The following is a 57,671-nucleotide window of genomic DNA, read 5'->3' as shown; positions in this document are numbered from 1 at the left end:
GCATCAAAGCTGGGGCAGGCTTTATGAACATTTGGAAAATCTCTGTGTCCCTGAATTCTAGCTTTAGGAAATTTTGATTTTAATTCTCTTAAGAGCTTGACAATAGACTTTTTTTGCTCTTCCGTTCTTGTATCTTTTGGATGGTTATTTTTATCAATACCTCCAATGTATGATATATTGATAATCTGGGAATTCCACCCTGCAACTCCATTGGATACCTGATCAATTGGCAGAGTGTTTACTATTTCTCCATCAGCTTTTATCATATAATGATACCCTGGATTTTTCCATTTCAGGTTTTCCTTCCAATACCTTTTAATGCTTTCTATTTTAACATCTGGCTGTGTTGCTGTACAATGTAAAACGATGTAATTGATTGGTCTCATTGATTTCATTTTATTTATTAATGAACAAAATTAAACCCGTAAGTCCCAAAACAGTGAAGGAAAAACACCTATTTTAACTGCCGTGATTATCTCTTTTTTATGTATTTAAAATTCCAAATATTACAAAAACAGCCTGAGAACGTTATAAAAACAAAACCTCCGGAAATTCCGGAGGTTTTTCTATATATTTTTATCGTCTTCCAGCAGCTCCCGCGCCTGATATTCCTGAACCAGATCAATAGCATTGGAAATAACATCACTTAAAGCAGTGATAAATGTTCCTTCTTCTGCCATTCCTATGGCATGTTTCAATGCTTCTATTTCCTTGGGAATGATCTCATAGCTTACATCTTTTCCTGCAGCCTGCATTCCTTCAATAATCAATCCGTTAATTTCATCTTCGGTTCTTCCGCGAAGGTGCTTTTCGTTTCGGATGATGATATGATCAAACATTCTGCCTGCTATCTTTCCACATTCTCTGATATCATTATCTCTTCTGTCTCCAACACCGGAAATAATCCCGATTTTCTTGGTAGATTCAACATTTTTCAGATAATCTTCAATCGCTTCATATCCTGCAGGATTGTGGGCAAAGTCGATCAGTACTTTAAAGTTTTTGAATTTAAAAACATTCAGTCTTCCCGGAGTAAGCTGGGCACTCGGAATAAAGGTTCTCAAAGAATTGGAAATGTCTTCAATCCCGAATCCATACAGATAACTTGCGAGGCTGGCCGCCAATACGTTTTCAATCATAAATCTGGCCTTACCTTCCATCGTGATCGGGAAATCCTTTGCTTTTCCTATTCTGATTTTCCAGTCTCCTTTCTTAATGGTTACAAAACCCTCTTCATAAACGCAGGTGATCTTTCCTTCTTTGGCAAATTTTACGATATGAGGATTGTTTTCATCCATACTGAAAATCGCCACATTAGAATCAAGGTCATTCACGATCTTCATGGAATATTCATTATCAGCATTCAATACGCTCCATCCGTTCTTTTTAACGCTGTCCAGTACAACACGTTTTACCCTGGTAAGATCTTTTAAACTGTGAATGTCATTCATCCCCAGGTGATCTTCCTCAATATTGGTCAACACCCCGATATCACATTGTGAAAAGCCAAGCCCTGAACGCAGGATTCCACCTCTTGCAGTTTCCAGCACTGCAAATTCTACCGTAGGATCTTTCAGAATAAATTCTGCAGAAAGTGGTCCTGTAGTATCTCCTTTAGATAGCATGGTATTTTGAATATAGATTCCATCTGATGTTGTGAATCCCACTCTATATCCGTTACTTTTTACAATATGCGAAATAAGTCTTGTTGTGGTCGTTTTTCCATTGGTCCCCGTTACCGCAATGATTGGGATGGTAAAAGGTTTTCCCTGTGGATACAGCATATCTACCACCGGTGCAGCCACGTTTCTTGGTAAGCCTTCACTTGGTGCCAGGTGCATTCTGAATCCCGGTGCAGCATTGACTTCAATAATTGCTCCTCCACTTTCTTTTAAAGGCTGTGTAAGGTTTTCTGCCATCACATCAATTCCGCAGACATCCAACCCGATAATTTTGGAGATTCTTTCAGCCATCGTGATATTTTCCGGGTGCACCATATCTGTTACATCAATAGATGTTCCTCCCGTAGAAAGATTGGCAGTAGATTTCAGATACACCACCTCTCCCCTCTGAGGAACGGTTTCCAAAGTATACTGAAGCTTATCAAGCAATTCTAAGGTATCTTTATCTACCTCAATTTCAGTAAGGACATTTTCGTGCCCATAGCCTCTTCTCGGATCTTTATTTTCTTTTTCAATAAGCTGTTGAAGGTTTAATTCCCCATCTCCAACAACATGGGCAGGAACTCTTCTTGCCGCAGCCACCATTTTATTATTAATTACCAGGATACGGAAATCATAACCGGTAATATATTTTTCAACAATTACTTTTCTTGAATATTTCTGCGCATGCTCCAGACCTGTTTTGGCAGCCTCCCAGTCGTTCACATTAATGGAAGAGCCTTTTCCGTGGTTGCCATCCAAAGGTTTTAAAACAACCGGATACCCAATTTTCCTGATCACAGCATCTAATCCCTCTTCATCCACTACCAGATCTCCAATGGGAACGGGAATAGCAGCATCGTGAAGCATTCTCTTTGTTAATTCTTTATTGCAGGCAATATCAACGGCAATAGAACTTGTGTTTCCGGTAATCGTAGCCTGAAACCTTTGTTGGTTCACTCCGTAACCCAGCTGCACCAGGGAATTGGTTCCCAATCTGATCCATGGGATTTTTCTGGAAGCGGCTTCTTCTACAATACTTCCGGTAGAAGGGCCAAGACGGACACGTTCCCTGATTTCTTTTAACCGGTGAATACATGCATTCAAATCATACTCTTTTCCTTCTATCAATGCTTCAGCAATCTTTACAGATTCTTCTGCAGCATAAATACCTGCGTTTTCTTCAATATAATTGAATACCACATTATACACTCCCGGAGTTTTTGTTTCGCGGGTTCTTCCAAACCCTACATCCATTCCTGCAAGAGTCTGTATTTCCAGGGCGATATGCTCAATGACATGTCCCATCCAGGTTCCCGTTTCCACTCTATGGAAAAAGCCGCCTTCCACTCCTTCCGAGCATCGGTGTGTTATTAATGATGGGATTAATTTTTCAATCCTTTCCCGGAATCCTTCGATTTTATTGGTAGGATAATTCTCCATTTCTTCTAAGTCCAACCTCATCTGTATCAGCTTCTTTCTTCTGATGCTCCAGATATTAGGACCTCTTAGTGCCTGAATCTTTTCGATTTTCATAGTCTATTGGCATTTTAACAGTTAACAATAACTCGTTTCATAGTCAAAGATAATGTAAAACCCTAAACAAAACCATACCATACTTAAAGATTCGCTAAAAAAGGATTAATTTTAATTAACATTCTTAAAACATTAAAAATCAACTAAAGATGGCACGAATTTAGCCAGTGAATGTGAATTATTTTTTAATTTTGTACAATGATGAAACCTGTTGGAAAATTAATAGTTATCGGAGGTGCTGTAAACAAAGGCAGTTTTGCTGAAACCGATTACGACCAGAATATCGAAAAGAATCTTAATTTTTTTGAGCGTGGGATCTTAAGAAAGATCATCAACGAATCAAAACTTAAGGAAAACTCTGTCATTGAAATTGTAACAACCGCTTCTCAGATTCCCCAGATTGTAGGTTCTGAATATAAAAAAGCTTTTGAATTTCTTGGTGCCAAAAATGTAAATGTCCTTGATATCCATAACCGCGAAGAAGCTAATTCTGATGCGATGGTAGCAAGAGCCAATGCTGCAGATGTCATGATGTTCACCGGCGGAGACCAGCTGAGGCTGACTTCTATTCTTGGAGGAACTAGATTCCATGATACGGTTTTATTGAAATATCAGGAACAGGACTTTATTTATTCCGGGACTTCTGCAGGTGCTGCCGCAGCTTCTGAAAATATGATTTATCAGGGAAGCAGCTCTGAAGCACTTTTGAAAGGAGAAATCAAAACCACACAGGGATTAGGAATAATTGATAATGTCATTATTGATACCCACTTTGTACAGCGGGGCAGAATCGGGCGTCTTTTCCAGGCAGTGGTCAACAATCCAAGAACTTTAGGAATCGGGCTGGGAGAAGATACAGGACTTTTCATTCATAATGATGTAATGACAGCTGTAGGTTCAGGTCTTGTGATTCTGGTAGACGGAAGATTTATTAAAGATACCAATCTTACCAATATTAACCTTGGGGAACCGATCTCTATTGATAATCTGACGGTACATGTCATGTCTATGAATGATCATTACGATCTTACGACCAAAACGCTGACGATTGAGAATTCGCAGTTTAATCCTATTCCACAGGATAAATAGGGCAACAAATAAATATAGCTATACAAACGGGACCTTGGTTCCGTTTTTTTATTTAACATCATATTTTAAGTTTTGGCTAAAACCAATGGATTTAATATGTTTATTGTAAGGCGGGCTAAAGCCCACCTCTATTGATGCTGATATCCGGATGCATAATAGTTGTTTAACGACAATATCTTTTATCTTTTATCTTTTATCTTTTATCTTTTATCTTTTATTAATAAATTACCTTCGTAAAAATATTCATCAACTCTTATTCTATGAAAATCATTATCCACGGCGGCTTTTTCTCTGAAAGTGACCAAAGCCACGAAGTAAAAACAGCAAAACAAAATTCTTTACAATCAATTGCCAAAAAAGCTTTTGATTATCTTACAACCCATTCAGCTTTTGATACTGTTGCCTATGCTGTTTCGCTGCTTGAAGATGATCCTTTATACAATGCCGGAATCGGATCTCAGATCCAGAGTGACGGTGTTATCCGCATGAGCGCTGCAATTATGAACGGAGATACTCAGAAACTAAGCGGAGTTATCAATATTCAGGATGTGAAGAACCCTGTTTTTGTTGCCAAAAGCCTGATTGGTGAGGATGACAGAGTATTGGGAGGTCATGGCGCAAAAGTTTACGCTACGGAGCATGGTTTTGAAAATTTCTCTACGGAAATTCCTCAGAGAAGAAAAGAATATGAAGCCAAACTTGCCAACGGAGGCAAAGGAACCGTAGGGTGTGTGGCAATAGATCATGAAGGGAAATTGGCCGTTGCAACATCCACAGGCGGAAAAGGCTTTGAGATTCCCGGAAGGATTTCAGATTCTGCCACTGTGGCCGGAAATTATGCCAATGCCTTCTGTGCGGTAAGCTGTACAGGTGTAGGTGAAGATATTGTAAGCAATGCAACTGCTGCAAAAATTGTAACGAGGGTTACAGATGGGATGAACCTTCAGCAGGCATTTAGCAAAACATTTGACGAACTTAAAACCATTGATGGGTTCGCAGGTGCCATCGCTATTGACAAAGAGGGAAATGTTTATCACCAGGACTCCTATCCTACTATGGTTTTCGCCAGTTTTGACGGTAAAAATTTTGAAGTCTTTTCTTAAATTTAACATTTTTTTATGGGTCCATTTATTTTTTTGGCACGTATTTTACATTATTCATAACAACAAATTTTAATATTAATACTAAAAAAAATAGAAATCATGGGAAACAAGACAAAAGGCTTATTAGCTTTACTAGGATTAGGTGCATTAGCTTATTGGAAATATAAGAATTCGAGCCCTGAAGATCAACAGGCTGTAAAAGACAAAATCAATACGGCAAAAGATAATCTGAATAAATGGGGAAATGACCTTAAGAGCAAAGCCAATGATGTTGCTTCCCAGGTTCAGAGTAAAGTGGACGAAGTAAAAACAAAGGCTGAGGACTCCCTAAGCTAAACCAATAAGAGCAGTTTTTTTAACATTCATATATAGGAAAAAGTCATCGTAATAGTAATTGCGATGACTTTTTATTTTAAATTAAAATATTCTTTCTCTTAATTTCCTTAAAAACTTACCTGATCTTAATGGTTAAATTAAATCTTTATTTTTTCTCTGCAACCAAAGCAAATACCAATGGTATTTTATTTCCGAATTGAGGAATTCTCCATTTTCCTTTTTCAAATTCTTCCACATGCCTGAAGCAAGGATATGGTGACCAATCAAATTCCTGAAAAGTATGCAGTTTCAGATCCTTTTTAATTAAATTATCAAGAACTTCTGCTAAAGAATGGTTCCACATAACATATTCCTGTACGATAGGCGCAGACTGATCTGCATAAGTTCCTTTATAGGTTTCCACAATTGGTTTTTCATTGAAATAATTGTAAGCTACTTTAGTAAAGTCATCATCAAACATCCAGACAACAGGGTGAAACTCTGCCATAATGAACTTTCCTCCCGGCTTCAGAAAATGACTGATAACTTCTGCCCACTTTTCAAGATCAGGAAGCCTCCCTATTGTACCATAGCTGGTATAAACAATATCAAACTTCTGATCCAGAATATTCGGCAGATCATAAACATCTGAACAGATAAATTCAGTGTCCGTACTGCATTTCTGTGCCAGATCCCTGGCTGTATCAATCGCTTTATCAGAAAGATCAATTCCGGTAACTTTTGCTCCCATTCTTGACAAGGAAATAGAGTCCTGCCCGAAATGACACTGCAGATGCAGAATATTTTTTCCTTTTATATCTCCAAGAAGCTCCAGTTCAATTGAATTCAAAGAAGTCCTTCCTTTCAAAAACTCATCTACAAAGTAGAAATCCGATTTCAGATGTGGTTCTACTTTGGCATTCCACGATTTTTTATTTATTTCTAAGTAGTTTTCCATTGTTTAACAAGGTTCATTTTTTTATTTATAGTTATAGTTCAAAGATCTAAATTACTGCTTTTTGAGAGAACCTAGCTTTGAGACGGAATTACAATGGAAGTATGCAGGCAATACACCTTCCAGCCTAAGGTTTCATACAATAGTTTTCCTTCTTCCGTTGCCACTAAAAGGTTATTTGTAAATCCTTTTGACAAAGCAATATTCTCAAGCTCTTTCAATAAAAAAGTAGCAAGACCTTTCCTCTGATGATCTTTTTCGGTAACAATCCTGTCATAAACAGCCAGGTTATCTATAAGAGAAACACATCCTATAGAAGCCTGTCCACCACTTTCTGTCACAATTCTGACCACAAAAGTTGTATTGTACTCAGAAAACTCCAGGTGATATCCTTTTGCAAGACTGACTTCCCTGAAATGCATCGGGTGAAAACAGGTCATCATATAACCTTGTGGCTGCAGTACCCATCTTTCAGAAATTTTTTCTATGAATTCTTCAGGAGCAGTAGATACTTTCAGATAAATCCAGGACTCATCAATTGAGTGGGCAAGTTGAAAAAAATCCTCATTAAGTTCAGGAAATACAAAACGTTCTTTTTGCTTTTCATCTCCTACAATCACTCTGAAACCTGATTTATATTGAACAGGAAAAGATACTTCTCTTGATAAACACCATCCCTTAAGCCAGTTTTCTACGATTGATACTTTATCCTTCATGGTATTAAAAGTTTTTTTATAATTGTTCCAGCAATTTCTTTTTTTGCTCTGTAAATTCTGCGTCGGTCAAAATTCCGTTTTCCCGAAGTTTCCCTAATTTTTCAAGCTGATTAAAAATCTCTTCTGATGAAACAGTTCCTTTGCTTACGGTATCAGTTTGTTTAGGAGATAGTTGCTGTGGTGCGTTATAGAAAGTTTTTATCGTATCATAGAACTTTTCTGCATCTTCCTTATCCATACTTATCCATAAAACATTCAAATTCTGCAATCTTTTCATCAAGATGCAGTTTAATTATGGGCGATCTGGGATCTGTTACAAAACTTACCGCTTTGATGGTTTCATTGGGATAATCATTGATTTCTGCTGCCCCGAACATTGATTTTGAAACAGAAATCAATCTTCTGGATGTTGCCACTAATATTCCTGCAGCTAACGTGTTGACAAATTGAGCATCTGTAATTGCAATAATTGGCTCATCTTCAGGAATCAGGTAAGGAAGTTCTTTGATTTCTCCTTTGGTGAAAATAGAAAGGTTGGCACGCAGTTTTTCCAGTTCCTGCTTTATTTTGCGGTGTCTTCTTTTATAAACTTCTCTTGAGATCTGTCCTGAATCAGTGCTTGTTACCGCCGGAAGATTCTGATTTGCAATTACTGCAACCTCTGCAGACTCAGGTTTTTCATTATTCAGAATTTTACTGATATCAACAATGCTGAACTTATTCAGGTTGTACAGTAATTCTTCATTAATATTCGTTGCTATATTCAAACACTTATTGCATAAAACGTTGCCATCAGAAAGCGTATTGGCTCCCAGAAGCGTATCCATAGATGTTAATTCTGCCTTACAAAATGCACAATTATTAGTCATTTCTTTTTTATTCAAAAGTATTTAAATTCTCAGCATCCATCAAAAAAAACAACCACAAAAGTAATTTTGCAGTTGTTCCGTTTTTTATATAGTTAAAAAAATTATTCTCCTAAGAACTCTTCTAGAGAAACTGTTTTCTGTACTCCGGCTTCCAGATCTTTAAAAGTAACTGTATTATTTTTAATTTCTTCTTCACCAAGGAAAACAAGATTCTTTATACCTTTCTTTTCTGCATAAGTAAACTGCTTGTTGATTTTCGCATTTTCAGGATACAGTTCTGCTGAGATACCTTTTGCTCTCAGCTGCATCATTAGTTTTAAAGCTTCCGTTACTCCGTCACCTCCAAAGTTAGCAAACAGATATTCTATTTTGGCTGATGCTTCTTCAGGGAAAAGGTTCAGTTCTTCCATTACCAGATAGATTCTGTCTAATCCGAATGAAATTCCTATTCCTGGAATATTCTTCACTCCAAAAACTTCAGTCAGGTTATCATATCTTCCGCCTCCCCCGATGGATCCCATAGCAACTTCATCTGCCTTCACTTCAAAGATAGCTCCTGTATAGTAATCCAGACCTCTGGCCAATGTAATATTGAATACAAGGTTTTGGATATCAACTCCAAGGTTCAGAGACTGGGTAAGAACAAACTCCAGTTCTTCTACTCCTTTCAGTCCGATTTCATTTCCTGCAAATTTCTCTTTCAGCTGAAGAAGGTTTTCCAACGCGTCATCAGACTGGCTGAATAAGAAGTCTAATTTATCGATAGATTCCCGAGAAATTTCTCTTTCCAGTAATTCTTTAACAACTCCGTCTTTACCGATTTTATCCAGCTTATCCAATGCTACAGTAAAGTCAATCAATTTATCTGTGATTCCTGCATATTCTGCCAAGCCGGAAAGAATCTTCCTGTTATTCATATGAATGGTTACAGGAACTTTCAGATCAGCAAATGATTTTAAATATAATTGAACCAGCTCTACTTCCTGTAATAAACTTTCACTTCCCACCACATCTGCATCACACTGATAGAATTCTCTGAATCTTCCTTTCTGAGGTCTGTCTGCTCTCCAAACCGGTTGAATTTGCGAACGTTTGAATGGAAAAGTCAGTTTTCCATGGTTCATTGCTACAAATCTTGCAAAAGGTACAGTAAGGTCATAGCGAAGAGCTTTATCGGTAAGGCTTTCTGCACTGAATGGTTTTTCCAATGCTTTTTGGAAATCATGAAGCATCTGAATCTTTTTCTCGTCTTTTGCTTCATTGATGCTTGAATTTAAAATTTTAAAAATCAAGCGGTCACCTTCTTCTCCGTATTTTCCTGTGAGTGTAGAAAGATTTTCAAAACTTGGAGTTTCCAATGGCTGAAACCCGAATAATTCGAAATTATTCTGTAAAATATTAATGATATATTTTCTTCTGGAAACTTCCTGTGCCGTAAAATCTCTCGTCCCTTTTGCTAAACTTGGCTTCATTTCTTGTATGTCATTTTGATAAATGCAAAAGTAAGGAATTGCAGGGACTTTACACAGCATAAAAAAGCCGAAGAAAATCTTCCTTCAGCTTTTCTTGTTGTGTTATCAATTATTTCAAAAAATCATATGCTTTCAAGAATCTCAAGAATTTCTTCACCATAATTTTCGATCTTATGCTTCCCGAACCCTTTGATCTCCAGCAACTCTTCCTTTTTGGCAGGTTTATACTTGGCTACAGATACCAGTTCTTTATTACTGGCAATAAAGTAAGTAGGAAGATTCTGTTCTTTTGCTTTCTCTGATCTCCAGAGCTTCAAAGCATCCAGTATTTTTTCTTCATCCATATTCAAAGTCTCGCTTTCTGCAGAGTATTTTACTCCTTTCGGTTCTTTTACTGTACTTTTTACAGGCTTTAAGTCTTCAAAATACAATATTACAGACCAATAGCGCTCTTCACTTACAAAAGCCGTTTCTACTTTCATAATCTCGTTGGCTTCCAGGAAATCATCCAGCATTTTCTGGTCTTTGTAAAGGAATTCCTCGGGAAGCCTGATTTTAAAAACTTTTACTTTCATCATTTGTGTTTTTAGAGTTATTTCCCTCCCAATAACAGAATCTCGTCTACACGAATTTCTGTGATATACCGCTTCACCCCATCCTTGTCATCATATGATCTGTAGGTTAGCTTTCCTTCTATGGCAATCTCTTTTCCTTTAGGAACATACTTTTCAAAAATTTCTGCTGTTTTCCCAAAGGCAATAAGGTTGTGCCATTGTGTTTCTTCCACTTTTTCTCCTCTGGCATTTGTGTAATGATCACTGGTAGCTAAGGATACGCTTGCTTTTACATTTCCGTTGTCGAAGTTTACCATTTCAACTTCTTTTCCTGTGTAACCAATTAATGTTACTTTGTTTCTTAGTGACATAACTTTTAGATTTTAAAGATTAATATTCAGATAAGAGACGTTCACTGTTTTTCTCAAATCTCTGTTGCAAAGATTGCGATGTTCTGATAGCACAGTCGGTTATAAACTATTTAAATCCGTTTGTAGTCGTTTGTAAACGGATATAAAAACAAAAAAGTATTCTATATGAAGCAAGATTCATCAGGATTAAAAGACATAAATCTCTGGTATTCCATTAAAAAATCAATGAAATAAAACTGATCTAAAAATATTTTCCTTCATTCAAAAACATAGAAAAACAGATGTATTAACAGGGATTTTTTTTCTATTTAATTTAATTTTTTTTTGCAAATTTGTAAAAATGTCTGATATGCAAAAAGAAAAACTCCGTACAGTAAGAAAGATGAAGGGTTTTACCCAGCAGCAAATGGCTGAAGTAATCCCCACTGATGTCTCCAATTATAGCAGAAAAGAAAGTGGTGCTGTATCTATTACACAGACAGAATGGAACAAACTTGCCCAATTTTTATCAGTTCCTGTTGAGGAAATCTACGAAGAAGATGAAGTAAAATTCGTCGTTGAAAATCCTATATTTAATGATAGCTCTCTAGCAAACATTGGTAATAATAACACTACTAACATCAGCAATGAATTAAGCATAGAAATCATTAAAACGATGCAGGAATATATCAGTCTGCTTAAAGAGGAAATTGAAAGACTGAAAAAATAGAAAGCACAAAAACAATTTTTGATAGATTACAATAAATTCAATTAATAAAAAAAACATCTTTTTAGAGATGTTTTTTAGTATATGCTTAATTCCATTGGATTGTATTGTTTTGCTCTATTTCCTGCTTTTTTAAGAAGAGAACGACGCTCTTCAGGATCTTCAATGAATTTGTTATAAAGAGTGGGATCAGTTAATTCTTTTCTTTGATAGTCAAATATTTTTTCTTTTTTCACTGGTTTAGCATTAGGATGTAAATTAGCAGAACTACAATAATATTTCCTTTTTCTGAAATTGTACATCGTAAAATGATAATCATCTTTGTCATCAAACACTTCCAGAATTAAACCTGGCAATTTACTAAACTTGTATGGACCAAAAGGAAAGGGTATTTCTTTAGTAAAATAAGCAATCCAGGTTCTACCATATTTTTTTGCTATAGCTTTTTGGCATTTATACTTTCCTATTGTTTTAAATTCATTTATAAGCTGCCAAGTGATATTATTTGTTTCTTCATATTTAAAGTATTCATTAGATGTCTTAAATGTTACATAAATCTTTCCTATTGTTGTTCCTATATTTTCCGGAAAATCGGAAGAATATTTCATTTGTTCTTCAATCGGACTGTTTTCATGAAGCTTTTTTTCTAAACGAAGTGAATCTCCGACATATTGATTCATGTTTTTATAGTAAGATTCTTTTTCGTTTATCAAAAGAGCAAACGCAGCATCCTGAGTAATAGCACTTTTGGTTTGATTTTTATAAACTAATTTGTAATCAGCTTCATAAACAACATTAAACCCTGATTGAGATTTAATAATGATTATAAAGAAAAATAAAAACAGACTGTAGTAAATTTTCATAGTTTAAATAATACAAGCAAAGCATAAATAATGCTTTGCCTGAAGTTTTGAATTAGGATTAATTAATGAATATAAAGAGTTATTCCTTTGGGTCTAGTACCACATTCATTATAATTAACAAATTCTAAAAAGCTTGTTATTTGTTCCATCCATCGTATACCCTTCTGTTTGAGTTACGTTTACAACCGTTCCACAAGACGTCCTGAAAGGGAATGCAGATACTATACCTGTTAATAGAATAGCACCTAATAATAACGTTTTTTTCATAATTGTTTTTTTAATGATTAGTATTAAGTTAAAAAATTCTTTTCAAAAATATATAATAAATCGAATTAATTGTGAATTATTTTTTTTATGTTAAATATCTATAAAACAGACATTTAAATACAGACAACACATATACATTAAAAAAATATAGTCTTATGTAATGTCAGTAAAATATAATTTTTCATTGCAATTATATAAGTGTATAAATTAAAATAACAAAATATATAAATCAGGAAAAATTTTAAATTGAAGAGGAAACAAAAACAGTAATGAATTTGAGTTTTTCAAAACATGAAGCATTATATAATACAGAATCACCTGTTTATCCATTTGCAAACGGATAATTCCGTATCTTTGTGAAAATTCTTTTATGATAAGGAACATCAATATTTTTGAGTTTCCTCTCAATCTGGGATTTACAAAAAAGGAACATGAGACAGAGCCCGGCGTTCGGAAACTTCCGGACTGGCTCAGTAAATTTGATTTTCATAAAAGAATTAATCCCAAAAACGTTTTCAGGCTCGAAGCTCCGGAGTATTCCATGCACTTTGATGAAGAATTAAAAGTCAGAAATTCAGAACAGATTATTGAATATGCTCAAAAACAAGCTGACTGTATTATAAGCCATTACGAAAAGAATAGCTTCAACATCATTTTGGGTGGTGACTGCAGCATCCTGATCGGAAATGCTGTCGCACTGAAAAAACTGGGAAACTTCGGTATTTTTTACCTGGATGGTCATACAGATTTTATTCCACCTGAACTTTCTGAAACCGGCGGCATTGCAGGCATGGATCTCGCCATTATTACGGGAAACGGCCCTGAAAAGCTAACCAATATTAATGGTTTAAAACCTTATATCTCTGAAGAAAATGTTTTCTGCTGCGGAAATGCAGAAACAGATGATGAAGAATATGTCAGCCAGATTCTCAATTCAGGAATTCATTATTTCCTGAAAATGGTTGACGAAAAAAAGCTCGATGGTTTTTTCATCCATTTTGACGTGGATGTTCTGAAAGATGAGATCATGCCAGCTGTAGACAGCAGAATGGAGGACGGAATCGGATATGATGATCTAAAGGAAATACTGAAACCTTTGATTGAGAATCCGTTATGCCTGGGCATTGAAATTACTATTCTTGATCCTGATTATGATAAGGACGGGATTTATACCCGACCGTTTGTAGAAAATTTAATTCAAATTATAAAAAATAAAGAAGACTAAATGAAGAAGAGTATAAAAAGAACATTCAGAGTTTCAAAATACGTAATCTATAAAGAAACGCTTGTTGATTATAAAGAGCATTTCTGGTCATTTTTAGGTGCGTTTTTTGGGATTGGGATTATTGCATTTATCCAGTCTCATTCACTGGCTGAAACTGAAAATATTTTCCTGATCGGTTCTTTCGGAGCGTCAAGTGTTCTTATTTACGGAGCCATCCAGAGTCCGTTGGCACAGCCCAGAAACCTTATTGGCGGCCATGTCCTGTCGGCACTGGTAGGAGTTACTGTATACCAGTTTGTTCCGCATACCATCTGGCTTTCGGCACCTCTGGCAGTGGCTTTCTCTATTGTACTGATGCAATATACAAAGACATTGCACCCGCCTGGTGGTGCTACCGCCCTGATTGCCGTAAGTTCTACGGGAAAAATCCCTGAATTAGGGTATTGGTATGTAGTCTCCCCTGTTCTTTCAGGATGCATCATCCTTCTGCTTGTGGCTTTGTTCTTTAATAACATTACCCCCAACAGGAGCTACCCTACTCACAGCAGGTTTAAAAAACTGCTAAAAAAAGACACACACATCACCTAAAATAAAGATCATGAATTGCATGGAATGCGGCGAAAAAATCATCGGAAGGTCTGATAAAAAGTTTTGTAACGACGCCTGCCGGAACGCCTATAACAATAAGCAGAATAAGGATTCTAATAATCTGATGCGGAATGTAAACAACAAACTCCGCAAAAATTACCGCATCCTTATGGAGATTAATACAGATGGTAAAACAAAAGTACCTAAATCCCGGCTGGATGGCTTGGGTTTTGATTTTGATTATTTTACCAACCTGAAAGTCTATAAAAACGGTTCTGAATACAAGTTTATTTATGATTACGGTTATAAACTGCTGGAAGATGACTTTGTACTGATTGTAAAAAATCAGGCATAAACTACACCTTAACAATATTATATGAAAGAAGTTGTTCTGATTACCGGAGCTGGTGGTATGATTGCCAAAGAACTGGCCAAGAAGATAGGTAAAGACTATGAAATCAGGTTTCTGACCAGAAACAGGAAACAAGAAAATGGATATGAATGGGACATTAAAAAAGGAACTGTGGATGAAACTGCCTTTGATAATGTTTCCCACATCATCCACCTGGCGGGAGCCAACATTTCAGAAAAGCGCTGGACACCGGAAAGAAAAAGAGAACTGATTTCCAGCCGCGTTGATTCTGCAGAACTGCTCCGGACCGCTTTAAGAAAAAACAGGATTAAATTAAAATCTTTTATTTCAGCTTCAGGAATTAATTTCTACGGTACCAAAACTTCAGAAAAAATTTATGTTGAAACCGATCCGCCCGGCAATGATTTTTTAAGTGAAGTAGTGGTTTTATGGGAAAGAGCCGCAGATGATTTTAAAGAACAGGACCTGGCAGAAAGAGTTGTTAAAATACGGACAGCTGTGGTTCTTTCTGAAAAAGACGGAGCGCTAAAGAAAATGGTTCCTCCGGTTCAATATTATATGGGTTCTCCTTTGGGAACTGGCAAACAGTATATGCCCTGGATTCATATTGAGGACATTTGCTCTATTTATGAGTTTGCTTTAAAAAATCCTGCTATTGAAGGCGTTTACAATGCCGTTTCTCCTCAACATGCCACGAATAAAGAACTTACAAAAAAAATTGCTAAAGTACTTGGTAAACCTTTGTGGATGCCTAATGTTCCCGGATTTGTTTTAAAGCTGATATTTGGCGAACTGGCTTCGGCCATACTGGAAGGTTCCAGAGCTTCGTCACAGAAGATTCTGGATACCGGGTTTCACTTTAAGTTTCCTGATCTGGAAAAGGCTTTACGGGATATATTAAAGAAGCAATAGCAAAATAATGGAAGAACTTTTAATTATAAAAAATATTTCCAGGCATATTTCGCTTACCCATCACGAAAAATCTTATTTTTTGTCTCTTTTAAAAGAAAGAAAGCTGGCTAAGAAAGAATTGATTCTGGAGCACCAACAAGTTTGTAAAGAAATCAATTTTGTTCAGTCAGGAATTCTAAGGGCTTTTCATATGGATGCTTCGGGAAAGGAGTCTACCATCATGTTTGCTGTGGCGGACTGGTGGATTACCGATATGTATTGCTTTATCAATCAAAAACCTGCCATGCTGAATATTGAAGCATTGGAAAAAAGCAGTATTTTGCAGCTTCAGAAAGATCATCTGGATGAGCTTTATCTCAAGGTCCCGAAATTTGAACGTTTTTTCCGAATCATGATGCAAAATGCTTATATCAGGGAGCAACTCCGAACGATTGAAAACCTGTCTTTACCAGCAGAAGAGCGTTATTTTAACTTTCTTCAAAAATACCCTGAAGCGGTAAAACGCATCAAGCAAAAGCAAATTGCTTCTTATTTAGGCATTACTCCTGAATTTTTAAGCCTTATAAAGTCCAACAAACAAAAAAACAGTTGTTCTTAAGCTATATTATTTTTTTTATCCTGAAAGTTCTGTTATTTTACAAAAAAAAATTATGTTTATACTTATTGCAGGTCCTTACCGCAGCGGAACGAACGATGATCCGCAACTGATTCAGCAGAATCTTAACCGTCTTGAATCTGTTGCGCTCCCTATCTTCAGAAAGGGGCACATTCCTATTATCGGAGAGTGGGTTGCTTTACCATTGATACACCTTGCAGGATCTACCCAAATAGGTGATGAAGCATGGCAGGAGATACAGTATCCCGTGGCTCATGCCCTGCTTGAAAAATGTGATGCAGTACTCCGTATAGAAGGAGCATCCAAAGGCGCTGATGAGGACGTAAGAATAGCTAAAGAAAGAGGACTAACCATTTATTATAACATAGAAGATATCCCATATGCAAAATCCTGATATTACCATTCTTAAAACCGAAATTTTATCAGACAACTGGTACACATTAAATAAAGTAACTTTTTCTGTCCGCAAAAAGGACGGAACTACAGAAACTCAAAGCAGAGAAGCTTATGACCGTGGAAACGGAGCGGTTATCCTTCTTTATAACAAACTTTCAAATACGGTAATCCTTACGAAACAATTCCGGCTGCCTACTTATATCAACGGAAATCCCACTGGAATGCTTATTGAGGCCTGTGCCGGACTTCTGGATAATGATAATCCTGAAGATTGTATAAAACGGGAAACGGAAGAAGAAACCGGATATAAGATTTCGAAAGTAGAGAAGGTATTTGAAGCCTATATGTCTCCCGGATCCGTAACTGAAATTCTTTATTTTTTTATTGCAGAATATTCGAATGAAATGAAAATAAATGATGGCGGAGGATTGGAAGAAGAAGGTGAAAATATACAGGTGCTTGAACTTTCTTTTGAAAAAAGCCTGGAAATGATTGATAGCGGAGAGATCAAAGATGCTAAAACGATTATGCTTCTTCAGCACTTACGGCTGAAAGGAATTATGTAAAATGATGATTGATAAACGATGATTGACATTTTGGAAAGTTAGATTTAATCGTTACTCAGAAAAGTTTATCTATGAAATCTTTGGGAATAAAAATCCTTAAAGCGGCAGCTTTATTTTTAATCTTCCTTTTCAGTATCCTGATGCTGAAAGTGATTTCCCAATACACTTCTTTTGATAAAAATACTGGGTTTCTGGCTTTTAAACAACAAGTTGTCAACAATCCATATTGGATGGCTTTTTTCTACGTCCACATCTTTTCCATAACGTTTTGCCTTCTGGCCGGTCTTACTCAGTTTTCCAGCCGGCTTTTAGCGGAAAGCGGAAACCTTCATAAGGTCATTGGTAAAATATATGTCTATAATATTCTCATCATTAATGTTCCTGCCTGTTTCGTTCTAGGATTGTTTTCAAACGGAGGTCTTATCGGGATTACAGGATTTCTGATCCAGGATGTGCTTTGGGCATATTTTACCATTGCCGCCGTAATTTCGGTAAAAAAAGGAAATATAAGCAGGCATAAAATGTATATGACTTTAAGCTACGCGGTGACCACCACTGCAATTACTTTCAGAATCATAAAAAATCTGCTGTACAATGAAACCCGTCATGACTATGAGCTCTTTTATGGATTGAATGTCTGGGCTGCTCTTTTGATCAATCTTTTTATTGCTTATTTAATGCTCACAAAAAATACCTCTGTTATCGGGAAAAATTAACATTTGACAGAAAAATATAAATGCTGAAAAATGAAATCAGAAAGAATGAAGCAATGAATATTAAAGTATTAAATAACAATTCGTATTTACTCTTCTTAGTCCATTTACCGAAAAAACGCATAATCAGGTAAGAAATACCTGCAAAAACAGCGAGAATGCAAAGAAGAAAAATGTAATATATCATGGATGTTTTATTAATTCATGTAAATCTATTATTTTAAATCAGAAAAAGCAATCGTCAACAGAAATCCTGCTTTATTGCATGTTGCAATTTCTCTGTATCCATTGCTATGACGAGATTTAAGAGCTAATAATATGCAAATAAAAAAGCCAAATGAAAACTGTTCTACAAAATCTGTATAAAAAATGCAAAATCAATTAAGAAAATCTATTTAATTCTTTAGTTTTTGAATTTAAAGCCTTAATTTTGCACTGAAATTCAGAAAATTCGGATTCTTTCAACAACGTATGTACATGAAAAAAATGATGATCGGGCTTATAATGGCCTTATCCATTACTATATGGGGACAAAAATCTCCTGCAAAAACAAATAATCTGACACCGTACAGCTATCAGACGTTCAATTGTGACAATAAAGGCTACTTTGATCCGGCTAAATATAAAAAGGAAGAAATAGACGGAGTGAACAAGCTTTTGTACCAGTTCAACGGTGTTGTTTTTGATACCCGTCCCGTTTTTAAGCTTTCCCAGCTTGAAGAAATCCGCCAGAACAGAGAAGCTTATTTAGAGGAGCTTGAAAAACAATATCAGGAAAAGAAAAAGGAGCTGTACAGCATAAAAGTGATTGATCTTCCAAGATGGAAAAAACTTCAGGAAGAGACCATCCAGTCTTTTGAAAATGAATACCAGTTGAATAAGGAAGAAATTATTGCTTATTCTGACCCTTCAACTCTTAAAAATAGTAAATATTACGATACCTGCAGAGAGCAGATTGACGCCATCGCTTCTCCAGACAGAGAAAAGATGTATGCTGCATGGAGAATGTATACTGAGCTTAAAAGTAAAAATAATGCTGATCCTAAAGGTGTAATGGCAAGATTTGACGCTAAAATGAATGATCCTCAGAAAGAAGACTACGCTTTGATCGATATGATAGGGCTCGGCTTTCACAACTGTGCCAACAGCAGTTTCAGACAGAAACGTGATGATGAAGGAACTTCCTACAAGGATTTTGACAAAATCTTTACAAAACTGAAAAGAACCTGTGATGAACCATAAGGATAAGTTATACAATATATGACAGCACTTTCATTAGTGCTGTTTTTTGTTTTAAAATTGTTTCAGGTTGAGACTCAAATAAATTAATAATGAATAAGTTATGGTTTATCAGATTTAAATCCGTAATTTTGCACCCCGAAAATAAGGATTAGAGATATGAAAAAAATTGGTGAGCACAGAACGCTTCTTGGAGTAGATAAAAATGTTACTTTAAAAGAATTGAAGACCATTTACAGAAATGTGATGAAAGACACCCATCCTGATAAATTCATTAATGATGAAGCAGGAAAGCAGGAAGCGGAAGAAAAGAGCAAGTCTGTTATTGAAGCCTACCATTTTTTGGTAAGTATCAATCCGGAAACTCAGGAAAAATACAAAGAAGAATATACACAAACGATTACAAAATCCAATATCCAGGATTTCTATCTTGAAAAATCGATTTTAACGGTACAACACCTGAACGGCAATATCTACGAATATATGGGTGTTCCAAAAAATACCTATATCAAAATGATCAATGCTGATTCCCCAAGCCGATTTGCAAGAAGACACATCTACGGAAACTTTGTTTACAGAAAGTCCGGAGAGGTTATGGCAGATTAATTTTTTCATTACAATATTTGAAGAGCTTCCAGTAAAAACTGGAAGCTCTTTTTATGTTCTGGCTAAAGCTGAATAATGAATGTTATAGAATCAAGCGGACTAAAGCCCGATCCTATTGAATATCTTAAAAGTTAATAGCTCGCGTTTGTCATTGACTATATGTAGAATCTTTGTTTTTCTGATGAAGGAAGAATCTCATTTTGTAGCCTTTCCTATGAGATTCTTCACTTCATTTCATTTCGTTCAGAATGACATTTACCAACAAAAAAAGCCGCATCAAAATGATACGGCTTTTCGGTTAATTAAAGGTTTATTTTATTTATCCAAATGCTTCGGAGTAAATCCGTCTTCATTCAGTTCTCTGTGTACATAATCTGCTTTCATTTCAGCTTCGTAGTCTACTTTCTTATGTTGTCCCATTCTTCTTAAAAGAGAGTCAAATAATGAATATACTACCGGTACAATGATCAAGGTAAGGAATAGTGACGATGTCAAACCACCGATTACTACCCATGCAAGACCTTTGTTCATTTCAGCTCCGGCCCCTGTTGCCAATGCGATCGGTAACATACCGAAGATCATCGCAATGGTGGTCATCAGGATCGGACGAAGACGTGCGTGGTTCGCTTGTACCAAGGCATCGTGAGTATTGGCACCAGCTGCTTTTCTTGCATTCGTAAAGTCAACGATAAGGATTGCGTTCTTCGCTACCAGACCAATCAACATGATCATCCCTAACATCGTAAAGATGTTCAGTGAGTTGGCAGTTAAGGCTAGAATTACCATTACCCCGATCATCGCTAACGGGATTGAGAACAATACCACAAAAGGATACACGAAACTGTCATACAATGAAACCATTACCAAGTATACCAACACAATAGCTGCCAATAGAGCAATTCCTAACGTACCGAAACCTTCCTGCTGGTTCTCCATATCTCCACTCCAGATATAATCTACTCCTACAGGTTTTTTATCGCTCTTCATGAACTTATCTGCCCATTCATTAGCTACGTCCCCTACCGGTCTACCTACTGCTTTCGCTCTTACTTTTACAGAAGGAGATTTGTCTCTACGCTCAAGTAAGCTTGGCCCTGAACCCATTTTCACATCTGCAAACTGGCTCAGACGAACCTGCTGCCCCTGAGCATTGGTAAACATAAGGTTTTTAACATCATCAATGGACTGTCTGTTGACATCTCCGAAACGGATATTGATATCATATTCATATTCTCCCGCTCTGAATTTACCGTCTGTATTTCCGTTAAATGCCGTCTGCATCGTTTGTCCTACACTTGAAAGATTCAAGCCCAAAGAAGCCATTTTATCTCTGTCGATACTTACCTGAACTTCAGGGCTACCTGTATCTGTTGATAGTTCAGCGTCCACAGCTCCAGGCACTTTTTTCAATAGCTCAAGGATTCTGGTTGCTTCTTTTACTGCGGTTGCGTTATCCGGTCCTGTTACAACCATTTCAATCGGAGCATTTTCAGCACCCATGATACCGATCGGAGCCGTTTTAAACTCAACACCTGTGAATTTCTCCTCCAGCTGTCTTTTTATTTTTGCAGCTTTGATATTGGTACTTTCAGAACGCTCGGACTTATCTGTCAGGTTCACCTGAACCTCAGATTGGTAAGTAGTTGCCTGAGCACCACCAAAACCTGTAGACTGCTGTCCTACTGTTGTAATAAGGTCTACAACGTCTTTATCGTTTCTTAAGAATTTCTCAACTTCTAATGTTAACTGGTTGGTTTTTTCAACAGTTGCATCTTTGGATAATTCCATCTGTACAAGGAACTGACCACGGTCGATCGGCGGGAAGAATTCACCTCCGATGAATCCGAATGCTACCAGCATAAACGAACTGATTAAAACAATGAATGTAATGACTACTGTTGAGATTCTTCTTAATGTTGTTTTCAGACACCATTCAAGGATTCCTGTGATCCAGTGTGTAAACTTGTCGATTAATCCTTCAAACCAAAGGATGAATTTCTCAAACCAGTTTTTCCCTGTTAAATGTTCCAGTTTACCGAATCTTGATGATAACCAAGGAATGATGGTAAATGAAGCCAGCAATGATAATAGGGTTGCAATAACTACCGTGACGCAGAACTGAGCAAGGATGTTGGCCACAAGACCTGAACTCATCGCGATCGGTAAGAATACCACCACAATTACCAATGTAATCGCAGCAACGGTAAATCCGATCTCTGATGCTCCGTCATACGCTGCTCTGATCTTGCTTTTACCCATCTCCATGTGACGGTAAATGTTTTCCAGTACTACAATCGCGTCATCCACCAGGATACCTACCACGAGCGACAGCCCCAGTAAGCTCATCAGGTTCAACGTATATCCCATCAGGTTCATACCGATGAACGCTGCCACCAATGAAGCCGGGATAGAAACCATTACGATAAATGCGTTTCTGATACTGTGAAGGAATAATAACATCACAATTGCCACGAGGATAATCGCTAAGAATAAGTCGAAAATAACGTGGTTGGCAGACTCAAGGGTAAAGTCTGTAGTATCATTTACCACTTTTACTTTTACACCCTGAACTTTGTATGCTTCTTCTACTGTTTTAATTGTTTTCTGAACACTTTCGGATACCGATACCGCATTCGCATCAGATTGTTTTTTAACCTGCATCAAAATGGTAGGAAACTGATTGAATCTCGCTACTTTCTCTACATCTTTCTGAGAGTCGAAAACTGTTGCGATATCGGATAAACGTACCTGGGCTCCGTTTTTATTGGAAACCACAAGGTTGTTCATCTCTTCAGTAGATTTATATTTTCCTGAAAGTCTGATCGTAGATTTTGTAGTTCTCGTTTTCAAGCTCCCTGTAGGGAAATCAAGGTTTGATGAAAGGATAGCCTGTTGTACATCTCCTATTGAAAGTCCGTACCCCTGTAACTTTTTCTCATCAAGGTTCACCTGGATTTCTCTTTCCTGTCCACCCACAAGGTCAACCTGAGCCACACCGTTTACACGTGAGAAAATAGGTTCAATCTTTTTATCCAGTAAGTCATAAAGATCTTTACTGTTCAGTTTATCAGATGAAATACTCATCGTGATAATCGGTAAGTCATCTAAGGAGAATTTGTTCAGGGACGGCGCCTTTACATCTTCCGGAAGGTCTGCTAGGATTGCATTTACCTTTCTCTGGGCATCATTCAAAGCGTAGTCTACATCCGCCCCATCGTTCAGCTGAACCATGATAACGGATAAACTTTCGTATGAAGAAGATTCTACCTTTTTAACGTTTTCCAGGGAACCTACGGCATCTTCAATCTTCCGGGTCACGGATGTTTCCACCTCTGCAGGCGAAGCTCCCGGGTACACGGTAGATATGGTTACCATATTGGTTTCAAACTTCGGAATCAATTCGTATCCCATGAGCGTATAACTCAGGATACCTCCCAACGTCAGAATTGTAAATAATACAATTACCAGCGAGGGTCTTTTAATCGATATTTCTGCTAACTTCATAAACGTTCTACTTTATAATGTTTACTTTAGATCCGTTGTCCAGATTGATCTGTCCGCTGGTTACTACCTGTTCTCCGCCATTCAATCCGCTTAAAATCTGAACTTTATCCCCGTAAACTTTTCCGATGGTTACTTTGATCAATTTTGCAACGCCATTCTGAACAACGAATAATTGTCCTGAGCTTACTCCGTTTACAAACGCTTCTGCAGGAACGGTCAGCATATTCTGGGTTTCCGCACCGTTGTTCGTACTGAATTTAGCAGTTGCATACATACCGGCTTTAAGGTTTCCTTTATTCTGAACTTCGATTTCAACAGGGAAATTCAAAGAAGCATCACTCTTAGGAGCGATAAATGTAATTCTTCCTACGAAAGAATCTTCCGGTAAAACGTTTACTTTAATCGGAACTTCCTGACCTAACTGGATTTTTCCGATCTGGCTTTCATCTACTAAAACAGAAAGCTTTAAGCTATTGATATTAACAATTTCAAACATTGCTGTCCCAGGAGAAACAACGGTTCCCGGCTCAACCATTTTCTTGTTGATCGTACCGCTGATTCCTGCACGGATGCTTGTATCGTTTACTTTTACACCCTGTGCTTTTAATGCTGCCTGAGCATTTTTAAGCTGCAGTCTTGAGTTGTCAAGCTGTTGTTTTGTAACTCCACCTGTTTTATATGCGTTTTCATAGCGCTGGTTATCAATAATAGCATTCTGCAGATTATTCTGAGCCTGGGTAACATCTACTTCAATAGCATCTCTTTTGATGGTTGCCAGAACCTGGCCTGCTCCTACTCTTGAACCTTCTTTTACCAAAACATTTACAATACGTCCTGAGATCTCGGAAGACTGGCTCATTTCCTGCTTAGGAATAAAAGTTCCGTTGGCTGAATAGTCTGTATCAATATTTTCTCTTGTAACGGTTACAATATTGACGTTGATTTTATCTACCTGCTTGGCAACTTCTTTTACTTCCTGAGTCTGCTTTTCTTTGTTACCTGCAATCTTGTAAGCGGCCAAACCTACCAGTACAGCTGCTACGATGATATATATTAAAGTTTTTTTCATTGTTTATTATGGGTTTTGTAATGTGTTTAACTCTCCTTTTGCTTTAATTACTTTTATTTCAGCCTGCTTATAGTCCAGTAATGCATTCGCATAATTCTGTTTAGCCTGTGTCAGAGCATTTTCAGTATCCAATACTTCTGTAAGTGTTGCCAGACCATACTGATAGTTAGACTGAGTATTTTTCTGTACTTTTTCTGCCAGGTCCACATTATCTTTCATACTTTGAATATTGATTATTGCGTTCTCCATATTGGAAACTGCATTTTTATAATCTAAACTCAAGTTCAGTTTTTTATTCTGTATATCTTGATCTAAATCCTGAATATCGATTTCCGCCTGTTGGATCTGAGCTTTGGTAGCCCCTCCCATAAAAATCGGAATTTTAATCGCTAAACCAATGGAAGCATAGTCTCCCCAGTTCGTTCCCTGGCTTGATCCTGTAGCATAAGGGAATTTATTCCCCAGCCCCTGCCAGCCGTAGTTAGCTGAAAGTCCTACCGTAGGATAAAGATTGGCAATAGTTGCTTTTTTGCTGTATTCCAGAAGTTCTCTTTGCTTATTCAAAACTTTTAATTCAGAACGGGTCTCCAGATTCACATTGCTGTCCAACAGCTGTGGATTCGGTACAATTGTTTTTTCTTCAAGTTCAATAGGCGTATCAATAGGAATTCCCATATAGAACTTCAGTGAGTTTTTTGAAACTTCAACAGCGTTAATTAACTGCTGCTTGTTTGAACCGATATTGGTAAGCTGAACATTGGTACGATCCAGGTCAATTGGCTTAGCCAGGCCATTATCTACCAAACTTTTGATGACGTTTCTTACCCTTTCCGTATTGGCATAGCTCTCTTCCACCGTTTTAAGATTCTCTTCCTGTACGAACACCTGATAATATGCTGTGGCAACATTCTCAATAATCTGCTCGTTGGTTAAATCCGAATTTAAAAGATAGAATTCTCTTGTAGATTTCGCTGCTTTAAGACCAATAAAAACTCTCTGATCAAAAACATTCTGATTAAGAGTTACTACGTTTACAGATTGCCATTTTGTTCCAAAAGCAACAGGGATCAGTTCACCAGGTTTACCTAAAACCTCACCGGGAAGAACAGATTTTTGCAAAATAGGATTGTACGTATTGCTTATTGTTGCACTGATCTGAGGGAGAGCTCCGGCTCTGGCCTCATCAATCTTGTATTCGGCTTTTTTTACCTGTAAAGCAGCTTTCTTAGCTTCTGCCTTATTCTGGAGTGCCTGTTTGATTGCTTCCTGCAGGGAAACCTGCTGCTGGGCAGACACCAATGAAAAACCGAAAATCATAAATGCTGAAGCTATCCCAATTTTTAGCTTTGTAGCAGTTATACGTTTTCTATTCATAATTTTATACTTCGTTTATTTTTTATTTATTCATTCATTATTTATTTCTATTTGACGAATCATCATCAGAAATACTTTAGTTTTTTTTAATTTTTAAATAACATATTGATAATAATCTCTTTTCGTTCAGAAATAATCCTGTCATATTCTTCATCATTAATTAAAAGATTTTCCATCAATAATGGTCGTATGGCACTTGGAAATACCAGCAGTGAAACCATATTCAGGATAAACTGAACCGGTGCCATTTTTTCTATATTTCCCAACTCCATTTCTTTTTCTATATCACGATACATTTCATTCAGAATATCTTCTTCAATTTCCCTGTGATGGCCGGTCCCTTTATTAATCTGTGACACAATATAGGTTTCCAGATACGGATACTGAAGACTTGTAGAAAGGCTGCTCTCTATGAATTTACTGATCTTTTCTTTAAAAGGCAGATCAGAATCCTGAATGATCTTCGACTTTTCCTGCTCTACTCTTTGTGCTTCGTCAAAGATGATCTGGATAAGCTTATCCCGTGATCGGAAATAATAATTAATAAGGGTCCTGTTCACTCCTGCTTCATCGGCGATCTCCTGCGTAGTAGCATCAAATTTTCCTTTCACAAAGAACAAATTCTTCGCTGTCTCCTTGATTAATTCCTGTGTTTGGTCTTTTTTTGCTTGATTTGACATTTTTGTTAAACAAATTTGTGCAAATTTATATTAAAATTTATTTTTGACAAAATTGTTAAACAAAAAAATTAAACAAAAAAGTTATGACATCCGTCATATTTCTGTATTAAAGTTTACGATTACTTATTATTTAATAAGAAGTCTATTTTTATATCTTTGCCGCAAAAATTAATAACCCAATGCGAAAACTTCTCTTGTTATTCCTTTTGTTGATAGCAACTCTGTCTTATTCACAATGTAATAACTGCGCAAAAAACTTTGGAGGCTGGATTGAGGATAATATGGTAGGCATGAAAAAAACAAATGATGGTTTTTTATATGTTTATCAGGCTGACCAATCTTATACGTATGCGAAAATGCTCAAATATGATTTTAATTGTAATCTGGTTTGGGAAAAATATGATGTTATACAGGCTTTAACTGTTGATAGTTCCGGAAATATTTATACGCTTGGAACTTCCGGATATTATATGAACTATACAAACAAATTAAAAAAATATAGTGCTAACGGTACTTTAATTTGGGAGAAACAATTCACGGGTGAAATTGGGAGACTGGCAAAAAACATATTTGTCCATCAGAATGATGTAATTGTAACTGGAGTTTTTAGCTATACACTAGATTTTTTTAATCAAGTTTCACTGACCAATAACAGTGGGTTAACACAACCGTATCCCAGAGGTTTTCTTGCAAAATTTGATACAAACGGAAACTTCTACAATGCCATACAGCTAGGTCAGAATATGGAATTCTTTAAAGATTCTGAAATGGATAATGATGGTAACATTTACATATCAAAAGTTCATGCCAATTTCGAATACAGTAAAATTGAAAAATTTGATCATAATCTACAGTTAATTCTTTCGAAAGAAATCTCCAATAATACAGGTGTTTACTGGGCTTATTGTCCCACAAATCTACATTATAACAAGATCAATAATAAAATGTATGTTTATGGAACTTTTGCTATTTCAACAAAAGTAGACAACACTACATTTTCTACAGGTAACAGCAGTAATGGTGTGCAACAAAGTATTATTACTGAATTTGATACTAGCAATTTAAACCTTCTCCGATATTTAAAATTTTACAACAACAGTTTTTTACAGATTCCTCATGAGTCTAATAATAATACAAGAACTTTAAATAATGCTTATTTTGCTGAAACCAATGATTACCTGTATACCTTTGGCAGTTTTTCACAAACGATGACACTGGGTAATACTACAATTACAAGTTCCAATACAGGTAATAATATTTATGGTGAAGATTTAGTTTTCTTTAAAATCAATTTAAGCAATTTCGAAGCTCAATATCTATTCAAGTCTGAAGGGTCACAATTTTCCATATATCAAAGTTTAAATGCTGCTAACGAAATCTTTATCAATAATGACAATGTCTATCTTTCGGCTAACTTTAGAAATAAACCAATAATACTGAACGGAACGCCGATTAATAATAACAGTGGAAATGGTAACGAGGATGTATTGCTATATAAGTATAATACAACTAACCCATCAAGTACACTTTCGTCAAACTCTCCTGTTTGTATCAACTCTACTCTTCAACTTAATGCCTCTGGAGGAATAGTATACAACTGGACAGGGCCTAATGGTTTTACTTCCAATCAGCAGAATCCAACAATACATAATGCTACAGCAAATAATGCCGGAATTTACACCTGTCAGGTTTCCGGAGGTGCTTGCAGCGGAACTTTCACAGTAAACGTTGTTGTGGGTGACAATATCGCTCCTATTCCCAATATTGTCACTCTTGCAGATATTACAGGAGACTGCCATACAGCAATTACGAGTTTTCCTACTGCTGCAGATAACTGTGCAGGAACTGTTACAGCAACAACAACAGATCCTTTATCCTATTCCATCCCAGGAAACTATATCATCCATTGGACCTATAACGATGGAAACGGAAATACTGCGACTCAAAATCAGAATATAATTGTAGTCTCTCCTGCTGTTCCAACTACCACAAATACCCAACAAACCTTCTGTGCAACCAATAATCCAAAGATCTCTGACATTCAGATTACAGGTCAGAATATAAAATGGTATGATGCCACAGGAAATGTTTTATCAGCTGCAACTGCTCTTATCAATGGACAGATCTATTATGCATCTCAGACTATTAACGGCTGTGAAAGTAATAAAACAGCTATCCAGGTAATAGTAAATACGACTCCTAAACCAACAGCCAATGTAAATCAGGATTTCTGTGCCTCTGCCAATCCTACAATAGAAAAGATTGTTGTAACAGGAACATCTCTGAAATTCTACAATGCTGCAGGAAATGTAATTCCAATAACAACTCCTCTTGTAAACGGGCAAACATATTTTGTAACTCAGACCTTAAACAATTGTGAATCTGAAAAACAAGCCATTACAGTAACACTTTCTACAGATAATGTTCCGGCAAAAGATATTACGCTAGTGCAGTGTAATACAACCACGTCAAATTCTATGGTTGTTAATCTTCATTCTTATGAAGCCAGTATTATCAATAATCCGGGTAATTATATTTTCACTTATACTGACACCGCAGGAAATGTTATATCCAATCCTTCAGCTTATGTTTTAAATACAGGAACAACACTTATTCACGTAAGAGTTGCAACACCGGACGGATGCTTTAAAGTGGTAAGATTAAACTTTACATTAAATCCCAAACCTATTGTTCAGTTACCTGATACACTTGATTTCTGCGAAGGAAAATCAGTTGTACTGGATGCCGGACCAGGATTTAAATCTTACGAATGGAATACCGGAGCAACTACTCAGACAATTACGGTAACGACTCCCGGAACTTATACTGTGAAAGTGACCAATATATTCGGATGTGAAAATACAGGCTCCACACAGGTGAGCTATTCTGTTTTAGCCCATATTGTTTCTGTAAATATCACGAATAATACAGCGACTGTTATTCTTTCTCAGAGCGGAAATTATGAGTTTTCTTTAAACAATTTTACATGGCAGGATTCCAATATCTTCACCAATCTGAATATGGGAGAATATACTGTTTATGTAAGAACAAAATCCGGATGTATCATTGGACAAAAGAGCTTCTCAATCTTTAATATTCCCAATGCGATTAGTCCCAATGGTGACGGAATCAATGATACATGGAGAATTGCAGGACTGGAAAACTATCCGGGAACCGAAGTCAGTTTATATGATCGAAGAGGAGTTACTATTTATAGAGAAATCATTAAAAACAGACCTTTCCAATGGGACGGGAAATATGAATCACACCCGATCTCTACAGGAAATTACTGGTACACCATAAAAGTTTCTGACGGAAGAATCTATAACGGATGGCTTCTGATCAAGAACCGGTAATAAAATAAAAAAACGGGCAGAAATTTCTACCCGTTTTTTGTTCTATAATAATTTGATTTTATCGTCTAAAATATCAATAATCTTATCTTTATAAAGTCCTCCGATTGCCTTTTTAAAGTTTTTCTTACTCATCTGAAGCTCATCTTTGATCTCTTCAGGAGAAGACTTGTCAGAGACATACAGAAGTCCGTAATTTTCTTCCAGCTTGCTCAGAATTTTCTGTTTGAACTCGTCGATATTTTCAAAACCTTCCGGCTGTAAAGAAACATCTATTTTCCCGTCTTCACGTATTGTTTTGATATATCCTTTTTCTTCTGACAGCGGATACAGCTTTTTAAAAACATCTGAAGCGTAGATCAAAGCGATGTATTTCTTATTGATGATCACATTCCAGCCCAGTTCACTTTCGTTCATCATGATCAGATCTACCTTATCTCCTTTTTTAAACGGAAGTTCATCGTACTGAGGGTTTCTTTTGAATTTTGTAGTTCCGGTAATCAACTCCATATCTTCATCTACATAGATATATACCAGATATCTTTTCCCTTCTACGATTTTTGTTTTCTGCTGCTTGTAAGGGATAAATAAGTCTTTAATGATTCCCCAGTCCATAAAAGCTCCGCTTGGAAGACTTTGTACACAGCTCATTACCGCAAATTCTCCCACTTCTGCCAATGGAATTTCAGTAGTTGCCTTTAATTTATCGTCATCCTGGTACACAAATACTTCAACTTCCTCACCTGTTTCTTTTTCATCCTGAATGAAAATTTTAGGAAGAAAAGCTTTCTCACCGGATTCGTCTACGAGGATCCATCCTGAATTAATTTTTTCTGAAATTGTTAAAGTTTGAGTTTTTCCGAGTTGCATTGATGATAAAATTAGCTGACAAAGTTACGGAAATTTGAAGATGCGAACCTAGTCAATACGATTATAATTCTTGAAAGCCTCATTTTCATCTTTCATAAAGACCATAAAAACGCTTACATTTGAACAAAAATAATCATGAAAAAATATGGTATTCTGTTTCTGTTTTTTTCAATGTCTTTTTCAAAAGCCCAGCTTTTAGAGAAAACCGCATTGAATATTTCATACCGTTACACAGGAAGAAATGTCCTGCAGGCAGGGTTAGAATACAGATTTGGAGAAAGCCGTTACAAATCAATAGTAGTTGGTCCTTCTCTTCTCTATACCCGTATTAACCAGACAGATAAATTCATTCCGGAAGCTAATATTAATTTTATCGATAACGGAATGCTTTTTGGGATATCAGGAAATCAGTATTCATTGGAGCCAACAATAGGCATCTCATTATTTAATGCAATATTTCTCAATACCGGATATGCTTTTCCTATTCATAAAGAAAAATATTTTAAAGGAGTAACTTTCGGAATACAGCTCAATATTGCACCTAAATATTCTAAGTTTTATGATAAAATGAAAATAATGTAAAACTGTTATTATTTTTAATTATTAATTTGAAATTTAAAATTTATACAAAAAAAGGAGAAACCGAATTGATTTCTCCTTTTTATATTTAAATGATTAAATCTTTTAATCAATTATTACATATGGATTGGTCTTTTTGCCGTAGCATCCAATGCAGCTTCTTTAATAGCTTCTGCATAGGTTGGGTGAGCGTGAGAACTTCTTGCGATGTCTTCAGCACTTGCACGGAACTCCATTGCAATTACTCCCTCAGCAATAAGGTCAGCTGCTCTTGCTCCTACAATGTGCATTCCTAAAACCTCATCAGTTTTTTCGTCTGCAATAATCTTAACAAGACCATCTACATCACCACTTGCACGGCTTCTACCTAAAGCCCTCATCGGGAAAGATCCTACTTTGTAAGCTACACCTTCTTCTTTTAGCTGCTCTTCTGTTTTACCAACTCCAGCAACTTCTGGCCATGTATAAACAACACCAGGGATCAGGTTATAGTTGATGTGAGGTTTTTGTCCTGCCAATGTTTCAGCAACAAAAACGCCTTCTTCTTCAGCTTTGTGAGCAAGCATAGCCCCTTTGATAACGTCACCGATTGCATAGATATTGGCAACGTTAGTCTGTAAGTGATCATTTACTTTTACTCTTCCTCTTTCGTCAAGCTCTACACCTGCTTTTTCAAGTCCAAGACCGTCTGTGTAAGGTTTTCTACCCACAGAAACCAAACAGTAATCTCCTTCTACAACTACCTCTTCTCCTTTTTTATCTTTAGCTGTAATTTTTACAGTATCGCCGTTTCTTTCCACCGCAGAAACCGCAGTAGAAAGCATAAACTTCATTCCTTGCTTTTTAAGAACTTTAGTCAATTCTTTGCTTAAAGCTCCATCCATTCCAGGGATGATTTTATCCATAAATTCAACAACCGTTACCTGTGCTCCTAATCTCAGGTATACTGAACCTAGTTCAAGACCGATAACTCCACCACCGATTACTACTAAATGCTTAGGAATTTCTTTAAGGTTTAAAGCTTCCGTAGAAGTAATCACTCTTTCTTTGTCTAAAGTAATGAAAGGCAATGTAGACGGTTTAGAACCTGTTGCAATGATGGTATATTTTGACTCGATTGTTTCAGAAGAACCATCGTTTTTAGTTACTTTAATCTGAGTAGCAGATTCGAAGCTTCCTACTCCTTCAAAAACAGTAATCTGATTTTTGTTCATCAGATAGCTGATTCCGTCTGTATTTTGCTTAATCACTTCGTTTTTACGTTCGATCATTCTGGCGATATCCGCTTGCGGCTCATTGATGATGATTCCGTGGCCTGCAAAATTATGTTTTGCATTTTCGAAATGCTCAGAGCTGTCAAGAAGCGCTTTTGACGGAATACATCCAACGTTAAGACAAGTTCCGCCTAAAGTTGAATATTTTTCAATAATTGCTGTTTTGAAACCTAATTGTGCTGCACGGATCGCTGCAACATAACCACCGGGACCGGAACCTATTACGGTAACATCGAATTGACTCATGTTATTGTATGAATTTGTTTATTATTATCTATCTTAATTCTCACAAATTTACATATAAATTACCAAGCACCAAAGTGAGTTTTATCAATTTTAAAAATGATAATTATATGCTTTAGTTTTATGAAAAGTATTATTTTATGAACTTTATATTTTCCTCACTTCCCTCCTTCAGATAAATTGCGGTAAAGACAAGTGGCTGTTCAGCTGACGCATTATCAAAATGAAGAATTTTCACATTCTTAGGCTCATAAAAAGCATCTCCTTTGTGAAGTACTACTTTCTCCTGTCCCTCTATCTGAAAAACAGCTTCACCGGAACTGATTATCCCTAAAACGGGACACGGGTGCAGATGTTCGGGAGCTCCCTGCCCTGCAGCCATTGTGATTTCCTGAATCTCCGTAGATTTTACTTTCTGATCAATAACAGTTTTTAACAGCTCTTTTCTGGAGATTGCCTTCTGCTGAGCTATCATTGCAACAGAGTTAAGCATTACAGCAGCAATTATAAATGGCTTCATGGATTTGATATTTAATGTTAAAAAATCAGCATAGAAGATTACACATTCAACATTCCTTGCCCAATAGTTCCTGTACTTTCAAAAAATGAACCTCCGTAAACATACCATTCAAGGCTTTCCAGATACTCCACAGCATTTTCCGGGGTGATGTGAGGTCGGTCTTTTTTCGAAACAATTCCTTTGTACCATCTTCCTGATCTGGAAAAGCTTTCGTTCTCTATAAAGTAATGAACCCATATTCTCTGGCACAGCTTGCACTGCTGAATCGTTACTTCTCCATATCTTCCGTTAGTATGATCTATACCTAATTCCGAACTTCTGAATTCTGTATAATTGAAATCAGGTTTTTCACAGGCACATCCTATTTTCGGGATTTTATTCATTACGATTTATTTTAGCCCCAAATTTAAAGAAATAAAACACCATAAGTCAAATATACTACAGCAGCTACTTCATTAAGTCCAGTAACACCTTTTCATATTTGTCCAATATAATATTCTTAGAAAACCTTGATTTAATTGAGTTTTTAATAGCTTCCCGATTATAATTGCTCTGAAGAATCCTCACGATCTCCTGGGCAAATCGGTCATGATTTTCAATATCTGCAATTTCTCCGTTTATATTATGCTGAATAATCTCGTTAATTCCTCCGGGACAATTATTGGCAAGAGAATACGTTCCGCACGCACCTGCCTCCAGAAGAACGTTGGGAAAACCTTCATATCTTGAAGACAGAACAAATAAATCAGCAAATTTTAAATACTGGTATGGGTTATCCTGTCTGCCATGGAAGATCACTTTTTTCAGTCCCAAAAGTTCTTTTGTCTGAAGCAGAAGGTCCTTATCTTTTCCATCTCCTAAAATATGAAGCATAATATTTTCATTTTTAAGCCTTGAAAAAACCTTAAGAAGATTATCAAATCCTTTTCTGGAAGACAGATTACCGATGGCAACTACATTCTTATAATTATATTTGAAACAATCAGGTTTTGAAGACAAAGCCATTTTCTCTTCAATGAAATCAAAGTCTACAGGATTGTTAATTTTGACGATTTTTTTCTTTTTAATATTAAAATTGTCAACAAGATCTTTGAGCATATCATCACTCTGGGCAATGATTTTCTGATAATTATTGTAAAAATTGTAGAAAAATTTAATTTCTTTACGGGTTACATGCTGGGTCACAACATTGGTTTCCCTGGCAATGAATTTTGTTCTCGGAAATAGTTTGATAAACAGAGACAGGTAGGCATTTACCTCTCCAAAACCCGAGAAAACAATATCCGGTTTTCTTCTGTAGATCTCTCCTAAAATAGGTCTTAACGAATGTCTTATTCTTTCGGTATTGATATCAATAATTTCGACATCTTTTTTCAGAAAATTCAAATATCCGCCCTGTTTACGTAACAGCAAAATCTTAGGTTCAAACCGATCTCTGGAAAGATGGTTTGCTATAGTGGTAACAATCCTCTCTGCGCCCCCGGTTTCTAAGTCCGGCAGAATAAATATGACAGATATTTTTTTCATCTTATCAAAGTTACTAAAAAGTTTAGTTATCTTTCAAATATTGGAAGGATGAAGATGACTGTTTAGGGTGGTTATTAACAGAAATTAACTAAGCTTTTAAAAAGAAATGAAGGCTTGCGTTTATTAGAATTAAAAGTTTAAACGAACTTACAATAAAATAAGCTCTTCAGATGAAGAGCTTATTTTATATTTTAATTATATGATTTTTTAATTCGCCACGTCACTAATGAACTTAATTCTCAACATCCTCACTTCTTCATCAGACAGTTCATCCCCGAATTCATCCAGCAATACTTTCATGCTGTCACTTTCAGATTCATTCATGAATTCCATGAAACCGTCTACAATGTCTTCATCAAAATTGTCTTCAATATAATAATCGATATTCAGCTTGGTTCCCTGATACACGATCCTTTCCATTTCTTTCAGGAGTTCATCCATAGAAAGATTTTTGGCTCTTGCAATATCCTCAAGATCAATTTTTTTATCGGTGCTCTGGATGATGAATACTTTGTGGCTTGATTTATTGGCCACCTGCTTCAACACCATATCCTGAGTACGTTCGATGTTGTTATCTTCTACGTAGGTTCTGATATAATCTGCGAATTCCTTACCATATTTTTTGGCCTTTCCTTCTCCTACTCCATAGATTTTGGTAATTTCATCTACCGTGATCGGGTACTGAACCGTCATATCCTCCAAACTTGGATCCATGAACACTGTATAAGGCGGGATTCCGTGCTTTTTGGCTACTTTCTTCCTAAGTTCTTTCAACAGGTTGAAAAGGTTCTGATCCAGACCTCCTCCGGCCTGCTGCTGTACCTGGTCGCTCTCTGCCTTTGCCTGGGTAAGATCAAATTCCCTGTCTTCTGCAATTAAAAAGACATCTTTAGATTTACCATTCAGAACATTTCTTCCTTTGTCGGTAATCTTTAAAACACCATATGTCTCAATATCCTTCTGTAAAAAATTCTGAACAGTGGCCTGTCTCAAAATCGTTTTCCAGTAATTGTCTTTTTCTTCTTTTCCGAAGCCAAAATAAGAACTTTGCTCAAGCTTGTAAGATTTTGTTACCGCTGTTTCTTTCCCTGCGATAACAGAAATAAGGTCTTTAGCCTTGAATTTTTCTCCTGTATCATTAATCAGCTCCAGCGCTTTTTTCAAATCGGCAGTTGCATCTTTTAATTTTGGCGGGTTGGATGAGTTGTCACACATCCTGGCACCTTCACCCTTTACCGGGTCAAAACTTTCTCCGAAATAATACAGGATATACTGTCTTCTGCTCATTGAAGTTTCAGCATAGCCTACTACCTCATTCAAAAGCTGTAATCCGATTTCTCTTTCAGACACGGGTTTCTGAGCCAGGAATTTTTCCAGTTTTTCGATATCCTTAGGATCATAGAATGCCAGACAGTGGCCTTCGCCCCCGTCTCTTCCGGCCCTTCCTGTTTCCTGGTAATAACTCTCCAGTGATTTTGGAAAATCGTAATGGATCACAAAACGAACATCCGGTTTATCAATTCCCATCCCGAAAGCAATGGTTGCCACAATTACATCTACTTCTTCCATCAGGAATTTATCCTGATTCGCCACCCTTACTTTCTGGTCAAGACCAGCGTGGTAAGGAAGCGCATTAATTCCGTTTACCTGCAGAAGCTGGGCAAATTCTTCAACTTTTCTTCGGCTCAGGCAGTATACAATTCCTGATTTCCCTTTATGCTGACTGATAAATTTAACGATTTCCTTGTCTACATTAACTTTCGGACGTACTTCGTAGTAAAGATTAGGTCTGTTGAAGCTTTCTTTAAATACCAATGCATTGGTCATTCCCAAAGTTTTCTGGATATCATCCTGAACCTTAGGAGTGGCAGTAGCCGTCAAAGCAATCACCGGTACATTGGCAATTTTATCTATAATCTGTTTCAGATTCCTGTATTCCGGTCTGAAATCATGCCCCCATTCTGAAATACAGTGGGCTTCATCGATAGCAAAGAAAGAAATTTTCACCTCTTTCAAAAAATCCAGGTAATCATCTTTAATTAATGATTCAGGAGCTACATACAGAAGTTTGGTCTTGCCGCTTTTTATATCGTCAAAAACCTGTTTGGTCTGTGTTTTGTTTAATGATGAATTCAGTACATGTGCTACCCCATCATCAGATGAAAGGCCGTTTACTGCATCTACCTGATTTTTCATCAATGCTATTAAGGGCGAAACAACTATTGCTGTACCTTCCGAAATAAGTGCCGGAAGCTGGTAACACAATGATTTTCCGCCACCTGTAGGCATTAAAACAAATATATCCTTCCCTCCTAATAGGTTGTCTATAATCTGTTCCTGCTGGCCCTTAAATGTAGAAAACCCAAAATACTTTTTCAATTCGCCTGATAAATTGGCTTTTTTTGCGCTCATCTAATTTTCTATTGCTAAATTTGCATCTCACCCAAAGTTATAAAAATTCTGCTTAAAATAAAAGCGAACGAATTTATAAAAATAAAATTTATATTAAATATTCTTTTTAAAATATAACGTTTTTTAAGAACTTTTTTGTATACCTTATCATCGTAAAATGGATAGAACCAACATTATATCAATTGCAAAAAGCACTTTAGAAATAGAAATTTCTGAACTGGAAAAATTAAAAAACAGAATTGACGACCAATTTGCCCGTGCAGTAGAGATTATTCACTCCGCAAAAGGGAAACTTATTGTAGTAGGAATAGGGAAATCTGCCCATGTAGGGAATAAAATTGTAGCTACTTTAAATTCTACAGGAACTCCTTCTCAGTTTTTGCATGCTTCCGAAGCCATTCATGGAGATCTGGGAGTAATTCAGAAGCAGGATGTGGTTTTATGCATCTCCAATTCCGGAAACTCGCCTGAAATTGCCAACCTTGTCCCTTATTTAAAAGATTATTCTTCTGCTTTGATCGGAATGACCGGAAATAAGACCAGTAAGCTGGCTGAATTTTCAGAGGTTGTTCTGGATACTCATGTTGATGTAGAAGCATGCCCAAATAAGCTTGCACCTACCAGCTCGACCACTATACAAATGGCGTTAGGAGACGCCTTGGCTGTTGCTTTAATGGAACTGAACGATTTCAGAGCCAATGATTTTGCCAAATTCCACCCGGGAGGAAGTTTAGGAAAAAACCTGACTTCTAAAGTTGAACAGTTTCTGTCTTCACAAAAACCTCAGGTTACTGAAGAGTCTCCAATAAGAGACGTTATTATTTCCATCAGTGCATCCAGCCATGGAATTACGGTGGTCACCAACGAAGATCAGATTATTGGTGTGATCACAGACGGAGATCTGAGAAGAATGCTGATGAAAGGCGAAGATATCAGCAAGGTACTGGCTAAAGACATCATGTCTGCCCGCCCGAGAACCATTGAAAAAGATGCTCTTGCCAAAGAAGCGATGAAAATCCTGAAAGAAAATAATATCGGCCAGCTGGTCGTTACAGAAAACGGAAAATATTTCGGGATCATAGATCTGCATAAACTGCTGGACGAAGGAATCAATTAGAACTGAGAAATCAGACTCACTTCTGTCATTTTTTTTATAAATTTGCCCTTTAAAAATTTTATTCTGTGAGCGAAGGTAAAGACATGTCCTTTCTTGGACATATAGGAGAATTAAGAGGACACCTGATCCGTTCGATTATTGCTATCATAGTTGCTGCTTTTGTAGTGGGCTTTAACATCAACTGGATTATGGACCATATCTTTTTCGGGCCTACCAGAAATGATTTCCCTACCTTCAGGCTTGTTAATCATTTTTCAAGAATGATCTTAGGGGAAGACAGCATTCATCTTCCAAAAGATTTTCCTGTCCGCGTACAGAGGCTGTATCAGCAGTTCAATGTAATGATGGCTGTATCGGTTTTCGGCGGGATGGTGGCTGCGTTTCCTTATATTGTATGGGAGCTGTGGCGCTTTATCAGTCCGGCTTTACACCCGAGAGAAAAAAAGAATTCTATTTATATCATCAATGCAGTATGGATGCTTTTCATGACCGGAGTATTATGCGGTTATTTTTTAATCCTTCCGTTTGCTGTTAATTTCGGGGTTATTTTTAAAATTTCGGATATTATTGTTCCGCTTTATGACTTAAGTGATTATACCACTTTATTTTTACAGGTGGTTTTGGGTATGGGAGTGATATTCCTCTTCCCTATTCTGATCTATTTCCTTACCAGCATCGGAATCCTTACACCTGTGTTCATGAAAACCTATCGTCGTCATGCTATTGTTCTGATTATGGTAGTTGCTGCAATCATTACCCCTGCTGACGTTTTAAGTATGCTGATGGCCGCCTTCCCGCTGCTGATCTTGTATGAATTCAGCATTATGATGTGTACATTCACTTATAAAAAGGTTCAGAAAAGCAATGAAAACCTTCCTGCAGTACAAGAATAATTAATATTTTACTAAAAAATACAGGCGCTACTATTCAACGGAATGGTAGCGCTTATTTTTTATATAAAAATATTAACCTTAATTATATTTATTCTTAATTCAATTTAAAACAACTACAAAATTTAACTAATATTATCAAGTTAGGAACAATTAACACTGAATTATCAACAAAAATTTTAAAAAAATACACTATATTTAAAACTTTAATTACAATCAAAAATAATATGAAAAAGAAAATTATTCTCGTCTGTGCATTGGCTTTAAGCCTGAGTGGTTTACAGGCACAACGCTGGGAACCTGTCTCGGAAAAAGTGACACCGGTAAGGAAAGAAGTAAAGGTAGAATACGCCTATAAATTTGACCTTTCTGCATTGAGAGATCAGCTAAAAAATGCTCCTGAAGCAGGTACAGGAGGAAACCCTGTAATTGTTTCTATCCCTGCGGCCAACGGAAAAATTGAAAGGTTTTCAGTGTACAGCTCTCCTGTAGTGGAAAAGTCGATGGCGGAACGGTATGAATTGGGAGCCTATTCAGGTATCGGGGTGGACAGCCCACATAAGCGAATCCGGTTCAGTACTGCTCCTAATGACTTCCAGTCTATGGTATTTGACGCCGATACAGGAAAATATGAATTCATAGAACCCATCAACAAAGAAAAGGATGTATACGGAGTCTTTTTCAAATCCAATAAATCTCATGAAGATCCTTTCGAATGCAGAACTTCTGAGCCTGAGAAAGCAAAAAAAGAGATGAATAAACTGCTTAAGACAAAAAGTGTTTTGAATAGCGGGGGTTTTAATAAAAGCAGTGAACAAAAGTACAGAACCTATAGAATTGCTATTTCCGTAAACGGTGAATATACACAGCTTGCCGGAAGCGTTCCTTTGGCAGCGGCACGTATTAATGCGACAATGAACCGTGTAAATGGTGTTTTCGAAAAAGATTTCGGAATTCATATGATTGTGCAGGATCTTCCTCAGCTCATATTTCCCAATCCCGCTACGGATCCTTATTCGGATGTAATAACCAATTCAAATGGTACATACAGTGCTCCCGCAGCATGGAACCTTCAGCTTCAGCAAACTCTTACCAATACAGCAGGTGTGGGTAACAATGCTTATGATATAGGACATTTCTTTGGCCACAGAGGTGGCGGCGGAAGTGCTGGAGATGTAGGAAATGTCTGCAGAAATCCCGCAAGCAATAACGATGCAACTTCAAAAGGTGCGGGAATCACGTCACCTTCTACTCCGGATCAGCCTTTCGGAGATAATTATGATATAGACTTCGTAGCTCATGAAATCGGCCATCAGTTCGGTGCTGCACATACAATGTCTATTGCTTTGCACGGTGCCCATATGGAGCCGGGATCCGGATCTACTATTATGGGATACGCCGGTATTACCAACTATAATGTTCAGATGCATTCTGATGCTTATTTCCATACTAAAAATATTGAGGAGGTAGGAGCATATGTGAATTCTCAGGATTGCGGTATTATTACTCCGGTAGCCAATACACCTCCTTCTATTCAGCCAATGGCCAGTAAAATGATCCCTAAAGGAACAGCTTTTGTGTTAACCGCTTCTGCAGCAGACGCTCAAAATGATCCTATGACCTATACCTGGGAGCAATATGATCTGGCTACTTCTGCTTTCGGACCGGTAAGTGCCACCAGAAATAATGGGGCCAACTTCAGATCTCTGATCCCTACAACTTCTCCTACCCGTTATTTCCCTAAATTCTCAAATGTTCTTAATGGCACTCTTACCAGTGCTGCAGATTGGGAAACAGTATCCAACATCCCAAGAACGATGAATTTCAAGGTAATGGTAAGAGACAATAATCCTGATGCTGCACAACAGCAGACACAGAGCAGCCTGATGAAAGTGGATATAGGAAACGAAGGTCCGTTTAAAGTAACTTCAGCTACTGTTTACAATAATACACCGGGAGCGGTTACATGGGATGTGGTAAACACCAATAATGCTCCGTATAATGTACAGAATGTTAAAATAGACTATACTACAGACAATGGCAGCACATGGACAGTAATTACCCCATCTACTCCTAACGATGGCGCTGAACCGTTTTCATTCTCTTCTCTGGCAACAGGTGCCAGTGTAAAAATAAGGATAAGTGCTGTTGATAATGTATTCTATGCGATTGGAAATGCTACCGTTTCCGCATCTGCAAGTGCCTGTACAACATCTGCCCCTACCGGAATTACTGTAACAGGAATTACTAGAACTTCGGCATCTGTAAACTGGGCTGCTCTGGTAGGTGCATCCTATTCTGTACAGTACAGAAAAGTAGGAACTGCCACATGGACCACTGTTCCTGTTTCAACGAACTCATATACCATTTCAGGGCTTACCGAATCAACTCAATATGAAGTACAGGTGGCTAATGTCTGCGGAGGTACGCTGGGTTCTTATTCAGCATCAACCAATTTTACAACGTCTTCATTTGCTAAATGTTCAATAACGGGAACAAACGCAGCTGACGAATATATTTCCAATGTGACGGTAACACCTTCGGGAATGAATCCTGTTTCAAACAGCAGCAGCAATACTCCTTATACGGATTACACTGCCGATCCTTCGAAGCTGATTACCCTTATGTCCGGATCTTCAGGGAACAATATAAGCATTACCAAAGCATGGACAGGCGCACAATATAATGACGGAGTAACAGCGTGGATAGACTTCAACAGAGACGGAGTATTCTCTTCGTCTGAAGTAATCTACACCAGTGCACCTAACACAGCAACACCGGTTTCCGGAACATTCTCTGTACCTGCAGATGCTTATACCGGAGGAAACGTTATTATGAGAGTGGTATTGGGATATGAAAGCCAGCCAAGCAGCGGATGCAGCAACCAGCAGTACGGTGAAGTTGAAGATTACCCGGTACTTATCCAGCAGCAGCTTTCCACAAGTGAGACAGTGAAAGACAAGAGTTCTATTCAGATCTATCCTAACCCGGTAAATGATGTATTAAATGTAACTCAGATTTCATCTAAAGCTCAGTTTATCATAACCAATATGGCAGGTCAGAAAGTAATGAACGGCCAGATTAATGATAATAAAATCCCTGTTTCAAAATTAAGTACAGGAGCTTATATCATTTCAATTGAAGATAAAGGTGCTACTACAAACCTGAAATTCATCAAAAAATAAAAACGAACTTGTTTTTACAGCCCGGCCATTAATGGCCGGGCTTTTTCATGTCTTCTTAAAATCTGTATTTAATTTGATTTTCTGCATAAGGCTATTAATTTAATTTTATACTTTTGAAAAGATTATAATAAAGTTTAAATGAAAAAATTGTCATACACCCTGTTATTTGCATCAGGATTGGTTTTCGGGCAGTTCTTTGAGAAAGGAAAGGTTTTTACCAAACAGGATACTTTAAAAGGTTCCAATACGGAATTCCGGAATTTTTGGGATGTCAAAAAATATGATCTTTCTGTAGAACCGGATTTTGAACAGAAAAGCATCAAAGGAAATAATACAATCAGCTTTGAGATTATTAAAGATGTTACCAATCCTGTTTTTCAGATTGACCTTCAGCAGCCAATGAAAGTTGATAAGGTAGATGCAAGTTTTCCTATTGCCAATTATAAACAGGATGGAGATTTTATTTTCATTACAACGAATAAAAAATTCAAAAAGGGTGAAAAATATACCATTAACGTGATCTATTCCGGAAAGCCAACCATTGCTAAAAATGCACCATGGGACGGTGGATGGGTATTCACTAAGGATGAAAAAGGAAACCCGTGGATGAGTGTTGCTGATGAGGGAATCGGGGCTTCTATCTGGCTTCCTACAAAAGATATATGGAGCGATGAGCCGGACAACGGTATTGTGATGAAGATCATTACTCCAAAGGATCTTGTAGGGGTTGGAAACGGAAGACTTACCAGCCAAAAGACAGAAGGTAATAAAACAACTTATACCTGGGAAGTGAAAAATCCTATCAATGCCTACTCTATCATTCCGAACATCGGAAAATATGTGAATTTTAAAGATACTTTTAACGGAGAAAAAGGAAAACTTGATCTGGACTACTGGGTTCTTGATTATAATCTGGATAAGGCAAAGAAACAGTTTGAACAGGTAAAACCAATGCTTTCAGCCTTTGAATACTGGTTTGGACCTTACCCGTTCTATGAAGATTCTTATAAGCTGGTTGACTCTCCGTACTTAGGTATGGAACATCAAAGTAATGTTGCCTACGGAAACGGCTATCAAAATGGCTACAGGGGAAAAGACCTTTCCGGAACAGGAATTGGCCTGAAATGGGATTATATTATCATTCATGAAAGCGGCCACGAGTGGTTTGCGAACAATATTACAGCAAAGGATCAGGCAGATATGTGGATTCATGAGAGTTTCACGATGTATTCTGAAGTTCTTTTCACCGAAAAATATCTGGATAAAAAATCAGCAGATACGTATTTGATCGGCCTCAGACATGTCATAGACAATGATGTTCCTATTATTGGCCAGTACGGAGTAAGAAATGAAGGCAGCGGAGATATGTATCCGAAAGGTGCCAACATGCTTCATACCATAAGACAGGTCATCAATAATGATGAAAAATTCAGGCAGATTTTAAGAGGTTTGAGTAAGGATTTTTATCATCAGACGGTTACCACCCAACAGATTGAAAATTATATTTCCTCAAAATCCGGAATCGATTTTTCTACTGTTTTTGACCAGTATCTGAGAACGGTAAAGATCCCAACCCTGGAGTATGCCCAAAATGGTGATACTTTAAAGTTTCGTTATACAGATGTGGTAAAAAATCTGAAATTACCCATTATCATTAATGGTGATCAGACTATAAATCCAACAGAAGAATGGCAGACCGTAAAGCTTAAAAAGAATAGCCCGGTGGAATTTAATCCCAACTATTATATCAATTATACTAACACTAAATAAAGAAAAAGGCAAATCCGCATACCAGCAGATTTGCCTTTTTCGTTTTTTCTTTAAAATTTTAAGAAAAGTTTAATACTTTTTCCGTAACAAATTGATAAAAAAAGCAACTATTTAACTATTAATGTAAACCTAATGAGAAAAACAGTACTTAGTCTCGGTATTTTTGCTGCTTTTTTGGCAAATGCCCAGTCTATTAAAACAACCATTGACCTTGTTAATGTAAAAGATGATAAAGTAGCCGTTACCATGGAATTCCCCAAAATGAAATCCGGGGATGTTAAATTTCATTTCCCCAAAACGGTTCCGGGTACTTATTCTGTAGATGACTACGGAAGATTCATCGAAGGAATTAAGTTTTATGACAACAAAGGGAAAGAGCTTACGTATACCAAAGTAAATGACAATACCTATTCATTGAAAAATGCCCAGGGCCTTTCCAAAATCTCATATCTTGTCAATGACAGCTTTGATGAAGAAACGGATACCTCCAAACATAAAGCTGTATTTTCTCCGTCAGGAACCGATATTGAGGCAGGAAAAGTTTATATGATCAATACCCACGGATTCATTGGATATATTGAGAATATGCAGGATGTTCCGTATCAGCTGATCGTTCAGAAACCAACCGACTTCTACGGAACCACAGCGTTGGTAGATCAGGATAAATCTGAATCTACAGATACCTATACCCTTGCCAATTATGCGAAAGTAACAGATTCTCCGCTTATGTATACAAAGCCGGATTATATCACTTTCAATGCCGGAGGGATGGATCTTGTATTGGGTGTATATTCTCCGACAGGAAAATACAAAGCCGCTGACTTCAAAGACAATCTTGAAAAGATGGTTATTGCCCAGAAGAAATTCCTGGGAGATATGAATACCAATAAAAAGTATGCAATCATGCTTTATCTTTCCGGAGGTGACGGTCCGTCGGTAAAAGGATTCGGAGCACTGGAGCACCATGAATCCACAAGCGTTGTGCTTCCTGAAGCCATGCCTAAAGATGCTATCGACAACACCATTACTGATGTGGTTTCCCATGAGTTCTTCCATACAGTGAACCCTCTGAAGACCCATTCTGAAGAAATCCACTATTTTGACTACGCGGATCCGAAAATGTCACAGCACCTATGGATGTATGAAGGAGGAACGGAATATTTTGCCAATTTATTCCAGATCCAGGAAGGTCTGATTGATAAAAACCAGTTCCTGCAAAGAATTGGTGAGAAAATCGCCAACTCCAAGAGCTATGATGATACAATGCCATTTACGGTAATGAGTAAAAATGTATTGGTGGAGCCTTATAAAGATCAGTACAGAAATGTGTATGAGAAAGGGGCCCTTTTAGCAATGTGTTTAGACATTGAGCTCAGAAAACTTTCTAACGGAGAAATGGGATACCGTGATATGATCAGAAAACTGTCACAGAGATTTGGTGAAAACAAACCTTTCAAAGATGATAAGCTGATTGACGAACTGGTAGCTGTAACCGGATACCCTCAGGTAAAAGAATTTTACAACAAATATATTGCAGGAAACCAGCCAACACCTTATGCACAATACCTGAGCATGGCAGGTGTAGATATTAAAAAGCAGGAAAGCCAGCCTATTTTCTGGTTTATCAAAGATCCGAACCAGACAGGTTTTGATGACAAGACCAATGCTTTTGCTTTTGACGAACATTCCGCACTGTCTCCATTTGCAAAAAGTATAGGATTTAAAATTACTGACCAGGTACTTGCCCTTGATGGAAGAACAGTAGATATTAAAAAAGTACAGGATTTTATCGGGTATACCCGAACCATTAAAGACGGACAGGAGGTTACGGTAACTATTCTGAGAGATAATGCCGGAAAGAAAGAGAAAATGACGCTGAAAGGAAAGGCAATACTGGATAAAATGACCATGGAAACCCCAGTATTTAAAGCGAATCCGACTCCGGAAGAACTGAAACTACAGACACAGTGGCTCACTGGTAAAAAATAAAGAGAAAAGCGGGGAAAAATTTCCCCGCTTTTTATTTTCTTATTCTTTAACATTCAAACCTAACAGGTTTTGAAAACCTGTTAGGTTTCTGTTTACAACTCATTAAGCCAGCATCACTCCTCCTTTCTGATTGTGATTCTAAAGGTGCTTCCCTTTCCTATTTCCGTCTGGGAAATCTTGATATCTCCGTTGTGGTATTCATGGATGACTCTTCTGGCCAGTGACAATCCCAGTCCCCAACCTCTTTTTTTGGTAGAATAACCGGGATTAAAAGCATTCCGTGCCTGCTGTTTTGTCATTCCGCTTCCATTGTCTTTTACTTCAATTAAAATATTTTTATTTCTTTCAAAAACAGATATTGTGATGGCTCCTTCCCCTTTCATGGCATCCACAGCATTTTTTACCAGGTTTTCAATCACCCAGCTTATCAGGATCTTATTGTGGGGCACCAGAACGGTATAAGTAGGAAGATTCAGAGTAAAATTGATTTTTCTGGAAATTCTGGTTTTTAAATAATCATAATTCTCCTGAATCGTTTTATTGAAATTCCTATCGTTTAGCTCAGGAACGGATCCTATTTTTGAAAACCGTTCTGAGATGGTTCTAAGCCTTTCAATATCTTTTTCAATCTCATGCACTCCTTCCGAATCCGGATTATTCAGCTTCATAATTTCTATCCAGCCAATCATAGATGATAAAGGTGTTCCGATCTGATGGGCTGTTTCTTTTGCCAGGCCTGCCCAGAGATATCCTTCGTCTGTCTTTTTGATGGTTCTGAAAAACCAGAAAGAAAAACCAAAATACAGCAGAATAAACAGTCCCAGAATGTAAGGAGAATACCTGAGGTTATTAAGCAGGCGTGAGTTGTCATAATACACAAACTGGTTATTTCCATCCGGCACTTTGATCTCAATAGGATCATAATTTTTCTCCATATTCCGGATCAGATCCTGTAGTTTTTCAGGGTTTTTGATCGTACTTTCAGGAATATTTCTGTAGTATCCGAGATCAAGAATCGGGTTTTTATATTTATCTGTTACGATGAACGGAATGGTGTTATTGATGTTCAGGATATCCGGCAGCAGATCCAGAACATCCGTATCGGGAGTCTTCACTTCCTGCTGTATCCTTATCGCTTTGGAAAGCAGGCTGATCCTTTTGATCTCCTCTTTTCTGAGAAAATTAATAAGCGATGTTGAAGCTATTATAATGGCAATCACCAAAGTAGTCATCACAACAAAAATGATCCAGTTATTCAGCCTGGTGAGGATAGATTTTCTCAAAGGTATTTATTTTAAAACATTCAGAATTTTCTGCAGCTCTGTATTTCCACTTCCCTGATAGTTATTGATAATAATCGAAAATACATATTTTTTCCCATCCTTTGCGGTGTGATATCCTGCAAAAGATTTGGTATCTCTCATGGTTCCGCTTTTCATCTTCATTCCATTATCCTGTACCGGAAATCCGTCATAGTATGCTTCAAACCAGGATTGTTTCTTAGCATATAAAAGAGCCTGCACTTCTGCTTTTGCGGCCACATAATTTTGCGGAGAAAGTCCGCTTCCATCTGCAAAATTGATCATATTCGGATTGATTCCCTTTGACTTCCAGAATTCTTTCAGATAAGAAACCCCGCTTTTGAAACTTGAATTTCCTTTTTTCTCTTTTCCTAAAGTTTTAATCAATGTTTCACCATACAGATTGATACTTTTTCTTAGAAACCAGTATACAATTTTATCCAGAGTCGGCGATTGGTAAGTGAGGATGATGTTATTTTTCGGAGCTTCCAAAGCCTGTTTTCCATTAATTTCAAGCTGCGAGTTTGTTATTGCTTTTCCTGAAAGTTCAATACCTGATTCCTTCAACCATTGTTTTACTTCTGCTGCCAGCTGTAGTGGCGGATTAGGAGTAGAACCGGAAACAGTAACTGTTTTCCCTGACGGAAGCATCCCGTTAATCAGTGCGACATCAGAATGGGGTGCTGTAAAAATCAGACTTTGATCTGAACTTCCTCCTGTTTTCAAGTCATTCAGCCATTTTACACCTTCCAGCGGATAAGAGAAGCTTTTAAAATCGGTTCCGTTAATATTAATATCAAACTGGTTTTCTTTCCAGTTGATTCCCCATACACCGGCGCCATAATAATTTCCAAGATCATCCCATGGCCAACCTCCCGGAATCGTCTGATGGTCGAAATAAGAATCATCAATGACGAGGTCACCTGATATTTTTGTTATCCCTGAATTTTTAATGGCATCTATCAGTTTCTTTTTAAAATTTTCTGGTTTATAGCCCTCATACCGCCAGCTTCCCAATGTAGGATCACCATTGGAACTGATAAACAAATTCCCGTTCAATGTTCCTGCTGATATATTTCCGGAATAACTTGACGTAGTGGTATAGGTATAGTTTTTCCCTAAAGTTTCCAGTGCGGCTCCTGCCGTAAAAATTTTCTGTGTAGAAGCTGTAGAAAGGCCTTTGTTTCCTTGATATTCGTAAATAAGATTGCCGTTTTCATCCGAAACATAAAATGATAAGCCGGAAGAAACCGCTCCCGAAGAATCCATAAGATCCTTTGTGGCTTTGTCTAATTTCTGGGCGATATTCTGTGCGGCAACGATCTGTACAGAAAGTGTGAGTACAGCAAGTGTTTTTTTCATTACATTGTTAATTTGGGTCTAAACGAATAGCATTCAAAAGTTCATTGCAATGGTTTATTAATGTTCCATACCTGAACCTTTTTGTATGTCTAAATTCTAATCAAATATAGTTAAAATAAAAGCTTTTCATACTCCCTGAGATCATCTGAAGTGAAAAGAACCTGATGACCGGGAGATTCTTCAAATGACCGGTCGTATTTAAAATATTTTTCATAATCATCTTCATCTATGAAAATATCCATCTGGCAGTCTTTAATATAGTCTGATTTTTCTTTGTACTCCTGAATTAAAAATCCGGATTCACTCCAGGGTTCATTATGACACCGCAAACAATTCCTTTGATGAACAGCCTTATAACCACAGATTTCACAATCCTGCAAGTTTTGAAATAAATTTGAAATTTCAATTCGTCTGTCTTTCGGGAAAAGCGAAAGCGGAATAGTTTTTAAAAGCAGGTAATAATTTGGCTCCTGCCATGAAAAATAAACTACTTCCTCCCGATTGGTATAAAGCCCTAATCTCTGAAGGTCATATTCAATCTCAGCTTTAATGATATTTTTAATATTCAGAATGGTCTTACTGTCTCTCCTGATATTCTGTTTACTATCGATTTGAATAACCGGCTGCTGTTCCAGGAAATGGTTCAGACACAATGTGGTCTGCCACGAACCTATAGTTCTCATTTTACCTTCACTGCCACAGATTTCACAGCTTCTAACAGACAATTCTGAATATTTGTCTTTGATTTCTTTAAGTTTTTTATTGAGTGTTTCATCTTCAGAATAGGTATAGCATCTCAATCTGCCAAACTTTTCTTTTCCAAATACATTATGCTCCGGATTCCAGCCTGCCATCACAAATTCATACAGTAATTTCCGGATCAGTCCGTCCCATCCGGTGCTGTTCACTGAAAAATTAGTCAGGTTACGTTCTATGAAAAGGTTTATTTCTTTTTCGTTCATTAAAGTCTGCTTCCTGCTTCAATTTCGTAAGGCTCTTTTCCTTTTTCAAAAATCCTTGTCAGTTCACTTCCTTCAACTGTTATTGAATCTCCGGTCCTTCTGATCCAGTTTCCTTCTCTGAGTCCTACCACTTTGATGTCATTTTGGGTAAGAAATTCCTTAATACGGGTTTCTCTGGTTTCTCCGTTATGCTTCAGATCCGGATTAGGATCCAGATAGTGCGGATTGATATTAAAAGGAACCAGCCCCATACAATCGAAGCTTGGCGGATATACAATTGGCATATCGTTCGTAGTTTTCATATTCTGGCCTCCGATATTACTTCCGGCACTACATCCCAGATAAGCTTTTCCGGCTGATACATTTTCTTTCAGAACAGACATCAATCCTTCTTCATGCAATGTTTTAACCAGTAAAAAAGTATTTCCTCCTCCTGTAAAATAACCTTTTACCTGGTTCAGGGCCTCTGTTCTATTTTCAAATTCATGCAGTCCTTTTACTTTTATATTGATGGTTTCAAAGAAAGAACGCGCTTTTGCAGTATAATCATCATGGGAAATACCTCCCGGGCGTGCGAAAGGAATAAACACGATTTCGTCAATACCTTTATATAATCGGATTAATTCTTCTCTCAGGTATTCCAGATATTCTCCACCAAAAAGTGTGGATGTTGAGGCTAATATGATATTCATGTGACGAAATTATATAGTATTAATAAAAAATGAAGGACAAAGATAACCTCAAAGATTAACGAATCAAAAATTAAATTAAAAAAAACAGCAATCCCGTTAATATTTTCTAAAAAAACTTAAAGCCTCTAAAATTTAAGATTTTGTGGAATTATTATTGAATTTTAGATTTTGACTTTAAAATATAAGATTATGAAAATGAGTAAAATTAATAGCCTATTCTTAGGTTTGATACTAGCAGGAAGTGTAAGTCTTGTAAATGCACAAACAACTCAACCTGAAACTTCGGCCACCACAAGCCAGACAGCAAATCCAACTATTGAAGGACTTAAAAAGCAGGTTGAGGCCAATCCAAAAGATACGGAATCATTAGCAAAATTAGCAGCAGCTTACCAGGATGCATCAGACTGGACGAATGCTATTGACACCTGGAAAAAAATCTCTGTTTTATTACCGGACTGGGCTCCGTCTTATTACAGCCAGGCTTATGCCTATCAGTCTGCTAAAGATGATGCCAATGCCAAAATTGCTTACGAAAAGTATATTGCAACAGTAAAACCTGAAGAGGTAGAGCAAAATAAGAAAAACCTGGCATATGCCTATTTCTATCTTGCCTTCTCAGAACAGAAAACTGATCCAAATAAAGCTAAAGAGCATATTGCTAAATCAATTCAGTATGATCCGACCAACGAGGATGCTCTGAAACTTAGCAAAACATTAAATTCTTAGTAAAATAAAAATGCCGGAAAGTTTTTCCGGCATTTTTGTTATTATCAATGATGAATACTTAGTTTATTTAATTTTCTTTCCAAAAAAATCGGTTTCACCATGCAGGTGGCGAATAATTTTCTCAATATTTCTCTGAATACTGACGTCGGTTTTTAAATTATTGATATACCTGATCAGCTCATGCCTTCTTGAGGGAATCAGCTTTTCAAAGTTTTCCGTTGCCAGATTGCTCTCTTTAATTGCCTTTTCCAGTTGGGGATGGATGGAAATACTTCTGTCGGAATCATCATACTCCAGTACGACTTCAATAATTTCTCCTATTCTTTTGGGTGAATTTTTCAACATGATGAGGTTCACGTACAATCTCCATTCTCCCAGATATTTCATCAGGTTTTGTTTAAATTCCTTTCCGTTCACAGTTCCTTTTACCGGGATAGGACTTTTATTTCTGCCTGATTTTTCAAAAATCGTATCCAGTACTTCTTCCGGAACAAATACAAAAGGGTTAATTCCTATGATTTCCAATGTAGCGGTGAAACTCTTGTTTTCCATAATTCATAATTTAAAATGATCAGGCTGGAAGCTAGAAGCTAGAAGCTAGAAGCTAGAAGCAAAAATAATAGTTTGATTTAAGATTAATAGAAAAATTTCCTTTCCTATTCTTCACGCTTAAAACTCAAAACTCCCAAACTCTCAAACCCTCCGACTCTATAACTCGTACCCGGAACTCCGTAACTCAAAATTCATACCTCAGAACCCAATTAATTCCCTATATTTGTATCAATAAATCTATTTATCAAAATGAAATTTTTTATTGACACAGCTAATTTAGAGCAAATTAAGGAAGCAAGAGATCTTGGAATTTTAGATGGTGTTACCACCAACCCTTCATTAATGGCAAAAGAAGGAATTCAGGGAGCTGAAGCCATCAAAAACCACTATAAAACGATCTGCGAGCTTGTAGACGGAGATATTTCTGCAGAAGTTCTTTCTACAACATACGAAGAAATGATTAAAGAAGGAGACGAATTGGCTGCGATTCACCCTAATATCGTTGTAAAAATTCCGATGATCAAAGACGGAATCAAAGCTTTAAAATATTTTTCTGACAAAGGAATCAAAACCAACTGTACATTGATCTTCTCTCCGGGGCAGGCTCTTTTGGCAGCAAAGGCAGGAGCTACTTATGTATCTCCGTTCCTTGGAAGACTGGATGATATTTCTACAGATGGTCTGAACCTTATCCAGGAAATCAGATTAATTTTCGATAACTATATGTACGAAACTGAAATCCTTGCAGCTTCTATCCGACACTCAATGCATATCATTGACTGTGCTAAAATCGGAGCAGATGTTATTACATCCCCACTTCCTCCGATCTTGAGCTTATTGAAGCACCCGTTAACAGACAGCGGATTGGCTCAGTTTGTTGCAGATTCTCAGAAATTGGCATAATCACTGACTCTTGATTCAGAATATAAAAATCCCGGACTTTGTTCCGGGATTTCTTTTTTGTGTCCAATCTTATTTCAGAAGATCCAGTTCCAGGATGTTGTTCTGCTTTTTAAGATCATTCTTCTTTTTTATTTCTTTAGCTTTTTGTGCTTTATCAATAGGAATCAATTTTCCGGATTCGTCTATTTCCTGCATTTCAATTCCCTGAGCTGCCATTTGCTTTTCACTTTTCATCGGATCTTCAAGATATTCTTTGAAGGCTCTCCGGTATTTGGCTTCCGTTACAGTAACCAGTGCATTAAACCTTTCTTTTTCTTTGGTACTCTTCCACTCGTATCCGGCCGGAAGTTTTTTACTCCCTTTTAATTCAAATGAATGTGTGCGGGAAGCATCTTCCATCTTTATAATCAATCCCGGAAGTCCTGAAAACTTATAAGGTCCATCCTGAATCGGCAGATCCGGTGTAAACCACGCCGTCCATTTTCTGCCCGCAAAATTACAAACGGCCTTCTGAGCATTAAATGTTCCTATTTTTTCTTTTTGCGGAAGGATTTTCCACTCCTGTTTTCTTTCATCCTGCACCAAATATTCATCCGCAGATAAATTGTTAAAAAAGCTCACTGAATAATCAGGATAGCTTTTTTCAACACTATAAGGCACCTTACCTTTAAATTTAATACCGGAAAAGTTGATTTCCGTACTTCCAGCCTGTACTTGTTTTTCCATAGATGCAATCATAAGGGAATCTGATTCAAAAACATCTTTACTGTAAAACTTGGATCCTTTGGAAACAACATCAAGAAACATTATTTCAGTTTCGGGTTTGTCTTTGGCAGTAGAATCAATACTGTATTTATATTCATAAATACAGTATTGATTCTGAGCATTAGCTGCAAGAGCCAACAGCAGGCTGAATGCAATAATTATTTTTTTCATAGATTATTAGTTGAAAATTATTTAATTTTCCTTTACAATTGATTTAACAACCCTGCACGGATTTCCCACGGCCACTACATTATCAGGAATATCTTTTGTGACAACACTTCCTGCTCCTATCACTGAGTTATTTCCAATAGAAACACCCGGAAGTACAACTACCTTTCCACCCAGCCATACATTATCGCCTACTTTTATCGGAAGTGCATATTCCAAGCCTTCATTCCTTTGCTGCACATCCAGCGGATGGCCTGCGGTATAAAAACTGCAGTTGGGACCAATAAACACATTATCGCCAAATTCTACTTTGGCACAATCCAGAATAACAAGGTTATGATTGGCATAGAAATTTTCCCCTACTTTTATATTATATCCGTAATCGCACCAGAAATTGGGTTCTATGCAGATATTTCCCTTCATACGGCCAATAATTTTTTTGAGTAATTGATATCGCTTTTCTGCATCTGAATTTTTCAGGGCATTATACTCCTGGCACAAATCCTTGCAGGCAATACGCTCCTGAATCAGCTCTTCATCATAATTGGCATTATATAAAAGTCCGGCTGCACATTTTTCCTTTTCTGTCATAACATATTAAGTTGGTGTTAACTATTGAAAGATAAGAAATTTGTAACAATTATCTTAATTGATATTCATCACCTACATACAAATAAAAAAACAGAATAACATCCATGCTATCCTGTTTATAATAGAAAATATAATGATTTTAGTTCACCAGATCCGGTTCAATCGGATTGTTATCTTTTTTAAGGGCTTCTTTAGTATTTTTTTCTATTTCGCGAAGTACCTGGTTGGGGTCTGAGATTTCTTTGCCATCGTTAGTTCTCACCTTGAAACTGACTTTAGTATTGCCATCACCGTTTTTCATCAGCATTTCTCTCATATTCTTGGCAGGATCATTTACATATGCTTTCCATACTTTTTTGAACTGATCTTTTGTTACTTCAAGCTCTTTTCCGCCTATTCCAAGCACTCTTACATGATCAGGCACCTGCATTTCTGATTCAGTGGCCGGAGCATTTACTGTTTTATTCCCTATCATCGTCATTATATGAGATCCGGTAGTATCTTCAATTTTTACGATAAGGCCGGGAAGTCCGTAAAAGACATAAGGGCCATCCTGAAAAGGGAGATCTGTTGTAAACCAGGCTATCCATTCTCTTCCTCCAAAGCTGGCAGTGGCTTTCTGAGCCTGATATGCTCCTATTTTTTGTTTTTCAGGCAGTATTTTCCATTCCGGTTTCTGGTCTTCCTTTATTTTATACTTATCTGTAGAAATGCTTCTGAAAAGGTACGTTTTAAAATCCGGGTATTGTTTGGTTACTTTATAGGAAACCTGTCCCGGTCTTTCCCTTCTGTTGACACTTATATTTCCGCCTCCTGCTTTCAGCTGCTTTTCAAGTTCTGCCTTTCCGGTGGAATCTGCTACAAATTTATCACGGCTGTAATAGCTTGATCCGTTTTTATCGATATCGAGCATCATCATTTCTGTCTTTACATCTTCCTTATTACTGGAATCCGGAATAAACTTATATTCATAAAAAAATCTGTTGACCTGTGCACTGGCGAGTACTCCCAGAAATACAAAAAATAGAATTTTAATTTTCATAGTGTATGATTAAAAAAGGCTTTGCCAATCTGAAACTGACAAAGCCTGGTGGAACTTTATTTCTTTGTCTCAATTCTTACTTCCCCCTGCTTAAAATCTCCTTTTTTCTGAGTATTGACATTGACTTTCGATATATTGCTGGTATCTAATGAATTTACATCATCCTTAGAAACTTCCCTTCCGTCAATATAATACTTGTATTTAACATCATCATTTCCGCTTATTCTGAAATTTTTCACCCCATTCATGGCGATGTTTCCATTACCGTCTTTTTTGATAAAATCTGCGTTCATTACGATAACATCAGGTGAAGCATTGGTCACTTTTATAAAGGTTCCGTCTTTAAAGCTGAATGATCTCTTTTCTGCTTCTGCACGGGCTCTTTCAACCTCTTTTCTGATTTTGTCCCCATCTATTCGTATTCTTATATTTTCTTTGCGGATTCTATCTCCCTCAGCTCTTGCTTTTTCTCCTTCAATTCTTGCTTTTTCCCCTTCTAATCTGGCTCTAGCTCCTTCTGCTCTGGCACGGTCACCTTCCAATAAGGCTTTTTGTCCTTCTATCCTTGCTCTGTCTCCTTCAATTCTTGCCTTCTCACCTTGGATTCTGGCTTTTTCACCTTCCTTCATTGCTTTTCTGGCTTCTTTCATCGCTTTACGGATTTCAGCCTTTTCTTTACCGCTCAGATCTTTGAAGTGGACAGCGTTATTATTTTTGAAGTAAAATACTCTTGGTGCCTTTGGTGCTTTTGGCGCTCCTGGAGGAGTGTCCGGCGCATCCGGTGGTACAGACGGGTCCGGAAAATCAACATCAATATCGAGGTTGGACAATTCCGGCAATTCTACTTTCATATTATCCAGCGCCAGCATTTTATTTTTCCATTCCGGAGATTTGAAATAGTTATCAACCAGTCTGGAGGTTTCGTCACCTATTTTCCCCATTTCTGAGGCAAGCTGGTTAATTTCTTCTATTTTCTTATCAAAAGCTGAAGTTTCAGGTTTCAGCTTACTTAATTCTTTGCTTTTCTGATTAAGCTCTTTTTGAAGTTCCGCTGATTTTGCTTTTAATTTAGGCAATTCCGGTATTGGATCTGCAACTTCTTCCTGTTGTATTTTTTCAGGTCTTACTGTGTCTTTCTTAATTTGTGAAACCGCTTTCTGAATGCTGATATTGGTTTCCTCAATTTCTCTGTTTTTAGCATTTACCAGGTAAGCAAAGGCTACTGAGAATAAAACCGGTAATGCAAAAATTCTTCGCGCATATCCGAACTTGGTTTTTGGTTTTTGTAACATCTTAAGTCTTTTTTTAAGGTTTGAACTTAGAAACGGACTGGCAGCAGGCAACTGTGTTCCGGAAAAGTGGCTTGCTAAAAGCATCTGCGCAAATGCTTTAGTGTCCGATTGTTTTACGGCTTTTTTATCAGCCAGGTATTCGTGGATAAGATTAATTTCTTTTTTGATGATATGAAAGAACGGATTGAACCAGAAAACAGAGGTTATAATCTCGATAAAAATCTTATCAAAGGAATGTTTCTGCTCAATATGTACCATCTCATGCTTTAAAATCTGCTTTCCGATATCAGAATGCAGGGTAATGGCATTCTTCCAGAAAAGATTTTTAAAGTAGGAAAACGGGGCTTCGTTAAGGTCTGTACGGTAAAAGTTGATCCCGTCAAAACTTTCTTTCTGAAACTGTTTTTTAAACTGCTGGATTTTAAAAATCCCGTAGATAAGCTTCCCTAGAAAATAGAGAGAAACCAGTCCCAGAGCTGAAAAAGTAAGGTTAAAATAAAGGTTACCATTGTCTATAGTTTTTTCTGTATTAAAATTCTGTATCCTGTCAAGAAGCATATACATATCACTATTTACCTCGATCGTAAAATCATCTACCTTTATGAGCGGTAATAACAGCGAGATCACAATCGCCGCCAACAGATAAAATCTGTTATAATGATGGAATGTCTTGTCCTTTAAAGACAACTGATAGTACAAAAACGTTACACCCGAACATAAAATAATTTTTCCAAAGTATAAAAGTATTGCTTCCATAGGTATTTAGTCTTTCTTTTTGAGTTCATCCAATAGCATCTCAAGGTCTTCCACCGTCATTTCATTTTTTTCTACCAGAAATGAAACGGCACTTTTGTAAGAACCTTTAAAATAGTTTTTCACAAGGCTTTTCATGGTCTTCCCGGAATACTGCTCTTTTGAAACAAGCGGAAAATACTCATGCTGTCTCCCATGTACACGATAGTCTACAAACTCTTTGTCCTTCAATACTTTCAAAATAGTAGAGACTGTATTGGTATGCGGCTTTGGCTCCGGAAAAAGATCAAGAACATCTTTAAGAAATCCTTTTTCTATTTTCCATAAATACTGCATTACCTGTTCTTCTGCTTTTGTTAAAGTCTGAATTTTCATATCCTGTTCATTTATCAATTATTATGATATAAAATCGTTCAATCCTATATCACTAAGAAATTAGTTATACAAATGTAGAAATAAAAATGAATCAAACAACTATTTTTTTAGTGATAAACC

Annotated in this window: 53 protein-coding genes (1 of these 53 running past the window's edge); 23 read left to right on the top strand and 30 right to left on the bottom strand. The window is 37.0% G+C overall.

Features of this window, described 5'->3' with window-relative positions; translation table 11 throughout:
* A protein-coding gene (locus ACE3RB_RS10235) for an N-acetylmuramoyl-L-alanine amidase (RefSeq protein WP_374464131.1) crosses the window boundary here: on the bottom strand, positions 1-386 show its 5' portion. 28 nt of this gene lie to the left of the window's left edge; the window shows 386 of its 414 coding nt (coding positions 1-386); its start codon is at positions 384-386; its stop codon lies beyond the left edge, outside the window.
* A 180-nt stretch (positions 387-566) separates the two neighbouring features.
* The gene (cphA, locus tag ACE3RB_RS10230) at positions 567-3,197 is read right to left on the bottom strand and encodes a cyanophycin synthetase (protein ID WP_374464130.1); all 2,631 of its coding nucleotides are present in this window, start codon (positions 3,195-3,197) and stop codon (positions 567-569) included.
* A 201-nt stretch (positions 3,198-3,398) separates the two neighbouring features.
* On the opposite strand from cphA, the gene ACE3RB_RS10225 reads away from it, so the two are divergent.
* The 3 genes from ACE3RB_RS10225 (at position 3,399) to ACE3RB_RS10215 (ending at position 5,725) form a co-directional block, all read left to right on the top strand.
* Positions 3,399-4,286, top strand: a complete 888-nt coding sequence (locus ACE3RB_RS10225; RefSeq protein WP_374464146.1) for a cyanophycinase — start codon at positions 3,399-3,401, stop codon at positions 4,284-4,286.
* Between the two features lie 260 nt (positions 4,287-4,546).
* Complete coding sequence (locus tag ACE3RB_RS10220; RefSeq protein ID WP_374464129.1) at positions 4,547-5,389, top strand: isoaspartyl peptidase/L-asparaginase; 843 nt, start codon at positions 4,547-4,549, stop codon at positions 5,387-5,389.
* A 99-nt stretch (positions 5,390-5,488) separates the two neighbouring features.
* A complete protein-coding gene (locus tag ACE3RB_RS10215; protein WP_002979055.1) occupies positions 5,489-5,725 on the top strand; it encodes a YtxH domain-containing protein in 237 nt (78 codons plus the stop codon).
* Positions 5,726-5,870: 145 nt separating this feature from the next.
* On the opposite strand, the gene ACE3RB_RS10210 is transcribed toward ACE3RB_RS10215, so the two are convergent.
* From ACE3RB_RS10210 to ACE3RB_RS10180, 7 genes are all read right to left on the bottom strand, one after another.
* A complete protein-coding gene (locus ACE3RB_RS10210; protein ID WP_374464128.1) occupies positions 5,871-6,662 on the bottom strand; it encodes a class I SAM-dependent methyltransferase in 792 nt (263 codons plus the stop codon).
* Positions 6,663-6,733: 71 nt separating this feature from the next.
* On the bottom strand, positions 6,734-7,375 hold the full coding sequence (locus ACE3RB_RS10205) for a GNAT family N-acetyltransferase (RefSeq protein ID WP_374464127.1): 642 nt from the start codon (positions 7,373-7,375) through the stop codon (positions 6,734-6,736).
* A gap of 16 nt (positions 7,376-7,391) precedes the next feature.
* Entirely contained in the window at positions 7,392-7,613 is a 222-nt protein-coding gene (locus ACE3RB_RS10200; RefSeq protein ID WP_374464126.1) for an SHOCT domain-containing protein, read from the bottom strand.
* The gene (locus ACE3RB_RS10195; RefSeq protein WP_374464125.1) at positions 7,606-8,202 is read right to left on the bottom strand and encodes a PH domain-containing protein; all 597 of its coding nucleotides are present in this window, start codon (positions 8,200-8,202) and stop codon (positions 7,606-7,608) included. Before ACE3RB_RS10195 ends, ACE3RB_RS10200 begins: the two co-directional genes overlap by 8 nt.
* Positions 8,203-8,345: 143 nt before the next feature.
* Positions 8,346-9,716 carry a histidine--tRNA ligase gene (gene hisS, locus ACE3RB_RS10190; protein WP_374464124.1) on the bottom strand — a complete coding sequence of 457 codons (1,371 nt, stop codon included), beginning with the start codon at positions 9,714-9,716 and terminating at the stop codon, positions 8,346-8,348.
* 122 nt (positions 9,717-9,838) lie between these two features.
* Positions 9,839-10,294 (bottom strand): HRDC domain-containing protein, encoded by a 456-nt coding sequence (locus ACE3RB_RS10185; protein WP_374464123.1) that lies wholly within the window; start codon positions 10,292-10,294, stop codon positions 9,839-9,841.
* A 14-nt stretch (positions 10,295-10,308) separates the two neighbouring features.
* On the bottom strand, positions 10,309-10,641 hold the full coding sequence (locus ACE3RB_RS10180; RefSeq protein WP_332386569.1) for a single-stranded DNA-binding protein: 333 nt from the start codon (positions 10,639-10,641) through the stop codon (positions 10,309-10,311).
* A gap of 349 nt (positions 10,642-10,990) precedes the next feature.
* On the opposite strand from ACE3RB_RS10180, the gene ACE3RB_RS10175 reads away from it, so the two are divergent.
* Positions 10,991-11,350: a helix-turn-helix domain-containing protein gene (locus tag ACE3RB_RS10175; RefSeq protein WP_374464122.1), complete on the top strand. Its 360-nt coding sequence runs from the start codon at positions 10,991-10,993 to the stop codon at positions 11,348-11,350.
* 74 nt (positions 11,351-11,424) lie between these two features.
* Here the strand turns inward: ACE3RB_RS10175 and ACE3RB_RS10170 are convergent, their stop codons facing one another.
* Complete coding sequence (locus ACE3RB_RS10170) at positions 11,425-12,210, bottom strand: GLPGLI family protein (RefSeq protein ID WP_374464121.1); 786 nt, start codon at positions 12,208-12,210, stop codon at positions 11,425-11,427.
* A gap of 637 nt (positions 12,211-12,847) precedes the next feature.
* Between ACE3RB_RS10170 and ACE3RB_RS10165 the strand changes: the two genes are divergently transcribed.
* The 10 genes from ACE3RB_RS10165 to ACE3RB_RS10120 all read left to right on the top strand — a co-directional run bounded on the left by ACE3RB_RS10165 (position 12,848) and on the right by ACE3RB_RS10120 (position 19,711).
* Complete coding sequence (locus tag ACE3RB_RS10165; RefSeq protein ID WP_374464120.1) at positions 12,848-13,702, top strand: arginase family protein; 855 nt, start codon at positions 12,848-12,850, stop codon at positions 13,700-13,702.
* Positions 13,703-14,290 carry an HPP family protein gene (locus ACE3RB_RS10160; RefSeq protein ID WP_374464119.1) on the top strand — a complete coding sequence of 196 codons (588 nt, stop codon included), beginning with the start codon at positions 13,703-13,705 and terminating at the stop codon, positions 14,288-14,290. It begins immediately after the preceding gene.
* Positions 14,291-14,300: 10 nt separating this feature from the next.
* Positions 14,301-14,645, top strand: a complete 345-nt coding sequence (locus ACE3RB_RS10155; RefSeq protein WP_374464118.1) for a hypothetical protein — start codon at positions 14,301-14,303, stop codon at positions 14,643-14,645.
* 21 nt (positions 14,646-14,666) lie between these two features.
* Complete coding sequence (locus tag ACE3RB_RS10150) at positions 14,667-15,575, top strand: TIGR01777 family oxidoreductase (RefSeq protein ID WP_374464117.1); 909 nt, start codon at positions 14,667-14,669, stop codon at positions 15,573-15,575.
* Between the two features lie 7 nt (positions 15,576-15,582).
* Entirely contained in the window at positions 15,583-16,173 is a 591-nt protein-coding gene (locus tag ACE3RB_RS10145; protein WP_374464116.1) for a Crp/Fnr family transcriptional regulator, read from the top strand.
* 52 nt (positions 16,174-16,225) lie between these two features.
* Positions 16,226-16,585, top strand: a complete 360-nt coding sequence (locus ACE3RB_RS10140; protein WP_131434355.1) for a DUF4406 domain-containing protein — start codon at positions 16,226-16,228, stop codon at positions 16,583-16,585.
* Positions 16,572-17,153: a GDP-mannose pyrophosphatase NudK gene (nudK, locus tag ACE3RB_RS10135; protein ID WP_374464115.1), complete on the top strand. Its 582-nt coding sequence runs from the start codon at positions 16,572-16,574 to the stop codon at positions 17,151-17,153. Before ACE3RB_RS10140 ends, nudK begins: the two co-directional genes overlap by 14 nt.
* A 71-nt stretch (positions 17,154-17,224) precedes the next feature.
* The gene (locus ACE3RB_RS10130; protein ID WP_374464114.1) at positions 17,225-17,869 is read left to right on the top strand and encodes a DUF2306 domain-containing protein; all 645 of its coding nucleotides are present in this window, start codon (positions 17,225-17,227) and stop codon (positions 17,867-17,869) included.
* Between the two features lie 474 nt (positions 17,870-18,343).
* On the top strand, positions 18,344-19,108 hold the full coding sequence (locus ACE3RB_RS10125) for a hypothetical protein (protein ID WP_374464113.1): 765 nt from the start codon (positions 18,344-18,346) through the stop codon (positions 19,106-19,108).
* Positions 19,109-19,264: 156 nt separating this feature from the next.
* Positions 19,265-19,711 (top strand): KTSC domain-containing protein, encoded by a 447-nt coding sequence (locus ACE3RB_RS10120; protein ID WP_374464112.1) that lies wholly within the window; start codon positions 19,265-19,267, stop codon positions 19,709-19,711.
* Between the two features lie 315 nt (positions 19,712-20,026).
* Here ACE3RB_RS10120 and ACE3RB_RS10115 read toward each other — a convergent pair whose 3' ends face one another.
* The 4 genes from ACE3RB_RS10115 to ACE3RB_RS10100 all read right to left on the bottom strand — a co-directional run bounded on the left by ACE3RB_RS10115 (position 20,027) and on the right by ACE3RB_RS10100 (position 26,338).
* Positions 20,027-23,215 (bottom strand): efflux RND transporter permease subunit, encoded by a 3,189-nt coding sequence (locus tag ACE3RB_RS10115; protein ID WP_374464111.1) that lies wholly within the window; start codon positions 23,213-23,215, stop codon positions 20,027-20,029.
* A 7-nt stretch (positions 23,216-23,222) separates the two neighbouring features.
* A complete protein-coding gene (locus ACE3RB_RS10110) occupies positions 23,223-24,284 on the bottom strand; it encodes an efflux RND transporter periplasmic adaptor subunit (protein ID WP_374464110.1) in 1,062 nt (353 codons plus the stop codon).
* 6 nt (positions 24,285-24,290) lie between these two features.
* On the bottom strand, positions 24,291-25,658 hold the full coding sequence (locus ACE3RB_RS10105; protein ID WP_374464109.1) for a TolC family protein: 1,368 nt from the start codon (positions 25,656-25,658) through the stop codon (positions 24,291-24,293).
* 86 nt (positions 25,659-25,744) lie between these two features.
* Entirely contained in the window at positions 25,745-26,338 is a 594-nt protein-coding gene (locus ACE3RB_RS10100) for a TetR/AcrR family transcriptional regulator (protein WP_332386556.1), read from the bottom strand.
* Between the two features lie 290 nt (positions 26,339-26,628).
* Between ACE3RB_RS10100 and ACE3RB_RS10095 the strand changes: the two genes are divergently transcribed.
* Positions 26,629-29,694, top strand: coding sequence for a T9SS type B sorting domain-containing protein (locus tag ACE3RB_RS10095; protein ID WP_374464108.1), 3,066 nt, complete (start codon positions 26,629-26,631; stop codon positions 29,692-29,694).
* 42 nt (positions 29,695-29,736) lie between these two features.
* Here the strand turns inward: ACE3RB_RS10095 and ACE3RB_RS10090 are convergent, their stop codons facing one another.
* Positions 29,737-30,561, bottom strand: coding sequence for a S1 RNA-binding domain-containing protein (locus ACE3RB_RS10090; RefSeq protein WP_374464107.1), 825 nt, complete (start codon positions 30,559-30,561; stop codon positions 29,737-29,739).
* Between the two features lie 135 nt (positions 30,562-30,696).
* On the opposite strand from ACE3RB_RS10090, the gene ACE3RB_RS10085 reads away from it, so the two are divergent.
* Positions 30,697-31,143 carry a hypothetical protein gene (locus ACE3RB_RS10085; protein WP_374464106.1) on the top strand — a complete coding sequence of 149 codons (447 nt, stop codon included), beginning with the start codon at positions 30,697-30,699 and terminating at the stop codon, positions 31,141-31,143.
* A 113-nt stretch (positions 31,144-31,256) separates the two neighbouring features.
* Here the strand turns inward: ACE3RB_RS10085 and lpdA are convergent, their stop codons facing one another.
* From lpdA to recQ, 5 genes are all read right to left on the bottom strand, one after another.
* Entirely contained in the window at positions 31,257-32,660 is a 1,404-nt protein-coding gene (lpdA, locus tag ACE3RB_RS10080) for a dihydrolipoyl dehydrogenase (RefSeq protein WP_115961212.1), read from the bottom strand.
* 130 nt (positions 32,661-32,790) lie between these two features.
* Positions 32,791-33,177: a cupin domain-containing protein gene (locus ACE3RB_RS10075; protein ID WP_374464105.1), complete on the bottom strand. Its 387-nt coding sequence runs from the start codon at positions 33,175-33,177 to the stop codon at positions 32,791-32,793.
* A gap of 38 nt (positions 33,178-33,215) precedes the next feature.
* Positions 33,216-33,560 (bottom strand): hypothetical protein, encoded by a 345-nt coding sequence (locus ACE3RB_RS10070; RefSeq protein ID WP_374464104.1) that lies wholly within the window; start codon positions 33,558-33,560, stop codon positions 33,216-33,218.
* 64 nt (positions 33,561-33,624) lie between these two features.
* Entirely contained in the window at positions 33,625-34,704 is a 1,080-nt protein-coding gene (locus ACE3RB_RS10065) for a glycosyltransferase (RefSeq protein ID WP_374464103.1), read from the bottom strand.
* 207 nt (positions 34,705-34,911) lie between these two features.
* Positions 34,912-37,116, bottom strand: a complete 2,205-nt coding sequence (gene recQ, locus ACE3RB_RS10060) for a DNA helicase RecQ (protein ID WP_374464102.1) — start codon at positions 37,114-37,116, stop codon at positions 34,912-34,914.
* A gap of 157 nt (positions 37,117-37,273) precedes the next feature.
* Between recQ and ACE3RB_RS10055 the strand changes: the two genes are divergently transcribed.
* The 5 genes from ACE3RB_RS10055 (at position 37,274) to ACE3RB_RS10035 (ending at position 46,067) form a co-directional block, all read left to right on the top strand.
* Entirely contained in the window at positions 37,274-38,233 is a 960-nt protein-coding gene (locus ACE3RB_RS10055) for an SIS domain-containing protein (RefSeq protein ID WP_374464101.1), read from the top strand.
* Positions 38,234-38,298: 65 nt separating this feature from the next.
* Entirely contained in the window at positions 38,299-39,126 is an 828-nt protein-coding gene (gene tatC / locus ACE3RB_RS10050) for a twin-arginine translocase subunit TatC (protein ID WP_374464100.1), read from the top strand.
* A gap of 224 nt (positions 39,127-39,350) precedes the next feature.
* Positions 39,351-42,308 (top strand): reprolysin-like metallopeptidase, encoded by a 2,958-nt coding sequence (locus tag ACE3RB_RS10045; protein WP_374464099.1) that lies wholly within the window; start codon positions 39,351-39,353, stop codon positions 42,306-42,308.
* A 138-nt stretch (positions 42,309-42,446) separates the two neighbouring features.
* Positions 42,447-44,078: a M1 family metallopeptidase gene (locus ACE3RB_RS10040; RefSeq protein WP_374464098.1), complete on the top strand. Its 1,632-nt coding sequence runs from the start codon at positions 42,447-42,449 to the stop codon at positions 44,076-44,078.
* A gap of 132 nt (positions 44,079-44,210) precedes the next feature.
* A complete protein-coding gene (locus tag ACE3RB_RS10035) occupies positions 44,211-46,067 on the top strand; it encodes a PDZ domain-containing protein (protein ID WP_374464097.1) in 1,857 nt (618 codons plus the stop codon).
* Between the two features lie 113 nt (positions 46,068-46,180).
* On the opposite strand, the gene ACE3RB_RS10030 is transcribed toward ACE3RB_RS10035, so the two are convergent.
* The 4 genes from ACE3RB_RS10030 to pepE form a co-directional block, all read right to left on the bottom strand.
* Entirely contained in the window at positions 46,181-47,350 is a 1,170-nt protein-coding gene (locus tag ACE3RB_RS10030; protein ID WP_374464096.1) for a sensor histidine kinase, read from the bottom strand.
* A gap of 6 nt (positions 47,351-47,356) precedes the next feature.
* Entirely contained in the window at positions 47,357-48,730 is a 1,374-nt protein-coding gene (dacB, locus tag ACE3RB_RS10025) for a D-alanyl-D-alanine carboxypeptidase/D-alanyl-D-alanine-endopeptidase (protein WP_374464095.1), read from the bottom strand.
* 110 nt (positions 48,731-48,840) lie between these two features.
* Positions 48,841-49,692, bottom strand: a complete 852-nt coding sequence (locus ACE3RB_RS10020; RefSeq protein ID WP_374464094.1) for a hypothetical protein — start codon at positions 49,690-49,692, stop codon at positions 48,841-48,843.
* Positions 49,692-50,384 (bottom strand): dipeptidase PepE, encoded by a 693-nt coding sequence (gene pepE / locus ACE3RB_RS10015; RefSeq protein WP_374464093.1) that lies wholly within the window; start codon positions 50,382-50,384, stop codon positions 49,692-49,694. The genes ACE3RB_RS10020 and pepE overlap by 1 nt, the downstream gene beginning before the upstream one ends.
* 195 nt (positions 50,385-50,579) lie before the next feature.
* Here pepE and ACE3RB_RS10010 point away from each other — a divergent pair, with 195 nt between their 5' ends.
* Positions 50,580-51,110 carry a tetratricopeptide repeat protein gene (locus ACE3RB_RS10010; protein WP_332386537.1) on the top strand — a complete coding sequence of 177 codons (531 nt, stop codon included), beginning with the start codon at positions 50,580-50,582 and terminating at the stop codon, positions 51,108-51,110.
* Positions 51,111-51,173: 63 nt separating this feature from the next.
* On the opposite strand, the gene ACE3RB_RS10005 is transcribed toward ACE3RB_RS10010, so the two are convergent.
* Entirely contained in the window at positions 51,174-51,662 is a 489-nt protein-coding gene (locus ACE3RB_RS10005) for a YdeI/OmpD-associated family protein (RefSeq protein WP_374464092.1), read from the bottom strand.
* 249 nt (positions 51,663-51,911) lie between these two features.
* Between ACE3RB_RS10005 and fsa the strand changes: the two genes are divergently transcribed.
* Positions 51,912-52,565 (top strand): fructose-6-phosphate aldolase, encoded by a 654-nt coding sequence (gene fsa / locus ACE3RB_RS10000; RefSeq protein ID WP_002978975.1) that lies wholly within the window; start codon positions 51,912-51,914, stop codon positions 52,563-52,565.
* A 69-nt stretch (positions 52,566-52,634) separates the two neighbouring features.
* Here fsa and ACE3RB_RS09995 read toward each other — a convergent pair whose 3' ends face one another.
* The 5 genes from ACE3RB_RS09995 to ACE3RB_RS09975 all read right to left on the bottom strand — a co-directional run bounded on the left by ACE3RB_RS09995 (position 52,635) and on the right by ACE3RB_RS09975 (position 57,551).
* Positions 52,635-53,501 carry a GLPGLI family protein gene (locus tag ACE3RB_RS09995; protein ID WP_374464091.1) on the bottom strand — a complete coding sequence of 289 codons (867 nt, stop codon included), beginning with the start codon at positions 53,499-53,501 and terminating at the stop codon, positions 52,635-52,637.
* Between the two features lie 21 nt (positions 53,502-53,522).
* Positions 53,523-54,089: a sugar O-acetyltransferase gene (locus ACE3RB_RS09990; protein ID WP_374464090.1), complete on the bottom strand. Its 567-nt coding sequence runs from the start codon at positions 54,087-54,089 to the stop codon at positions 53,523-53,525.
* A 139-nt stretch (positions 54,090-54,228) separates the two neighbouring features.
* Entirely contained in the window at positions 54,229-55,131 is a 903-nt protein-coding gene (locus ACE3RB_RS09985) for a GLPGLI family protein (protein WP_374464089.1), read from the bottom strand.
* A gap of 56 nt (positions 55,132-55,187) precedes the next feature.
* The gene (locus tag ACE3RB_RS09980) at positions 55,188-57,179 is read right to left on the bottom strand and encodes a M56 family metallopeptidase (protein ID WP_374464088.1); all 1,992 of its coding nucleotides are present in this window, start codon (positions 57,177-57,179) and stop codon (positions 55,188-55,190) included.
* 6 nt (positions 57,180-57,185) lie between these two features.
* Positions 57,186-57,551 (bottom strand): BlaI/MecI/CopY family transcriptional regulator, encoded by a 366-nt coding sequence (locus ACE3RB_RS09975; RefSeq protein ID WP_041461463.1) that lies wholly within the window; start codon positions 57,549-57,551, stop codon positions 57,186-57,188.
* Between the last annotated feature and the right edge of the window lie 120 nt (positions 57,552-57,671).

It is taken from the genome of Chryseobacterium sp. (assembly GCF_041914225.1).
GTDB lineage: Bacteria > Bacteroidota > Bacteroidia > Flavobacteriales > Weeksellaceae > Chryseobacterium.
The sequence above is the reverse complement of the archived record's forward strand: the minus strand, read 5'-3'. Positions and strand labels throughout refer to the sequence as shown.

Excerpts from the sequence above, each read along its gene's own strand:
- cphA (WP_374464130.1), bottom strand. The coding sequence starts at position 3,197 with ATGAAAATCGAAAAGATTCAGGCACTAAGAGGTCCTAATATCTGGAGC.
- ACE3RB_RS10225 (WP_374464146.1), top strand. The coding sequence starts at position 3,399 with ATGAAACCTGTTGGAAAATTAATAGTTATCGGAGGTGCTGTAAACAAA.
- ACE3RB_RS10220 (WP_374464129.1), top strand. The coding sequence starts at position 4,547 with ATGAAAATCATTATCCACGGCGGCTTTTTCTCTGAAAGTGACCAAAGC.
- ACE3RB_RS10215 (WP_002979055.1), top strand. The coding sequence starts at position 5,489 with ATGGGAAACAAGACAAAAGGCTTATTAGCTTTACTAGGATTAGGTGCA.
- ACE3RB_RS10210 (WP_374464128.1), bottom strand. The coding sequence starts at position 6,662 with ATGGAAAACTACTTAGAAATAAATAAAAAATCGTGGAATGCCAAAGTA.
- ACE3RB_RS10205 (WP_374464127.1), bottom strand. The coding sequence starts at position 7,375 with ATGAAGGATAAAGTATCAATCGTAGAAAACTGGCTTAAGGGATGGTGT.
- ACE3RB_RS10200 (WP_374464126.1), bottom strand. The coding sequence starts at position 7,613 with ATGGATAAGGAAGATGCAGAAAAGTTCTATGATACGATAAAAACTTTC.
- ACE3RB_RS10195 (WP_374464125.1), bottom strand. The coding sequence starts at position 8,202 with ATGGATACGCTTCTGGGAGCCAATACGCTTTCTGATGGCAACGTTTTA.
- hisS (WP_374464124.1), bottom strand. The coding sequence starts at position 9,716 with ATGAAGCCAAGTTTAGCAAAAGGGACGAGAGATTTTACGGCACAGGAA.
- ACE3RB_RS10185 (WP_374464123.1), bottom strand. The coding sequence starts at position 10,294 with ATGATGAAAGTAAAAGTTTTTAAAATCAGGCTTCCCGAGGAATTCCTT.
- ACE3RB_RS10180 (WP_332386569.1), bottom strand. The coding sequence starts at position 10,641 with ATGTCACTAAGAAACAAAGTAACATTAATTGGTTACACAGGAAAAGAA.
- ACE3RB_RS10175 (WP_374464122.1), top strand. The coding sequence starts at position 10,991 with ATGCAAAAAGAAAAACTCCGTACAGTAAGAAAGATGAAGGGTTTTACC.
- ACE3RB_RS10170 (WP_374464121.1), bottom strand. The coding sequence starts at position 12,210 with ATGAAAATTTACTACAGTCTGTTTTTATTTTTCTTTATAATCATTATT.
- ACE3RB_RS10165 (WP_374464120.1), top strand. The coding sequence starts at position 12,848 with ATGATAAGGAACATCAATATTTTTGAGTTTCCTCTCAATCTGGGATTT.
- ACE3RB_RS10160 (WP_374464119.1), top strand. The coding sequence starts at position 13,703 with ATGAAGAAGAGTATAAAAAGAACATTCAGAGTTTCAAAATACGTAATC.
- ACE3RB_RS10155 (WP_374464118.1), top strand. The coding sequence starts at position 14,301 with ATGAATTGCATGGAATGCGGCGAAAAAATCATCGGAAGGTCTGATAAA.
- ACE3RB_RS10150 (WP_374464117.1), top strand. The coding sequence starts at position 14,667 with ATGAAAGAAGTTGTTCTGATTACCGGAGCTGGTGGTATGATTGCCAAA.
- ACE3RB_RS10145 (WP_374464116.1), top strand. The coding sequence starts at position 15,583 with ATGGAAGAACTTTTAATTATAAAAAATATTTCCAGGCATATTTCGCTT.
- ACE3RB_RS10140 (WP_131434355.1), top strand. The coding sequence starts at position 16,226 with ATGTTTATACTTATTGCAGGTCCTTACCGCAGCGGAACGAACGATGAT.
- nudK (WP_374464115.1), top strand. The coding sequence starts at position 16,572 with ATGCAAAATCCTGATATTACCATTCTTAAAACCGAAATTTTATCAGAC.
- ACE3RB_RS10130 (WP_374464114.1), top strand. The coding sequence starts at position 17,225 with ATGAAATCTTTGGGAATAAAAATCCTTAAAGCGGCAGCTTTATTTTTA.
- ACE3RB_RS10125 (WP_374464113.1), top strand. The coding sequence starts at position 18,344 with ATGAAAAAAATGATGATCGGGCTTATAATGGCCTTATCCATTACTATA.
- ACE3RB_RS10120 (WP_374464112.1), top strand. The coding sequence starts at position 19,265 with ATGAAAAAAATTGGTGAGCACAGAACGCTTCTTGGAGTAGATAAAAAT.
- ACE3RB_RS10115 (WP_374464111.1), bottom strand. The coding sequence starts at position 23,215 with ATGAAGTTAGCAGAAATATCGATTAAAAGACCCTCGCTGGTAATTGTA.
- ACE3RB_RS10110 (WP_374464110.1), bottom strand. The coding sequence starts at position 24,284 with ATGAAAAAAACTTTAATATATATCATCGTAGCAGCTGTACTGGTAGGT.
- ACE3RB_RS10105 (WP_374464109.1), bottom strand. The coding sequence starts at position 25,658 with ATGAATAGAAAACGTATAACTGCTACAAAGCTAAAAATTGGGATAGCT.
- ACE3RB_RS10100 (WP_332386556.1), bottom strand. The coding sequence starts at position 26,338 with ATGTCAAATCAAGCAAAAAAAGACCAAACACAGGAATTAATCAAGGAG.
- ACE3RB_RS10095 (WP_374464108.1), top strand. The coding sequence starts at position 26,629 with ATGAAAAAAACAAATGATGGTTTTTTATATGTTTATCAGGCTGACCAA.
- ACE3RB_RS10090 (WP_374464107.1), bottom strand. The coding sequence starts at position 30,561 with ATGCAACTCGGAAAAACTCAAACTTTAACAATTTCAGAAAAAATTAAT.
- ACE3RB_RS10085 (WP_374464106.1), top strand. The coding sequence starts at position 30,697 with ATGAAAAAATATGGTATTCTGTTTCTGTTTTTTTCAATGTCTTTTTCA.
- lpdA (WP_115961212.1), bottom strand. The coding sequence starts at position 32,660 with ATGAGTCAATTCGATGTTACCGTAATAGGTTCCGGTCCCGGTGGTTAT.
- ACE3RB_RS10075 (WP_374464105.1), bottom strand. The coding sequence starts at position 33,177 with ATGAAGCCATTTATAATTGCTGCTGTAATGCTTAACTCTGTTGCAATG.
- ACE3RB_RS10070 (WP_374464104.1), bottom strand. The coding sequence starts at position 33,560 with ATGAATAAAATCCCGAAAATAGGATGTGCCTGTGAAAAACCTGATTTC.
- ACE3RB_RS10065 (WP_374464103.1), bottom strand. The coding sequence starts at position 34,704 with ATGAAAAAAATATCTGTCATATTTATTCTGCCGGACTTAGAAACCGGG.
- recQ (WP_374464102.1), bottom strand. The coding sequence starts at position 37,116 with ATGAGCGCAAAAAAAGCCAATTTATCAGGCGAATTGAAAAAGTATTTT.
- ACE3RB_RS10055 (WP_374464101.1), top strand. The coding sequence starts at position 37,274 with ATGGATAGAACCAACATTATATCAATTGCAAAAAGCACTTTAGAAATA.
- ACE3RB_RS10045 (WP_374464099.1), top strand. The coding sequence starts at position 39,351 with ATGAAAAAGAAAATTATTCTCGTCTGTGCATTGGCTTTAAGCCTGAGT.
- ACE3RB_RS10040 (WP_374464098.1), top strand. The coding sequence starts at position 42,447 with ATGAAAAAATTGTCATACACCCTGTTATTTGCATCAGGATTGGTTTTC.
- ACE3RB_RS10035 (WP_374464097.1), top strand. The coding sequence starts at position 44,211 with ATGAGAAAAACAGTACTTAGTCTCGGTATTTTTGCTGCTTTTTTGGCA.
- dacB (WP_374464095.1), bottom strand. The coding sequence starts at position 48,730 with ATGAAAAAAACACTTGCTGTACTCACACTTTCTGTACAGATCGTTGCC.
- ACE3RB_RS10020 (WP_374464094.1), bottom strand. The coding sequence starts at position 49,692 with ATGAACGAAAAAGAAATAAACCTTTTCATAGAACGTAACCTGACTAAT.
- pepE (WP_374464093.1), bottom strand. The coding sequence starts at position 50,384 with ATGAATATCATATTAGCCTCAACATCCACACTTTTTGGTGGAGAATAT.
- ACE3RB_RS10010 (WP_332386537.1), top strand. The coding sequence starts at position 50,580 with ATGAGTAAAATTAATAGCCTATTCTTAGGTTTGATACTAGCAGGAAGT.
- ACE3RB_RS10005 (WP_374464092.1), bottom strand. The coding sequence starts at position 51,662 with ATGGAAAACAAGAGTTTCACCGCTACATTGGAAATCATAGGAATTAAC.
- fsa (WP_002978975.1), top strand. The coding sequence starts at position 51,912 with ATGAAATTTTTTATTGACACAGCTAATTTAGAGCAAATTAAGGAAGCA.
- ACE3RB_RS09995 (WP_374464091.1), bottom strand. The coding sequence starts at position 53,501 with ATGAAAAAAATAATTATTGCATTCAGCCTGCTGTTGGCTCTTGCAGCT.
- ACE3RB_RS09990 (WP_374464090.1), bottom strand. The coding sequence starts at position 54,089 with ATGACAGAAAAGGAAAAATGTGCAGCCGGACTTTTATATAATGCCAAT.
- ACE3RB_RS09985 (WP_374464089.1), bottom strand. The coding sequence starts at position 55,131 with ATGAAAATTAAAATTCTATTTTTTGTATTTCTGGGAGTACTCGCCAGT.
- ACE3RB_RS09980 (WP_374464088.1), bottom strand. The coding sequence starts at position 57,179 with ATGGAAGCAATACTTTTATACTTTGGAAAAATTATTTTATGTTCGGGT.
- ACE3RB_RS09975 (WP_041461463.1), bottom strand. The coding sequence starts at position 57,551 with ATGAAAATTCAGACTTTAACAAAAGCAGAAGAACAGGTAATGCAGTAT.